Origin of the sequence: Pseudonocardia hispaniensis, from assembly GCF_042658695.1 — a bacterium.
Taxonomy (GTDB): Bacteria; Actinomycetota; Actinomycetes; order Mycobacteriales; family Pseudonocardiaceae; genus Pseudonocardia; species Pseudonocardia hispaniensis.
In genome coordinates this window covers 1-42,530 of the sequence record NZ_JBHSQW010000004.1, presented here as the reverse complement: position 1 = coordinate 42,530, position 42,530 = coordinate 1, and the positions used below count along the sequence as shown (strand labels likewise).

Annotated in this window: 37 protein-coding genes and 4 pseudogenes; 15 read left to right on the top strand and 26 right to left on the bottom strand. The window is 69.4% G+C overall.

What is annotated here, in order from left to right; translation table 11 throughout:
• Positions 1 to 100: 100 nt before the first annotated feature.
• Both ACFQE5_RS02155 and ACFQE5_RS02150 read right to left on the bottom strand, forming a co-directional pair.
• On the bottom strand, positions 101 to 538 hold the full coding sequence (locus ACFQE5_RS02155; protein ID WP_379582135.1) for an OsmC family protein: 438 nt from the start codon (positions 536 to 538) through the stop codon (positions 101 to 103).
• Positions 539 to 669: 131 nt separating this feature from the next.
• On the bottom strand, positions 670 to 1,155 hold the full coding sequence (locus tag ACFQE5_RS02150) for a L,D-transpeptidase (RefSeq protein WP_379582133.1): 486 nt from the start codon (positions 1,153 to 1,155) through the stop codon (positions 670 to 672).
• 229 nt (positions 1,156 to 1,384) lie between these two features.
• Between ACFQE5_RS02150 and glmU the strand changes: the two genes are divergently transcribed.
• The 6 genes from glmU to pth all read left to right on the top strand — a co-directional run bounded on the left by glmU (position 1,385) and on the right by pth (position 6,443).
• Positions 1,385 to 2,983: a bifunctional UDP-N-acetylglucosamine diphosphorylase/glucosamine-1-phosphate N-acetyltransferase GlmU gene (gene glmU, locus ACFQE5_RS02145; protein WP_379582131.1), complete on the top strand. Its 1,599-nt coding sequence runs from the start codon at positions 1,385 to 1,387 to the stop codon at positions 2,981 to 2,983.
• A 5-nt stretch (positions 2,984 to 2,988) separates the two neighbouring features.
• Entirely contained in the window at positions 2,989 to 3,960 is a 972-nt protein-coding gene (locus ACFQE5_RS02140) for a ribose-phosphate diphosphokinase (RefSeq protein ID WP_379582147.1), read from the top strand.
• A 170-nt stretch (positions 3,961 to 4,130) separates the two neighbouring features.
• Positions 4,131 to 4,337, top strand: a complete 207-nt coding sequence (locus ACFQE5_RS02135; RefSeq protein WP_379582129.1) for a CbtB domain-containing protein — start codon at positions 4,131 to 4,133, stop codon at positions 4,335 to 4,337.
• Positions 4,338 to 4,356: 19 nt separating this feature from the next.
• Positions 4,357 to 5,088: a CbtA family protein gene (locus tag ACFQE5_RS02130; protein WP_379582127.1), complete on the top strand. Its 732-nt coding sequence runs from the start codon at positions 4,357 to 4,359 to the stop codon at positions 5,086 to 5,088.
• Between the two features lie 146 nt (positions 5,089 to 5,234).
• On the top strand, positions 5,235 to 5,855 hold the full coding sequence (locus ACFQE5_RS02125; RefSeq protein WP_379582124.1) for a 50S ribosomal protein L25/general stress protein Ctc: 621 nt from the start codon (positions 5,235 to 5,237) through the stop codon (positions 5,853 to 5,855).
• A 3-nt stretch (positions 5,856 to 5,858) separates the two neighbouring features.
• The gene (gene pth / locus ACFQE5_RS02120) at positions 5,859 to 6,443 is read left to right on the top strand and encodes an aminoacyl-tRNA hydrolase (protein ID WP_379582121.1); all 585 of its coding nucleotides are present in this window, start codon (positions 5,859 to 5,861) and stop codon (positions 6,441 to 6,443) included.
• Positions 6,444 to 6,541: 98 nt separating this feature from the next.
• On the opposite strand, the gene ACFQE5_RS02115 is transcribed toward pth, so the two are convergent.
• Positions 6,542 to 8,221, bottom strand: coding sequence for a fatty acyl-AMP ligase (locus ACFQE5_RS02115; RefSeq protein ID WP_379582119.1), 1,680 nt, complete (start codon positions 8,219 to 8,221; stop codon positions 6,542 to 6,544).
• A gap of 38 nt (positions 8,222 to 8,259) precedes the next feature.
• On the opposite strand from ACFQE5_RS02115, the gene ACFQE5_RS02110 reads away from it, so the two are divergent.
• A complete protein-coding gene (locus ACFQE5_RS02110) occupies positions 8,260 to 9,606 on the top strand; it encodes a M20/M25/M40 family metallo-hydrolase (protein WP_379582117.1) in 1,347 nt (448 codons plus the stop codon).
• A gap of 25 nt (positions 9,607 to 9,631) precedes the next feature.
• Here ACFQE5_RS02110 and erm read toward each other — a convergent pair.
• From erm to metG, 7 genes and pseudogenes are all read right to left on the bottom strand, one after another.
• Positions 9,632 to 10,363 (bottom strand): annotated as a pseudogene (erm, locus tag ACFQE5_RS02105) (23S ribosomal RNA methyltransferase Erm); the annotation flags it as partial.
• Positions 10,364 to 10,492: 129 nt separating this feature from the next.
• Positions 10,493 to 12,292: an ABC-F family ATP-binding cassette domain-containing protein gene (locus ACFQE5_RS02100; protein WP_379582115.1), complete on the bottom strand. Its 1,800-nt coding sequence runs from the start codon at positions 12,290 to 12,292 to the stop codon at positions 10,493 to 10,495.
• A gap of 175 nt (positions 12,293 to 12,467) precedes the next feature.
• Positions 12,468 to 13,439: a 4-(cytidine 5'-diphospho)-2-C-methyl-D-erythritol kinase gene (locus ACFQE5_RS02095; RefSeq protein ID WP_379582113.1), complete on the bottom strand. Its 972-nt coding sequence runs from the start codon at positions 13,437 to 13,439 to the stop codon at positions 12,468 to 12,470.
• A 9-nt stretch (positions 13,440 to 13,448) separates the two neighbouring features.
• On the bottom strand, positions 13,449 to 14,369 hold the full coding sequence (gene rsmA, locus ACFQE5_RS02090; protein ID WP_379582111.1) for a 16S rRNA (adenine(1518)-N(6)/adenine(1519)-N(6))-dimethyltransferase RsmA: 921 nt from the start codon (positions 14,367 to 14,369) through the stop codon (positions 13,449 to 13,451).
• Positions 14,370 to 14,464: 95 nt separating this feature from the next.
• Positions 14,465 to 15,901 carry a transglycosylase family protein gene (locus tag ACFQE5_RS02085; protein WP_379582109.1) on the bottom strand — a complete coding sequence of 479 codons (1,437 nt, stop codon included), beginning with the start codon at positions 15,899 to 15,901 and terminating at the stop codon, positions 14,465 to 14,467.
• 193 nt (positions 15,902 to 16,094) lie between these two features.
• Positions 16,095 to 16,979 (bottom strand): TatD family hydrolase, encoded by an 885-nt coding sequence (locus tag ACFQE5_RS02080; RefSeq protein WP_379582107.1) that lies wholly within the window; start codon positions 16,977 to 16,979, stop codon positions 16,095 to 16,097.
• Positions 16,980 to 17,059: 80 nt separating this feature from the next.
• Complete coding sequence (gene metG, locus ACFQE5_RS02075) at positions 17,060 to 18,850, bottom strand: methionine--tRNA ligase (protein WP_379582105.1); 1,791 nt, start codon at positions 18,848 to 18,850, stop codon at positions 17,060 to 17,062.
• 94 nt (positions 18,851 to 18,944) lie between these two features.
• Between metG and ACFQE5_RS02070 the strand changes: the two genes are divergently transcribed.
• The 3 genes and pseudogenes from ACFQE5_RS02070 (at position 18,945) to ACFQE5_RS02060 (ending at position 21,603) form a co-directional block, all read left to right on the top strand.
• Positions 18,945 to 19,427, top strand: a complete 483-nt coding sequence (locus ACFQE5_RS02070) for a cation:proton antiporter regulatory subunit (protein ID WP_379582103.1) — start codon at positions 18,945 to 18,947, stop codon at positions 19,425 to 19,427.
• A pseudogene (locus ACFQE5_RS02065) lies at positions 19,427 to 20,622 on the top strand (cation:proton antiporter). Before ACFQE5_RS02070 ends, ACFQE5_RS02065 begins: the two are co-directional and overlap by 1 nt.
• 96 nt (positions 20,623 to 20,718) lie before the next feature.
• A complete protein-coding gene (locus ACFQE5_RS02060; RefSeq protein ID WP_379582101.1) occupies positions 20,719 to 21,603 on the top strand; it encodes an endonuclease domain-containing protein in 885 nt (294 codons plus the stop codon).
• 31 nt (positions 21,604 to 21,634) lie between these two features.
• On the opposite strand, the gene rsmI is transcribed toward ACFQE5_RS02060, so the two are convergent.
• On the bottom strand, positions 21,635 to 22,486 hold the full coding sequence (rsmI, locus tag ACFQE5_RS02055; RefSeq protein WP_379582099.1) for a 16S rRNA (cytidine(1402)-2'-O)-methyltransferase: 852 nt from the start codon (positions 22,484 to 22,486) through the stop codon (positions 21,635 to 21,637).
• A gap of 63 nt (positions 22,487 to 22,549) precedes the next feature.
• Between rsmI and ACFQE5_RS02050 the strand changes: the two genes are divergently transcribed.
• The gene (locus ACFQE5_RS02050; protein ID WP_379582145.1) at positions 22,550 to 24,124 is read left to right on the top strand and encodes a dolichyl-phosphate-mannose--protein mannosyltransferase; all 1,575 of its coding nucleotides are present in this window, start codon (positions 22,550 to 22,552) and stop codon (positions 24,122 to 24,124) included.
• Here ACFQE5_RS02050 and ACFQE5_RS02045 read toward each other — a convergent pair whose 3' ends face one another.
• The 14 genes from ACFQE5_RS02045 to dctP form a co-directional block, all read right to left on the bottom strand.
• Complete coding sequence (locus ACFQE5_RS02045; RefSeq protein ID WP_379582097.1) at positions 24,125 to 25,090, bottom strand: Lrp/AsnC family transcriptional regulator; 966 nt, start codon at positions 25,088 to 25,090, stop codon at positions 24,125 to 24,127.
• A 231-nt stretch (positions 25,091 to 25,321) separates the two neighbouring features.
• Positions 25,322 to 25,588 carry a 2-hydroxymuconate tautomerase gene (locus ACFQE5_RS02040; RefSeq protein ID WP_379582143.1) on the bottom strand — a complete coding sequence of 89 codons (267 nt, stop codon included), beginning with the start codon at positions 25,586 to 25,588 and terminating at the stop codon, positions 25,322 to 25,324.
• A 620-nt stretch (positions 25,589 to 26,208) separates the two neighbouring features.
• The gene (locus ACFQE5_RS02035) at positions 26,209 to 26,709 is read right to left on the bottom strand and encodes a flavin reductase family protein (protein ID WP_379582095.1); all 501 of its coding nucleotides are present in this window, start codon (positions 26,707 to 26,709) and stop codon (positions 26,209 to 26,211) included.
• A 123-nt stretch (positions 26,710 to 26,832) separates the two neighbouring features.
• Entirely contained in the window at positions 26,833 to 28,062 is a 1,230-nt protein-coding gene (locus ACFQE5_RS02030; protein WP_379582093.1) for an LLM class flavin-dependent oxidoreductase, read from the bottom strand.
• 67 nt (positions 28,063 to 28,129) lie between these two features.
• Positions 28,130 to 28,402 carry a hypothetical protein gene (locus tag ACFQE5_RS02025; RefSeq protein WP_379582141.1) on the bottom strand — a complete coding sequence of 91 codons (273 nt, stop codon included), beginning with the start codon at positions 28,400 to 28,402 and terminating at the stop codon, positions 28,130 to 28,132.
• Positions 28,403 to 28,446: 44 nt separating this feature from the next.
• On the bottom strand, positions 28,447 to 29,688 hold the full coding sequence (locus ACFQE5_RS02020) for an NAD(P)/FAD-dependent oxidoreductase (RefSeq protein ID WP_379582091.1): 1,242 nt from the start codon (positions 29,686 to 29,688) through the stop codon (positions 28,447 to 28,449).
• Positions 29,685 to 30,008 carry a 2Fe-2S iron-sulfur cluster-binding protein gene (locus ACFQE5_RS02015; RefSeq protein WP_379582089.1) on the bottom strand — a complete coding sequence of 108 codons (324 nt, stop codon included), beginning with the start codon at positions 30,006 to 30,008 and terminating at the stop codon, positions 29,685 to 29,687. Before ACFQE5_RS02015 ends, ACFQE5_RS02020 begins: the two co-directional genes overlap by 4 nt.
• 27 nt (positions 30,009 to 30,035) lie before the next feature.
• The gene (locus ACFQE5_RS02010; protein WP_379582087.1) at positions 30,036 to 30,551 is read right to left on the bottom strand and encodes an aromatic-ring-hydroxylating dioxygenase subunit beta; all 516 of its coding nucleotides are present in this window, start codon (positions 30,549 to 30,551) and stop codon (positions 30,036 to 30,038) included.
• A complete protein-coding gene (locus tag ACFQE5_RS02005) occupies positions 30,541 to 31,782 on the bottom strand; it encodes an aromatic ring-hydroxylating oxygenase subunit alpha (protein WP_379582085.1) in 1,242 nt (413 codons plus the stop codon). The genes ACFQE5_RS02010 and ACFQE5_RS02005 overlap by 11 nt, the downstream gene beginning before the upstream one ends.
• A 41-nt stretch (positions 31,783 to 31,823) precedes the next feature.
• Positions 31,824 to 32,435: a nuclear transport factor 2 family protein gene (locus ACFQE5_RS02000; RefSeq protein WP_379582083.1), complete on the bottom strand. Its 612-nt coding sequence runs from the start codon at positions 32,433 to 32,435 to the stop codon at positions 31,824 to 31,826.
• A gap of 69 nt (positions 32,436 to 32,504) precedes the next feature.
• Complete coding sequence (locus tag ACFQE5_RS01995) at positions 32,505 to 33,344, bottom strand: carbon-nitrogen hydrolase family protein (RefSeq protein WP_379582081.1); 840 nt, start codon at positions 33,342 to 33,344, stop codon at positions 32,505 to 32,507.
• A gap of 54 nt (positions 33,345 to 33,398) precedes the next feature.
• A complete protein-coding gene (locus ACFQE5_RS01990; protein ID WP_379582139.1) occupies positions 33,399 to 34,874 on the bottom strand; it encodes a TRAP transporter large permease in 1,476 nt (491 codons plus the stop codon).
• Positions 34,875 to 34,876: 2 nt separating this feature from the next.
• Positions 34,877 to 35,407 (bottom strand): TRAP transporter small permease, encoded by a 531-nt coding sequence (locus tag ACFQE5_RS01985; RefSeq protein WP_379582079.1) that lies wholly within the window; start codon positions 35,405 to 35,407, stop codon positions 34,877 to 34,879.
• Complete coding sequence (dctP, locus tag ACFQE5_RS01980; RefSeq protein WP_379582077.1) at positions 35,404 to 36,624, bottom strand: TRAP transporter substrate-binding protein DctP; 1,221 nt, start codon at positions 36,622 to 36,624, stop codon at positions 35,404 to 35,406. Before dctP ends, ACFQE5_RS01985 begins: the two co-directional genes overlap by 4 nt.
• A 280-nt stretch (positions 36,625 to 36,904) precedes the next feature.
• On the opposite strand from dctP, the gene ACFQE5_RS01975 reads away from it, so the two are divergent.
• Positions 36,905 to 37,903, top strand: a complete 999-nt coding sequence (locus ACFQE5_RS01975; RefSeq protein ID WP_379582137.1) for a LysR family transcriptional regulator — start codon at positions 36,905 to 36,907, stop codon at positions 37,901 to 37,903.
• A gap of 153 nt (positions 37,904 to 38,056) precedes the next feature.
• Here ACFQE5_RS01975 and mobF read toward each other — a convergent pair.
• Positions 38,057 to 40,000 (bottom strand): annotated as a pseudogene (gene mobF, locus ACFQE5_RS01970) (MobF family relaxase); the annotation flags it as partial.
• A gap of 309 nt (positions 40,001 to 40,309) precedes the next feature.
• Between mobF and ACFQE5_RS01965 the strand changes: the two are divergent.
• The 3 genes and pseudogenes from ACFQE5_RS01965 to ACFQE5_RS01955 all read left to right on the top strand — a co-directional run.
• On the top strand, positions 40,310 to 40,510 hold the full coding sequence (locus ACFQE5_RS01965; RefSeq protein ID WP_379582075.1) for a hypothetical protein: 201 nt from the start codon (positions 40,310 to 40,312) through the stop codon (positions 40,508 to 40,510).
• Positions 40,511 to 40,800: 290 nt separating this feature from the next.
• Positions 40,801 to 42,099 (top strand): IS701 family transposase, encoded by a 1,299-nt coding sequence (locus tag ACFQE5_RS01960; RefSeq protein WP_379582073.1) that lies wholly within the window; start codon positions 40,801 to 40,803, stop codon positions 42,097 to 42,099.
• A 240-nt stretch (positions 42,100 to 42,339) separates the two neighbouring features.
• Positions 42,340 to 42,530 (top strand): annotated as a pseudogene (locus ACFQE5_RS01955) (site-specific integrase); the annotation flags it as partial.

Below are 42,530 nucleotides of genomic sequence, written 5' to 3'. Positions count from 1 at the left end.
GGCTTACAGGTGCAGACACACACTCCACCGGATGATCAATCAGCGCTCGCCACTACCACAGTCACCACGCCGAGTGACCACGAGGTTTCACAACACTCTCTCAGGCGAGCGCGGCGTCCAGCGTGATCGTCGTGCCCGCCAGTGCCTTGCTGACCGGGCAGCCGTCCTTCGCCGCCTGCGCGGCCTTGTCGAAACCGGCGGCGTCGAGGCCGGTGACCTCGCCGCGGACGGTGAGTGTGATCCCGGTGATCGCGAGACCGCCGTTGGGATCCGGGCCAAGCGTCACATCCGCGGTGACGTCGAGCGACTCCGGGGTACCCCCGGCCTCGGCGAGGAACGCCGACAACTGCATGGCGTAGCAAGACGCGTGCGCCGCGGCGATGAGCTCCTCGGGACTGGTGGTGCCGTCGGCGGCGTCGGCCGTTCGCTTCGGGAAGCTGACCCGGTAGGTGCCGACGCCGCTGCTGCTCAGCTCGACCTGCCCGGAGCCTTGCTCCAGCGTGCCGTTCCAGGCCGTGCGTGCGGTGCGTGTGGGCATGGGTCCTCCCGGCTCGCTGCTCCACCCACTACAAACCCCGCGGATCCGAGCGCTACACCCGCCCCCGGGGCGATGCGACAACCGGTCAGTCTACTACGGCAAACGGCATATTTTCGCGGACCAGCGGTCGGTCAGCGGACCTGCACCGAATCGTTGACCTGGAGGAAGCGGTAGAACGCCTCGGCCTCCGCGGCGGCGAGCCGAACACAGCCCGCGGAGGGTGTCGCCAGGTTGCCCTGGTGAAAGGCGATGCCCCCCGGGGCGAAGAACACCGCCCACGGCATGGGCGCATTGTTGAACTCCGCGCTGCGATGGTCCTTGTGCTTCCACTCCACCCGGAAGTCGCCGAGCGGCGTCTCGTGCCCAGGGCCGCCCGAGCTGACCGGAACCGGCCCGCGCACGACAGTCCCGTCCTCGATCAGCCACGCCTGTTGTGTGGCAAGTGACACACACGCCCGCGCGGTGATGGTGCACGGCGTGCCCTCGGCGAGCACCTGATCCGCCACGGCGTGCCCGACGCCAACCGGCCCCAGGGTGCCCGCCCCCACCAGCCCTGCCGCCGCGGCAGCGCGGATCGCCTGCGCCCGAGGACGCCGTGACGTGCTGTGCTTGCCCATCGACTTCCCTTGATCCGCACCGGCCGGCCGTGCGGCTCAACGACCGACTCGGCGCGGCGGTTACGCGTGGATCCGAACCTCGGTTGGCGGGGGCGCCGCCGTCGACCCGACGCCGTAGGATTCATGCGTCCGGACGCCGAGTTCCGCCGAGAGCATCGCTGGACGAGCGGTTCGCCGCCGTCCGGACCGGTGTCGATGTGCGGACGCAACGACCTGAGGAGTGCGGCCCATGTCCGATCGTCCCGACGGGCCCGATCGACCCGACGGGGCCCGCGAGCCCGTCGGCTCGGCGGACCCGAACGCGACGACACGACCTGCGGCAGCCGTGGTACTCGCCGCGGGCGAGGGGACGAGGATGCGCTCGGTCGTCCCCAAGGTGCTGCACCCGATCGGCGGGCGCAGCCTGCTGAGCCATTCCGTGCACGCCGTCGCCGCCCTGGAGCCGGAGCACCTCGTGGTGGTCGTCGGTCACGCCCGAGAACAGCTCGACGACGCCATCCGCGGCCTCGGCGAGCGACTGGATCGCCCGATCATCACGGCCGTGCAGGAGCAGCGCCGCGGCACCGGGGACGCGGTCCGATGCGGGCTCGCCGCCCTGCCCACCGGATTGACCGGGACCGTGCTCATCACCTACGGCGACGTCCCGCTGCTCGACCGGGACACCCTCGCGTCGCTGCTCACCGAGCACTCCAGCAGCGGTGCGACCCTGACCGTGCTGACCACCGAGTTCACCGACCCGACGGGCTACGGACGCATCGTGCGGTCGGACGGCGCGGTCCGCGCGATCGTGGAGGAGTGCGACGCGACCCCGCAGCAGCGCGCGATCACCGAGGTCAACGCGGGGGTGTACGCCGTCGACGCCGCCTTCCTCGGCTCGGCCATCGGCAGACTCCGCGCGCACAACGCGCAGCAGGAGCTGTACCTGACCGACCTGGTCGCGATGGCCGCCGACGAGGGCGCCCTCGTCGGCACGGTTGGCTGCCCGGACACCTGGCGGGTCTGCGGTGTCAACGACCGGGTGCAGCTCGCCGCGATCCGCGCCGAGCTCAACCGCCGGCTGCTGGAGGACTGGATGCTCGCCGGGGTCACCGTGGTCGATCCCGCGACGACCTGGGTCGATGTACAGGTGCGGCTCGCTCCCGACGTCGTGTTGCACCCGGGGACCCAGCTGCACGGCAGCACGGTCGTCGGGGCCAGTGCCGAGATCGGGCCCGACACCACGCTCACCGACTGCGAGGTCGGAGCCGGCGCCACCGTCGTGCGGACCCACGGCAGCTCCTCGGTGATCGGCCCCGGCGCCTCGGTCGGCCCGTTCGCGTACCTACGGCCCGGGGTACGGCTCGGCGAACGCGGCAAGATCGGCACGTTCGTCGAGGTGAAGAACGCCGACATCGGCACCGGAAGCAAGGTCCCGCACCTGACCTACGTGGGCGACGCCTCGATCGGCGAGATGAGCAATATCGGGGCCGCGTCGGTGTTCGTGAACTACGACGGGGTCACCAAGCGCCGCACGATCATCGGTTCGCACGTGCGCACCGGGTCGGACACGATGTTCATCGCGCCGGTGCACGTCGGCGACGGGGCGTACACGGGTGCGGGGACCGTCGTGCGTGAGGACGTTCCACCGGGGGCGCTCGCGGTGTCGGCCGGACCACAGCGCACCATCGTCGGGTGGGTTCGGCGCAAGCGGCCGGGCACACCGGCGGCCGAGGCCGCCGAACGCGCCGACGCAGCCAGGGCGTCGGCGGCCAACGGTGCGACGCCCGAAGCTCCGGAGGCGGTCGTCGCGGACGAGGCCGGCAACGCCGGTCGAGGAGGAACACGGTGAGCTCGATGTCGGCCACCCCCAAGAAGAACCTCATGCTCTTCTCCGGGCGGGCCCATCCAGAACTGGCTGAGCAGGTGGCCAAGGAGCTCGACGTCACGATCACCCCGCAGGCGGCGTACTCGTTCGCCAACGGCGAGATCTTCGTGCGCTTCGAGGAGTCGGTGCGCGGCTGCGACGCGTTCGTCCTGCAGTCGCATTCGGCCCCGATCAATGATGCGATCATGGAGCAACTGATCATGGTGGACGCGCTGAAACGCGCGTCGGCCAAGCGGATCACCGTGGTCATGCCGTTCTGGGGCTATTCCCGCCAAGACAAGAAGCACCGCGGCCGGGAGCCGATCTCGGCCCGGCTCGTCGCCGACATGTTCAAGGTCGCGGGCGCCAACCGGATCATGACGATCGACCTGCACACCGCGCAGATCCAGGGCTTCTTCGACGGCCCGGTGGACCACCTGTTCGCGCTGCCGGTCCTCGCCGACTACATCAAGAAGACCTACTCCGACCGCGAACTCGCCGTCGTCTCCCCCGACTCGGGCCGGGTGCGGCTCGCCGAGCGCTGGGCCGAGACGCTCGGCGGCACACCGCTGGCGTTCATCCACAAGACCCGCGACCCGCGGAAACCGAACGAGGCCACCGCCAACCGCGTCGTCGGCGAGATCGAAGGCCGCACCTGCGTGGTGATCGACGACATGATCGACACCGGTGGCACCGTGGCGAAGACGGTCGAGGTTCTGATGCAGGACGGCGCGGCCGAGGTGATCGTCGCGGCGACCCACGGCGTGCTCTCCGGGGCCGCCACCAAGCGACTCGCCAGCTGCGGCGCACGTGAGGTGATCTTCACCGACACCCTGCCGATCCCCGACCCGAAGCGCTTCCCGCACATGACGGTGCTGCCCATCGCGCCGCTGCTGGCCCGCGCGATCCATGAGGTGTTCGACGACGGCTCGGTCACGAGCCTGTTCAACGGCAACGCCTGACCACCACGGCAGACCCCGCCCGGGCTGGTCCGCACGGGTGTCACCCTCCGGAACGGCTTTCGGGCCTTCGGGAGGGCGTTGAAACGCGCCCGTTGACAGCGCGTCCCCACCCCCGCCACAATCATCTGAGCACATGTTCATGTGTATGCGCTCGCTGCCAGGAGGTTCGAATGGCCCAGGTCGCCATCCCGGCCGTCTCCCCGGTGCCCGTACCACTGCGCGAGGTCCTGCCGTGGGCGGTGTTCGCCGGTGTGATCCTGCTGGGCCTGCTGTACCTGGTCGGGCTGGACCAGGGCGCCACGTCGCTGGTCTCGGGCAGCATGCTCCACGAGTTCCTGCACGACGGCAGGCACCTACTCGGCCTCCCCTGCCACTGACGGCCGGACGGCGGCGGCGATGGTGCGGATGCTGCTGGTCCGCGGCATGATCGCCGGGGCCGTGGCGGGGCTCGCGGCGCTGGTGTTCGGCTTTGTCTTCGGCGAGCCGGGCATCGAGGGCGGCATCGCGTTCGAGGACCGCCACGCGACCCACGCCGGGGTGGATCTGGTCGGCCGCGGCGTGCAGAGCACCCTCGGCCTCGCCGTGGCCCTCGTCCTCTACGGAATCGCCATCGGCGGGATCTTCGCGCTGGTCTACGCGGTGCTATACGGCCGGCTCGGACGGCTGAGCCCACGGGGCAGTGCCGCGGTGCTGGCGCTGGTGGCCTTCCTCGCGGTGATCGTGGTGCCGTTCGTGAAGTACCCGGCCAACCCGCCCGGCGCCAGCGACCCGGACACGATCTCCGAGCGCACCGCTTTCTACCTGGCGATGGTTCTGGCCTCGGTCGCGCTCGCCGCCGCCGCGACGATGCTTGGCCGCAAGCTGGCCGGACGGCTCGGGGCGTGGAACGCCTTCCTCGTCGCCGTCGCGACGTATCTCGTTGCCATCGGCCTCGTGATGCGTGCGCTGCCCCCGGTCGACGAGGCACCGCCCGGGTTCCCGGCGACCGTGCTGTACGAGTTCCGGCTGGCCTCACTCGGCGCCCAGCTCACCTTCTGGGCCGTTCTCGGGCTCGTGTTCGGCGCCGTCGTCGACCGCGGTGGACGACGCGCCGACCGGGGCGCAGGGATGCGCTCGGGGGCGCCCTGATCGACGTTTTCGGCACGCGTATCCTCATCGGAGTTCCGCGGCGAGGGTGGGCGGTGTTCCTGGCCCACCGTGATCGACGCCGGGCCGATACCGGTTCCTCGTCGCGCGTTCCACTTCCGTTCCACGCCTGATCGAGGAGAACCACCGTGGCCGAGGCCCGCATCGACGCCGAGACCCGCACCGAGTTCGGCAAGGGCGCCGCCCGCCGGACCCGTCGGGCCGGCAAGATCCCCGCCGTGCTCTACGGGCACGGCACCGACCCGCAGCACCTTGCGCTCCCGTCACTCGAGTTCGCCCGCGTCGTCCGCGAGCAGGGCCGCAACGCCGTGCTTGAGATCAACATCGACGGTTCCGCCCCGCAGCTGGCGCTGACCAAGACCGTCGTCGTGCACCCCATCCGGCCCTACATCGAGCATGTCGACCTGCTCGTGGTCAAGCGCGGTGAGAAGGTCGCCGTCGAGGTCCAGGTCATCGTCACCGACGACCCGGCGCCCGGAACCCTGGTCACCCAGGAGGTCAGCACCGTCGAGATCGAGGCGGAGGCGCTGAACATTCCCGAGCACCTCGAGGTCTCGGTCGCGGGTGTCGAGGCCGGCACCCAGTTCCTGGCCGGCGACCTCACCCTGCCGGACGGCGTGACGCTTCGCACCGACCCAGAGCAGCTCGTCATCAACGTGGTGGCCGCGCCGACCGCCGAAGAGCTCGAGGGCGAGGCCCCCGCCGCCGAGGAGGCTGCAGCGCCCGAGGCCCCCGCCGCGGAGAGCTGATCCGTGGCGTCGGGCCCTGCCCTGGTGGTCGGGCTCGGCAACCCGGGCCCCGGCTACGCCGAGACCCGGCACAACGTCGGCTTCCGGGTCGTCGAGTCGCTCGCGACCCGGGTCGGCGGCGGCCGATTCAGCAAGCACCGATCGAACGCCGACGTGCTGGAGGGGCGGCTGGGTGGACGCCGGGTCGTCCTGGCCAAGCCGCGCACCTTCATGAACCTGTCCGGCGGGCCGGTCGCCGGGCTGCTGACGTACTTCTCAGTGCCCGTCGCGGACCTCGTCGTCGTGCATGACGACCTGGACCTCGGCTTCGGCGTCGTCCGGCTCAAGCGCGGCGGCGGCGAGGGTGGGCACAACGGGCTGCGGTCGATCAGCGGATCCATCGGGACGCGCGACTACCTGCGCGCCCGGTTCGGGATCGGTCGCCCGCCCGGCCGCCAGGACCCGGCCGACTTCGTGCTCAAACGCTTCTCCGCGACCGAGCGCAAGGACCTGGACCTGGCGGTCGACCTGGCCGCCGATGCGGTCGAGGCGCTCCTGGCCGAGGGTCTGGAACCGGCGCAGAACCGGTTCCACGCCCTCTCCGGCTGACCCACACCACCCGGATCCAGCGACTCGGTCGCAGAAATACCGCGACTCGGTCGCAGAAATACCGCGACTCGCGCACGGAAATACCGCGACTCGCGGGGCTATGGGCGGGTGGTGGCCAGCAGATCGCCGGTGGCGGCGCGGCGCAGCTTGCCCGAGGGGGTCTTGGGCAGGCTGCCCGGCGCCAGCACGACGACGTCGGCGGGGCGAACACCGGTCGCCGACACCACCCGTGCCGTCACGTCCTTGCGGATGAGCCGCTCGGCCTCGGCCTCACCCGCCCCCCGCGACTCCACCACCACCAGGAACGACTCGCGGTGGCGGGTGTCGTCGGCCACCAGCCGGACCGCGACCACGTTCCCGGCGCGCACCCCGTCGGCCGCCGCGGCGGCGCGCTCGATGTCGGTCGGATAGATGTTGCGGCCGGCCATGATGATCACGTCCTTGCGGCGCCCGCAGACCACGACCGCACCGCCGGCGAGATAGCCCTCGTCCCCGGTGTCGAGCCACCCCTCGGCATCCTGCGCGCTCCTCGGACCCTCCACGGTCAGGTAGCCGGGGGTCACCGACTCCCCGCGCAGCTGCAGCACCCCGACCTCACGTTCGCCGAGCACGGTGCCGTCATCGCCGACCACCCGCACCTCCAACCCGGCCAACGGCGGACCGAGCAGCGGGAACCGGCGAGCCACCGCGGCGCCCTCGGCGACGGTCGGGACAGCCCGGCGACCGGCCTCGAGCTCCTCGGCGTCGATGCGATCGATCTCCAGACCGACGTCGCAGGGCGCGAACGAGACCCCCAGCGCCGTCTCGGCCATCCCGTAGGCGGCCACCACCGCCTCCCGGCGCAGCCCGAACCGGGCGCCCGCGCGGGTGAACGCCTCGACGGCATCGGGGTCGACCGGCTCGGCGCCGTTGAGTGCGAACCGCAGGGTGGACAGATCGAGCGAACCCTCGTCGGCCTTGGCGAGCTGACGGCCCAGAACCGCGTAGGCGAAGTTCGGCGCCGCGGTGACCGTCCCGCCGTAGGACGAGATCAGCTGCGCCCACAGCAGCGGGCGGGTCAGGAAGTCGGCCGGGGTGACGGTGACCAGTTCCAGGCCGGTCACCATCGGGACGGTCAGGAAACCCACCATCCCCATGTCGTGGAACAGCGGCAGCCACGACACCATCACGTCGCGCTGCGGGTCGAGCCGCGACGCCTCGACCATCGCGGTGATGTTGGCGTACAGATTGCGGTGAGTGATCCGCACCGCCTTGGGATGCGCCGTCGAGCCGCTGGTCAGCTGCAGCAGCGCGGTGTCGTCCTCGGCCGCGACGTCCGCCGAGGGCTCGGCGACCGGGTCGGCCGCGGCCAGCTCGTCGATCACCCGGAAGGCGATCCCGCGTTCCTCCAGCACCGGGGCCAGGGCCTCGAACGGGGCGCCGAGTAGCACCAGCTCGGCCCCGACCATCTCCAGCACGGTGACGGTGTCCGCGGCCCAGCGTGCGAGGTCGGTGCGTGCGGTGGGCTGGTGGAGCATCGTCACGCTTCCGGCACAGAGCCATACGGCCTGTGCGGCGGGGGCGATCGCGGCGGGCTCGCCGGCCAGCACCGCGACGGCCGCGCCCGGGCGCAGCGGCGGCACGCCGGGCGCGCCCGCCCGCAGGGTCGCCGCCATCCGCAACGCCGTCTCGTGCACCTGCGGCCAGGTGCGTCGCACCGGCTCTCGGGGTTCACCGGTGGTTATACCGCGATCGGATCGGTGGGCAGCGTCCAGCAACATCGCGAGAAACCGGGACATGACCCAGAGGGTACGGCCCACGCGTACCATCGGGCGGCGTGTCGGACCAGCAGATCGCTGCCGCTGTCACGGCAGAACTCGCCGCCGCCCGAGCAGACCTCGAACGCCTGGTACGCATCCCCAGCATCTGGGCCGATCCGGCGCATGCGCAGGACACCCGGCGTAGCGCGGAGGCCGTCGCCGAACTCGCGCGCGGGGCCGGTGCGGCCGCCGTGCGGATCGTGGCGGCCGACGGCGGCGCACCGGCCGTCATCGCCCACTGGCCCGCCCCGGACGGCCAGCCGACGGTCCTGCTGTACGCGCACCATGACGTCCAGCCCACCGGCGGCGACGAGCATTGGACCAGTCCCCCGTTCGAGCCCACCGAGCGCGAGGGGCGGCTGTACGGCCGTGGCGCCGCCGACGACAAGGCAGGCGTGATGACCCACCTCGCGGTGCTGCGCTCCTACGGGGGCCGCCCGCCGGTCGGGGTCACGCTGTTCATCGAGGGCGAGGAGGAGTCCGGCTCCCCGACGCTGTCCGCGCTGCTGCGCGAGCACCATGCCGAGCTGGCCAGCGACGTCATCGTGATCGCGGACGCCGCGAACCCCGCCGTCGATGTCCCGGCCCTGACGACGAGCCTGCGCGGGTTGGTGGACGTGATCGTCGAGGTCGCGATGCTGGAGCGGCCGGTGCACTCCGGCGTCTACGGCGGACCGGTGGGGGATGCGCTCACCGCGCTGTGCGTCGCGCTGGGGTCGCTGCACGACGAGAAGGGCGAGGTCGCCATCCCCGGGCTGGCGCGCTCCGCCTCCGACGCCCCCGACCTGGACGAGGCGACCTTCCGCGCCGACGTCGGCCTGCTCGACGGGGTCGAACTGCTGGGCACCGGGACGATCCCCGACCGCACCTGCTACCAGCCGGCGGTCGCCGTGCTGGGCATCGACGCGCCGCGGGTCGACGAGGCGGCGAACGTCCTGCTCCCCCGGGCCAGGGCGATGGTGAGCCTGCGACTGGCCCCCGGCGAGGACACAGCGACGGCGCAGCGGGCACTGGCCGAGCACCTGAAGGCACACGTGCCGTGGGGCGCGCAGGTCACGGTCACCCCGGGGACCGGCGTCGCCGAGCCGGTCCGCCTGGTGAGCACCGGAACCGCCTACGACGCGGCCCGCCGCGCGTTCGCGGCGGCCTACGGCAACGACACGGTCGAGATGGGCATCGGCGGGTCGATCCCGTTCATCGCCGAGTTCGCGCGCACCTTCCCCGGCGCCGAGGTGCTCGTCACCGGGGTCGGCGACCCGGCCAGCCGCTGGCACGGCATCGACGAGAGCCTGCACCTGGAGATGTTCGGCCGCGGGGTGCTGGCGGAGGCCTATCTGCTCGCTGCGCTCGCCCGCGCGCGGTAGGCGGTGCCTCGGCGCGGCCAGATCCTCATCGCGCGACCGCCACCTTCTTCCACAGCTCCGCCCACTGTCGAGGGCTGAGGTCGCGCGGCAGGTCGCGCGGCGCCACCTTGGCCTGGCGGAGCGCTCGTGCTACGTGATCTCGGGACTGGCCGGTCGCGCGCTGGACGATTCGGTCGAGCGAGGCGCCACGTCCGGTGAACACGGCTCGCACGAACCGCTCATAGCGCGCTCGTTGCGCACCGGGAACGAGCGGCACCGCTCGTCGACGGATCTGGATGATGCCGCCGTCGACCCCGGGCCGGGGACTGAAGCCCCACGACGGCACTCGCCCCTGAAGGGCGAAGGTGAACCAGGGTGCGGTCTGCGCGGTCATCATCGTGGAGCCGCCGACCCCCGCGCGTTTGCGAGCGACCTCCCACTGGGTGAGCAGGACAGCATCCGTCCACGTGCCGGAACTCAGCAGGCGGCGCAGGAGCGGGGTGGTGAGATGGAAGGGGAGGTTGCCGACGAGCACCGGTTCACGTAGCGGGTAGGTGAGTGCGTCGGTGTGTTTCACCGTGACCTGAGGCAGGTCGCGTTGCAGTTGTCGTACGCGGTACTCGTCGATGTCGATCGCGGTGAGCGGGCGCCGGAGCCCGGCGAGGGGGCGGGTGAGCGCACCGTCACCGGCGCCGATCTCCAGAATGGGGCCGCTCGTCGCCGCCACGAGTGCGGTGAGGCGAGCGATGGTGGGCCTGTGGGTCAGGAAGTTCTGGCCGAGCGCGCCGTCAGGCGCGGCGGTCGCGCACGGAGAGCGCGTGGGTCACCGTGACCACGCTGAGTGAACATGCCATGACGCGCACCTTATCAAGTCGGCTGAGCCGAGGACGGGCGAAGTCGGCCCGCCCTAGTCGATCAGGTTCTCGGACAGCTCGATCCAGCGTTCTTCGAGTTCGGCTGTCTCGCCCTCGACCGCGCGGAGCTGGTCGGTGAGCTGCTGCAGCCCCGCATAGTCGCTTTGATCGTGGTCAGCCATGCGCTGATGAAGGCTCTTCACCTCGGCGTTGAGCCTGTCGAGGCGACGTTCGATCGACGCGACTTCCTTCTGCGCGGTACGGCGCTCGGAGCCAGAAAGCCCGGATGGGCTCGCACCGGCTTGGGTCACCCTTGGCGTCGCCGGAGCAGGCGCACGGGACGACACCTGCCCCTGGCGCAGACGCAGGTACTCGTCCACGCCGCCGGGCAGGTGCCGAAGCCGGCCGTCGAGAATGGCGTACTGCTGATCGGTGACCCGTTCGAGCAGGTAGCGGTCATGGGACACCACGATCAGTGTTCCCGGCCACGAGTCCAGCAGGTCCTCCATCGCGGCCAGCATGTCCGCGTCAACGTCGTTCGCAGGTTCATCCAGTGCGATGACATTGGGTTCGCTCAGCAACAGCAGCAGTAGCTGAAGCCGCCGCTTCTGCCCACCCGACAACTCACCGACGCGCGTCGACAGATGTTCCCGGGCGAAGCCGAGTCGTTCCAGGAGCTGCGCCGGGGTCAGGTCCTTGCCGTCGATGGTGAACGTCGTCTTGGTGCGGGCCAGAACCTCGCGCACCCGCTCGCCACCGATCTCTGTGAGCTGGGAGAACTGCTGATCCAGCAGCCCGAGTCGCACGGTCTTGCCGCGCTTGACCCGGCCCGAGGAGGGTTGCACCGTCCCGGAGATCAGGCCCAACAGGGTTGACTTCCCGCTCCCGTTCGCGCCGAGGATCCCCGTGCGCTCACCCGGTGCGATCCGCCACGTCACGTCCCGCAGCACCTCGCGGTCGCCGTAGCGCACGCCCGCGTCTTCCAGGTCGATCACGTCTTTACCGAGGCGGGCGACAGCCAGCCGCTGCAGCTCAACGGCATTGCGGACAGGCGGCACGTCCTTGATGAGCTGGTTGGCGGCCTCGATGCGGAACCTCGGCTTGCTCGTGCGCGCCGGCGCACCGCGGCGCAGCCACGCCAGTTCCTTACGCATCAGGTTCTGGCGCTTGGCCTCCGTAGCCGCGGCGATCCGGTCCCGCTCGACTCGTTGGAGCACGTAGGCGGCGTAGCCGCCCTCGAACGGCTCCACGATCCCGTCGTGCACCTCCCACGTCTCGGTGCAGACTTCATCGAGGAACCAGCGGTCGTGGGTGATCACCAGCAGCCCGCCGGCGTTCCTCGACCAACGGTTCTTCAGATGCTCGGCCAGCCAGGCGATGCCCTCCACGTCGAGGTGGTTCGTCGGCTCGTCCAGAGCGATCACGTCCCACTCGCCGACCAGCAGCGCGGCCAGCGCGACCCGCCGCCGCTGACCACCGCTCAGCGCACCGACCCGAGCATCCCAGGGCACATCGGCGACGAGCCCGCCGATCACGTCGCGGATCGCGGCGTCACCCGCCCACTCGTGCTCAGGCCGATCCCCCACGATCGCGTGCCCGACCGTGGTCGCCGGGTCCAGGTCATCGGTCTGCGGCAGCACCCCGAAACGCACACCGCCCCGACGGGTCACCCGGCCGGCCTGCGGTTCGATCAGGCCGCTGAGCATCCCCAGCAGGCTCGACTTGCCATCGCCGTTACGACCGACGATCCCGATCCGGTCGCCTTCCTCGATCCCGACCGTCACCGAGTCGAACACCACCCGCGTCGGGAATTCCAGGTGCAACGCTTCCGCACCCACCAAAGGCACAGCCATCAGCGCGCACCCGCCTTTCCCAGGACAACGCCTGCCCGTCTCGTCTGCCCGCCGCGGGGCCGGGGGCGACCCCGGCGGGCTCCGGACGAAGCCCTCCCGCAGCGGTGGAATGACACGGTCCGAACCCACGGTCCGGCCTGAGTGATGGGGTCGTCGAGCACGGGCACGTCGGGCATCAGGCGTGCACCGGCGGCCACGAACCCGAGGGCGGGTCCGTCGCATCGATCACCCGGGCACCGGGCACCGGGCCGCGCGCCACCCGGACCGTCCGGCACACCCCCGCCCCGGCGAGCTCGGCCGCCACCTCGACGGCGGCATCGGCGTCGGCACACAGAAACGCGCAGCTCGGCCCGGAGCCCGACACGATCCCGGCCAGCGCTCCGGCGGCCACCCCGGCGCGCAACGTGCGCCGCAGATCGGGCGCGAGACTCACCGCGGCGGCCTGCAGGTCGTTGCCCAGCGACAACGCGAGCTGGCGCGGGTCACCCCCGGCCAGCGCCTCCAGCACCGGTTCGACGGGCCGCTCGGGCGGCGCCGGGTTGTCCGACCCGGCCGCCGCGTGACGCAGCCGGTCGAGCTCGCGGTAGACCGTCGGGGTGGAAAGGCCCTGCCGGTGCAGGGCGATCACCCAGTGCTGCGTGCTGCGGGACAGCACCGGGACGACGTGTTCGCCGCGACCGGTGCCCAGCGCGGTCCCCCCGTGCAGGGCGAACGTGACGTCACTGCCGAGGTTCGCGGCCATTCTGGACAGCTCGTCGCGGCTGAGATCGAGCTTCCACAGGGTCGCCAGCGCAAGCAGCGTCCCGGCCGCGTCCGCGCTGCCACCGGCCATTCCGCCCGCCACCGGGATGCCCTTGCGCAGCGTCACCCGCACGTCCGCGGGGCGACCGACGTGGTCGGCGAGCATCGCCACGGCACGCCAAGCCAGGTTGGTCTCGTCCACCGGGACCTCGCCGACGCCCTCGCCGTGCACCTCGATCCCGGGGGCATCGGAGCTCGCCACCGTGACCTCGTCGAACAGGCTCACCGCATGGAACACCGTCACGAGATCGTGAAAACCGTCGCTGCGCAGACCGCCCACGGCCAGGTGGAGGTTGATCTTCCCCGGGACACGCACGGTGACCGGGGACGGAACGGCGGTGAGCACGCACCAACACTACGTGCGTCGCGGGTGGGCCCGCGTCCGCCTCCGCCCGACACCACCTGACCGGCCATCCGGGCCCCGGTCGGGTCGGGCCGCGGCGATCCGCGTGAACTCGGCGATCCCGAGCCGTTCGGCGCGGACGAGCGGATCGATGCCGGCCGCCCGCAGCACCTGCTCGGCGGCCGCGGGCGAGCCGGCCCAGCCCGACAGCGCGGACCGCAACGCCTTGCGGCGCTGCGCGAACGCCGCGTCGACGACGGCGAACACCTCCTCGCGCCGAGCCCCGGCCGGTGGTTCGCGGCGGGTGAAGGCGAGCAGCCCGGAGTCGACGTTGGGGACCGGCCAGAACACCGCGCGCGGCACCGGCCCGGCCCGGTGGGACTGCGCGAACCAGGCCAGCTTCACACTGGGCACCCCGTAGGTGCGGCTACCCGGCTCGGCGGCGAGCCGGTCGACGACCTCGGACTGCACCATGACCAGCCCGTGGCGCACCGCGGGCAGCTCGGCGAGCAGATGCAGCAGCACCGGGACACCGACGTTGTAGGGCAGGTTGGCGACGATCGCGGTGGGTTCCGGGGAGCCGAGTTCGGCCGCCCGCACCCGCATCGCGTCCGCGGTGAGCACCGTGAGCCGGTCGGCCAGCCCCGGCGCCCGGTCGGTGACGGTGCGCGACAGCTGCCCGGCCAGCAGCGGGTCGATCTCGATCGCGTACACCGCCGCGACGGCAGGCAGCAATGCCAGCGTCAGCGAGCCGAGTCCCGGACCGACCTCGACGACGACGTCGTCGTCGGTGAGCTCCGCGGCCCGCACGATGCGCCGCACCGTGTTCGGGTCGTGCACGAAGTTCTGCCCGAGCCTTTTGGTGGGCCGCAGGTCGAGCCCCTCGGCCAGGGACCGGACCTCGGCGGGGCCCAGCAACCGCGAATCGCTCACCTGCCCATCATGTCGGTGGGGATCCGGCTCACCGCGGGCAAGGCCGCACAGGGCGCCGCTCGCATGCGATGAGCGAGGGTGAACACCGGCTCGGCCTACCGCGGCAATCCGAGCTTGCGCGCGCAGGCCGGCCAGGCGCCGTAGCCACCGCGGCCGTCCCGGACCTTGGTGGCCACCGCGATCTGCTCCTCGCGGCTGGCCTGATGCGGCAGCGCCGCGTACTGGGTGCCGCCGTTGGCGCGCCAGGTCTGGGCGTCGAACTGCAGGCCGCCGTAGTAGCCGTTGCCGGTGTTGATCGACCAGTTGCCACCCGCCTCGCACCTGGCGAGCAGGTCCCAGACCCCGCCGTCGGTCACCGCGGGCGCCTGCGGCTTCTCGTCATTGGTACCGAGTCTGACCACACGCGGGGCCGGCGGGGTGCTCGACCCGGCGCGGACCTGTTCGCGCCGAACCTCCTTGCCGTCCTGCACATACACGCGCATGACCGCCGTCTGCTCCCCCGGTCTGCCGGGATCGACGACGCGCCGCTGGCCGCGCGGCAGGTCCGGATCCTCGATGATCTGTTCCGGTGGTGGGGTCCGCTGGATTTCGACGATCTCACCGACTCCGTTGCGCACGACGTGCACCGCCATGCCGTCGGTCAGCTGGGTGTCGCCGCTGGGCACCGCGACGTCGTCCGGGCCGAGCGTGATGCCTCGCTCGGCGAGCAGGCCCGTGACCGTGCCCGCCGTCGTGGTCAGCTGCTCGGGTGCGGCGTCGCCGTCGCTGAGCGCGATCGACCGCGGAATGCGCAGCTCCACCTCGAGGCCGGTGAGCGGGATCGTCGCACGCGGCGACGTCGACATCTGGATCGGTTCGGCGTGCACGCCGATGCCCTCGAGCGCGTCGCTGACCGAGGCCGCCGTGGTCCAGATCTGCCGCGGCTGGCCGCCCTCGACGAGGGTCAGCCTGCGGGCGCGGCTGAGGATGACCTGGTCGCCGTCGGAGAGCTCGGTGCTCAGCGCGGGTTCGACCCGATCCCGTGGAGAGGCGACCAGGCCGGCGGCCTCGAGCGCACCGGCGACATCACCGGCGAACGTGTGCAGAGTTCGGTCCTGGCCGTCGACGGTGACCGTGATCGTCTTGTCCGCGGCCAACGCGGTCGCGCTGCCCGCGGTGAGGGTGATCAGCGTCGCCAGCACCGCGGCCCTGGCCAGCCTGCGCCGGATCCTGCGAGGGCGGTTCGTCGCGGGCTGCTCGACGGCGGGGACGGGGAAGGGCTCGGTGAGCGGCTCGATGTCGATGCGCGGCAACCGCCCGGTGGGCGTCGTGTCGTCGGGGACGAGCGCGACCGGCCCGGTCGGGGGGTCGAGCTCGAGTTCGGCATCTTGGTTCGGCGGCGGACGCTCGTCGAGCGCGGTACTCACGAACCAGCCGGTGTACGGCTCGTCGACCGAAGCGGTCTCCAGCACCGGATCCGGGGTTCGGACCGACCCCAGCCGGGCCCTCGCGGCCCGGCGCTGCGCGCGCGCGGATACGTCGACCACTGGCATCCAGACCTCGTCGGACCGGGCAGGGGAGGCGCGCGGCGACGGTGGCCCGAGGGCAGGATCAGGGGAGCGCCCCGAACCACCGTTCCGCTGCTGGGGAGCGATCCCCACCCCGGCTAGCGATCACAGAACCGTAACGGCGAGTCGGGCCCGTGTCGCAGCAGCGACACAACATGAGCGCCGAGTGGCTATCTCGCTACGATGAGCGAGCATCAGCCGCGGTCGCCGTCTCAGCAACCGCGGCGAGCGGCAGTTCGTCGAGCCCGAATACCCGCTCGGCGTTCAACCGGGTGATCTCGGCCATTTCCCCGTCGGACACTCCGCGCAACGCCGCCAACGCCCGCACCGTCCACGGCAGACAGTAGGGCTCGTTGGCCCGGCCACGATGCGGATGCGGCGTGAGGAACGGTGCGTCGGTCTCGACGAGCAGATGGTCGTCCGGCACGATCGCCGCCGCCTCCTGCAGCGGCTTGGCGTTGCGGAACGTCACCGGACCGGCGAACGAGAGCAGGTAACCCGCGTCGACACATTCCCGGGCCATCGCCGCGTCGCCGGAGAAGCAGTGGAACACGACCGTCTCCGGGGCGCCTTCCTCACGCAGGATGCGCAGCACGTCGTCGTGGGCGTCCCGGTCGTGGATCATCAGTGGTTTGCCGAGCCTCTTGGCCAGGTCGATATGTCTGCGAAACCACTTCTGCTGGGCCTGCGGCGGCGAATGGTCCCAGTAGTAGTCCAGGCCGGTCTCCCCCACGGCGACGACCCTGGGGGCGGCGGCGAGCCGCTCGATCTCGGCGAACTCATCCTCGGTGACGGTCGCGGTGCGCGTCGGGTGCAGTGCGACCGCGGCGGTGACCCGCTCGTCCCACTGCGCGGCCCGCACCACCCAGCGGGCGGCAGCGAGATCGTCGGCGATGGTGACGACCCGGGCGATCCCGACGGCCTCGGCGCGGTCCATCACCTCGACGACGTCGGCGGCGGTTTCACAGCCACAGGCGTCGAGGTGGGTGTGGGCGTCGACGGTCGGGGCAGGGAGCGGCTCCGGGGGCTCGGGTCGCTCCCGCCGCCCGCGTGCCTCGCTCATGCCACCCCTCCCGACCACAACAAAACCGCAGGTAGATGCTACCTGTGAGTGCGTAACAGTGTTAGAACACTGTTACGCACTCACAGTTGGATGGGGGCCCAGTCGGGGCCCGTCTCGCCGAGGCCGGGATCGAGCTTGCCGAAGATCGGGGTCGGCTTGGCCAACGGGCGTCCCACCTCGATCGGCATCGACTCCCAGCGCGCCTGCTCGGCGTCGTAGTCACCCATCAGCACCGGATACGCCGGGCCCTGAGCGAGGTCGGCGACCTCCCGGATCTCGGGCTGCGCCGCCCACACACCCGATCCGCCCATCGCCTCGTGCACCTGCTGCGCCGCATGCGGCAGGAACGGGGTGAGCAGCGTGTTCGCGTCCTGCACGACCTGCAGCGCGGTGTGCAGGATCGTGTCGCGGCGCTCCGGGTCGTCCTTGCGCTTCCACGGCTCCTGATCCGACAGGTACCGGTTGGCCGCCGACACCACGCGCATCGCCTCGGTGACGGCCTGCTTGAACCGGCTACGCCCGAGCGCTTCGCCCACCGTGTCGAAGGCCGCCCGCGACACCGCCAGCAGCCGGTGGTCCGCCTCGGCGGGCGCGGTCGGCCGCGGGATCGCCCCGACGTTCTTGTGCGCCATCGAGATCGAGCGGTTGACCAGGTTGCCCCACTCGTTGGCCAGCTCGAAGTTGATCCGCCGAACGAACTCGTCCCAGGTGAAGTCCGTGTCCTGGTTCTCCGGCCCGGCGACGGAGATGAAGTAGCGCAGCGAGTCCGGGCCGAACTCACGCAGGAAGTCGCCGACGTAGATCACCGTGCCGCGGGAGGTCGAGAACTTCGACCCGCTCATCGTCAGGTACTCGGAGGAGACGACCTCGCTCGGCAGGTTCAGGGCGCCGAACGCGCCGGGCTCGCCGCCCCGGTCGCCGGCGCCGTTCTGGCCGAGCAACAGGGCGGGCCAGATCACCGAGTGGAAGACGATGTTGTCCTTGCCCATGAAGTAGTAGCCCTCGGCCGCCGGGTCGGTCCACCACTGCTTCCAGGCGTCCGGGTCCGGGCCGCGCCGCGCCCACTCCACCGATGCGGACAGGTACCCGATCACCGCGTCGAACCAGACGTAGAGCCGCTTCATCGGCTGGTCGCGCCAGCCGTCCAGCGGCACCGGAACCCCCCAGTCGAGGTCCCGGGTGATCGCCCGCGGCTTGAGGTCGTTCACCAGGTTGGTGGAGAACTTCAGGACGTTCGGCCGCCAGTCCGTGCGGGTGGACAGCCACGTCCCGAGCGAGTCCGCGAACGCAGGCAGGTCGAGGAAGAAATGCTCGGTCTCGACGAACCGCGGCGTCTCACCGTTGATCTTCGACCGCGGGTTGATCAGATCGGCCGGGTCGAGCTGGTTGCCGCAGTTGTCGCACTGGTCGCCCCGCGCGCCCTCGTAGCCGCAGATGGGGCAGGTCCCCTCCACGTAGCGGTCGGGCAGCGTCCGTCCGGTCGACGGGCTGATCGCGCCCATCGCGGTGCGCGGCACCACATAGCCGTTCTTGTACAGGGCCAGGAACAGCTCCTGCACCACCTCGTAGTGGACCGAGGTGGTCGTGCGCGTGAACAGGTCGTAGGACAGCCCGAGGCCCTGCAGGTCGGCGGTGATGACCTTGTTGTACTTGTCCGCGAGCTCGCGCGGCGTCAGCCCCTCGGCGTCGGCCTGCACCTGGATCGGGGTGCCGTGCTCGTCGGTGCCGGAGACCATGAGCACCCGGTCGCCGGTCATCCGGCGATAGCGCGAGAAGACGTCGGAGGGCACGCCGAAACCGGAGACGTGGCCGATATGCCGAGGGCCGTTGGCGTAGGGCCAGGCCACGGCGGTCAGCACGCGGGAGCTCATGGCCCTCAAGCCTAAGCCCCCGGCGAAATCCAATTCCGCCGCGTCCACCGAGGGACGATGCGTGAGCGAGAACCGCGCGACTACCGTTACCGGAGTGAACGTCGAGGTTACGCCCCTACCCGGGATCGGTGTGCGCAAGGACTTCGCGCTTCGCAATGGACGTCGAGTCGGCGTCGTCAACCAGCGCGACGGCAAGATCCGACTGATCGTCTCCAAGCCGGACGACCCGGACGCCTGCGTGGCCGAGCTGTATCTGACCGCCGACGAGGCGAGCGCGCTGGCGAACCTGCTCGGCGCGCCGCAGCTCGTCGCGCAGCTCACCGAGGAGCACCGCGACCTGCCGGGCATCCACACCCGGCAGCTGCCGATCCGCGACGACTCGGTCTTCGACGGGCGACCCCTCGGCGACACCGGCCTACGGACCCGCACCGGCGTCTCGGTCGTGGCCGTGATGCGGGCCGGTCAGGTGAACCCCTCGCCCTCCCCGGACTTCACCCTCGCCGCGGGCGACCTGCTCGTCGCCGTCGGGACCGCCGAGGGCCTGGAGAACGCCAAGAAGATCCTGCTGCACGGCTGATGGGCCATCCTGCACTCGAACTGCTGGAGCTCGGTGCCGTCTTCTTCGGTCTCGGCCTCCTCGGCCGGCTCGCGGGGAAGATCGGTATGTCGCCGATTCCGCTGTATCTGCTCGGCGGGCTCGCCTTCGGCAACGGCGGGTTCATCTCGCTCGGCGACATCGACCAGTTCACCTCGCTGGCCGGCGAGGTCGGCGTCGTGCTGCTGCTCCTGCTGCTCGGCTTGGAGTACACCGCCGCCGAACTGCTCACCGGGCTGCGCCGGTCCTGGCTCGCCGGGCTGCTCGACGTCGTGCTCAACGCCGCGCCCGGCGCCGCGGTCGCGCTGCTCCTGGGCTGGGGACCGGTCGGCGCGCTGGTGATGGCCGGGGTCACCTACATCAGCTCGTCGGGGATCGTGGCCAAGGTGCTCGGCGAGCTCGGCAGGCTGGGTAACCGGGAGACCCCGGTGGTGCTCTCGATCCTCGTGTTCGAGGACCTCGTGATGGCGCTCTACCTGCCGATCCTCGTCACGGTGCTGATGGGCGTGAGCTTTGTCGGCGGGCTCGCCGCGGTCGGCATCTCGGTCACGGTGCTCACCCTGGTCCTGGTCATCGCGCTGCGCTACGGACGGATCGTCTCCGCGATCGTGGACAGCCCGGACCGCGAGGTGTTCCTGCTCAAGGTGTTCGGCGCCGCCCTGCTGGTGGCCGGGTTCGCCTCGGCGATGCAGGTCTCGGCCGCGGTGGGCGCGTTCTTGCTCGGCATCGCGATCTCGGGCTCGACCGCGGAGAACGCCACCAAGGTGCTCGAGCCGCTGCGGGACCTGTTCGCAGCGGTGTTCTTCGTGGTGTTCGGGCTCAACACCGATCCGCGCACGATTCCTCCGGTGCTGCTGTACGCCGTGCTGCTCGCCGTCGTCACCACCCTCACCAAGATCGCCACTGGCTGGTGGGCCGCCCGCAGACAGGGCATCGGCAAGCTCGGGCGGGCCCGGCCGGTGCGGCGCTGGTCGCCCGCGGGGAGTTCTCGATCGTGATCGCCGGGCTCGCGGTGGGCTACGCCGCCGTGCCCGAGCAGCTCGCCGCGCTCGCCACCGCCTATGTATTGATCATGGCGGTGCTCGGGCCGATCGCCGCGCGCTTCGTCGAACCACTCGCGCGGCTCATCCAGCGCAAGCCGAAGTCCGTCGCGGCGGAGGCGCCGAGTTCGACATGAGGGTTGGATGATCATGGGTTTCGAACCCTGACGTCGAACTCGACGAGTTGTGCCGTTCAGCCGTCACGACGCCGATCAGTTCGGCACGATCTGCTCATGATCAGCGGCCCGTTCCGAGGGTCGGAGGCGATTGCCCGGGGCGTGCTGACCCGCGGGCAGCTGCGCAGTGCCCGCTACCGCCGGATCCTGCCGGACATCTACGTCCACGCCGACGACCGGATCGACCTGCGGCTGCGCTCCCGGGCCGCCTTCCTGATGGTCGCGCGGCGGGGCGGGGTGCTGGCCGGCTACTCCGCGGCCGAGCTGCTCGGGGCACACTGCGCCCCGGCGAACGCCCCGGCCGAGGTGCTGGTCGGCTACGACGTCCGGGCCCACCCCGGTCTGCTGGTGCACCGCGGCTCGCCGGGGCCGGGCGACGTCTGCGGTGCCGGCGGTTGCCGCGTCACCTCGCCGGAACGCACCGCCTGGGACCTGGCCCGCAGGCTGGATCTCGTCGAGGCGGTCGTGGCCGTCGACGCGCTCGCCGGCCGATTCGCTCCACGGGATCTGCTGGCGCGCCGGGCCCGGACGCCCGGGGCGCGCGGCTGCCGCTGCCTCGACAAGGTCGTCGAGCTGGCCGACCCGAGATCCGAATCGCCGATGGAGACCCGGCTGCGGCTGCTCCTGGTACTCGCCGGGCTGCCGGTCCCGGAGGTGCAGTTCCCCGTCCGAAACGCCGCGGGCGTCGTCCTCGCCCGGTTCGACCTCGCCTACCCGGAGGCGATGCTGGCCATCGAGTACGACGGCGAGCTGCACCTGTCGCCGAACGGTCGGGTGCGCGACCGGGAGCGGGACGTGGACACCGCGCTCCGCGGCTGGCACACGCTGCGGTTCGGCAAGCGCGACGTCCTCGCCGCGCCGCAGCGCACGGTCCGGGTCGTGGCGCAGGTCCGCGCCCAACGGCTGGCCGCCGAGTTCGACAGCAGGGCTCGAAATTCATGATCATCAAGCCCTGAGGTCGAACTCGCCGGTGTCAGGGACGGCTCGCGACGACGGCCGCGTAGAGCTCGCGTTTGCGCACACCCGCAGCCTCCGCCACGACGGTCACGGCGTCCTTGAGCCGCTCCCCGTCGGCCACCCGCTCGGCCACCGCATCCACCAGCGCCTCGACGGGCGGGGCGGCGAGCGGGGCGGCCCCCGCCAGCACCACCGTGATCTCGCCGCGGACCGGCCCCTCGGCCGCCCACCCGGCAAGCGAGGCCAGCGAGCCGCGCCGCACCTCCTCATGGCGTTTGGTCAGTTCGCGACACACCGCCGCCGCCCGCGCGCCGCCCAGGACCTCGGCCGCCTCCGCCAGCGTCTCGCCGAGCCGGTGCGGGGACTCGAAGAACACCACCGCGCGCGGTTCGGTCGCCAGCGTGGAAAGCCAGCGGCGTCGCTCCCCGGCCCGGCGGGGCGCGAAACCCTCGAAGCAGAACCGGTCGACCGGCAGCCCGGACAGCACCAGCGCCGTCGTCACCGCGGACGGCCCCGGCAGGCAGGTCACCGGCAGTTCGGCGGCGGCCGCGGCCGCGACGATCCGATACCCGGGGTCGGACACCGCGGGCATCCCGGCGTCGGTCACGACCAGCACCTGACGCCCGGCCCGGACGTCGTCGAGCAGGCCGGGCAGCCGGGTTTGTTCGACGGCGTCGTAGTGGCTGACCACCCGGCCGGTGACGGTGACGTCGAGCGCCGCGGCGAGCGCCCGCAGCCGCCGGGTGTCCTCGGCCGCGATCACGTCGGCCTCGGCGAGCGCCGCGCGCAGCCGCATCGAGGCGTCGCGGGCGTCGCCCAGCGGCGTCGCCGCGAGGACCAGCCGACCGATGGCAGGTTCGCCCGTCATACCGGAAGCCTACGATCGGTCGTCGTGGGGGAACGCACGGTCGTGGGCACGGTCAGCAGGCCGGTGGACATCGACGATGCTGCGGTGATCGGCGCCGAACCACTCGGCACCCGCCCTCCGCCGACCCCGTCCCCGCCGGTCACGGCCGACACCGTGACCGGGCCGCCCGCGCCGACCGACCGGCTGCGCGGCTGGATCGTCGCCATCGGGCTGACCCTGCTCGGCGGGGTGTTGCGCTTCACCGGGCTGGGCTACCCGACGGATGGCGGCACCCCGGTCTTCGACGAGAAGCACTATGTGCCGCAGGCGTGGCAGATGCTGCGCAACGGCGGGGTCGAGGACAACCCCGGCTACGAGCTGGTCGTCCACCCGCCACTGGGCAAGCAGCTGATCGCGCTCGGCGAGCTCGCCTTCGGCTATGACGGGGTCGGCTGGCGCGCCGCGGCGGCGCTGGCCGGGACGCTGTGCATCCTGCTGATCGTCCGCGTCACCCGAAGGCTGACCCGCTCGACGCTGCTGGGCGGCATCGCCGGGGTGCTGCTGATCTGCGACGGGCTCAGCCACGTGCAGTCGCGGATGGGCATGCTGGACATCTTCTCGGCCCTGTTCGTGCTGGCCGCGTTCGCCACGCTGGTCCGCGACCGCGACGACGTGCGGGAGCGGATGGCCCTCGTCGTCACCGAGGGCCGGATCGGCCGGACCCGCTACGGCCCTCGGCTGGGGGTGCGATGGTGGCGGCTCGCGACCGGGGTGATCCTGGGCCTCGGCTGCGCGGTGAAGTGGTCGGGCGTGTACTGGCTGGTGGCCTTCGCCCTGATCACGGTCGTCTGGGACGGCACGGCCCGGCGCGCGGCCGGGGTCGAACGGCCGTGGCTCTCGACGCTGCGTCGCGACGTCGGCCCGGCGCTGTGGGCGCTCGCGGTGGTGCCGGTGCTGGCCTATCTCGCCGCCTGGTGGGCCTGGTTCGGCAGCGAGACCGCGATCGACCGGCACGCCGTCGGCAGCGCGGTCGGCACCGGCGGGCCCTGGTCGTTCCTCCCGGACGCGCTGCGTTCGCTCTGGCACTACAGCAGCCAGGTGCTGGCCTTCCACGAGAGCCTCGACACGCCGCCCGGCAACCCGCACCCGTGGGAGTCCAAACCGTGGACCTGGCCGATGGGTCTGCGCCCGATGCTCTACTACTACAGCTCGGGCGACGGCATCACCGGGTGCGGTACGACCGACTGCGTGAGCGCGGTGATGCTCATCGGCACCCCGGCGCTGTGGTGGCCCGCGCTCGCGGTGCTGGCCTGGGGGCTGTGGCGGACCGTCACCCGGTTCGACTGGCGTTACGCCGCGGTCCTGGTCGGCTACGGCGCCGGGGTGCTGCCGTGGTTCGTCAACCTCAACCGGCAGATGTACTTGTTCTACATGACGCCGGTGGCGCCGTTCCTGGTGATGGCGACGGTGCTGGCGATGGGCGAGGTCCTCGGCCGGACCGGCATGTCGCGCGAGCGCAGGCAGACCGGGCTGTTCGTGGTGGCGCTGTGGGTGGGGCTGGTGGTGGCCAACTTCGCCTGGCTGTGGCCGATCCTGGACGGTCTGCCGATCACCCAGGACGAGTGGCAGACCCAGCTCTGGCTGCCGTCCTGGCGATGATCAGTGTTCCTCGGGGAGGGTGAACAGCCCGCCCCGTTTGACGGTCCCGACGATCAGTGCCGACTCCACCGCCGCGACCCTGGCCAGCCACGGGGCGGCGGTGAGGAAGTCGTGCAGGGCGTCGACGCCGGGTACCGCGACCTCGGCGACGAACTGGCGGTCGCCGGAGATGCAGCTCGCGTAGCGCACCCAGGGTTCCCGGCGCAGCCCGGCGGCCACGGCGTCGACGTCGCGCGGGGCGCAGCGCACCGACACCATCGCCCGAACGACGAAGCCGAGGCGCGCCGGGTCGATGATCGTGCGGACCAGCAGCCTGCCCTCCCGGCGGAGTCGCTCCACCCGTCGGTGCACGGCGGTGGTCGACAGGCCGGTGGCCGCGGCCAGCTCCGTGACCGTGCGTCGGGCGTCGCGGGCCAGCGACACGAGCAGCATCCGGTCGAGGCGGTTGGCTCTCTTGAGCTCACCGAACGGCGCATACGGCGGCGGCGGGTCGAACTCGGTGAGCGCCTCGCGCTCCTCGGCGCTGAGCAGTCCCGGCTGCCACTGCACCGAGGTCCGGACGTAGCGCAGCACCGTCCAGGCGTTCACCTCGACCAGCCCGGGCAGCTGCGCCAGCTCACCAGCGAGCAGGCCGGACAGCCGGGACGGCGCGCAGTCGATCTCGGCGAGGCAGCCGAGCGGTCCGGCGAGCACGTGGGCGTAGCGCGTGTCGCTCCGGTTGGCCAGCGCCAGCGCGGCGAGCCGCTCCTGACCGGGGGCGCAGCGCAGCGCGACGATCGTGCCCGCGGTGGGCGCGGGCACCCCGGTGACCCGGACGGTCCCGGCTGCAAGCAGAGCCCGCCCCCGGCGGTCGATCACGCCCTCGGGCTCGCCGAGGACCTGCGCGATCCGGGCCCACGAGGCGCGCCCGTCGATCTGCAGCGCGCCGACGATCCGGCGGTCGAGGGCATCGAGGACACCGCTCAATCGATCACCCTCGCCGTCCTCCGCCGCACGAACCGCTCGCTGGTCCGGGACGAACCGGACCGATGGCCTCGTGATCATCCACCCATCGTTTCCGATGAGTGGAGGCGACCGCGAATCCGTGTCCCGGCAGCGCTCGGCGCGGCTAGGAGATCGTCATGCCCGGGGCCTTCGGTTCGGCGCAGAACTCGCGGGAGGCCGATGCCGGAGTCGCCGACCGGCCGAAGAACGTCATCACGCGCGCGCTTCTCCGTCGCGGCCGGCCCGGCGTTCGGCGATCGTCACATCACCGGCGGCGAAGTGGGTGGTGGGAACCTCGCGGACGATGACCCGGATGCTCGACGGCGGGGCGGACACGGCGCGTTCGACCGCCGCAGTCAGCTCACTGATCAACGCCCGGATCTGCTCCGGTGTGCGCCCCTCGACGAGGGTCACCTCGACCAACGGCATGTCGTCCTCCTGACGGGTCTGCGGGTACCGATCAACGGTAAGGAGATCCACGACGCACAGGCGGATTGGTTCCGCGGTGTCGAGGAAGAACCTGGCGATCTCCCTGGGACCGAGCTCGCCGCGTCGGGTGCCCAACCGGATTCCTGTGAGACGGCCGAAATCCCATGAGCCAAGCCTCTAACAGACCCAGGGCGAGTCAGCTAACCGGCTGGGTCACCCGATCGACGTCCACCACCAGCCCGGCCTGTATTCCCGATCCCCTCAGACCAAGATCAGCTCTTGGATGGCGTCTACTGACGACGGTAACCAGGCCGGGCAGTCAGCCAGGTCTTGAACGCCTCGCGATGGCCACGGTCGATCTGCGCGACGCAGCTGACTGGCGATGGTGGGTGACGAGTATGCCGGCGAGCTGGCGCAGGGCGGTGTCCACAATCGCCATCGAGGAGGGACGCAGACTCCGCCCACGCTGGTCGAGGTAACGGCGCATGGTTGCGGCCAGCATGGGCGCCCGCTCGGCGATCTCCGTCCAGCGGACCTCCTGTGACCGTCGCCCTTCACGGCCAACCCGGGTCGGGTCGCGCGTCCCGCAGCTCGTCGGGCTACGGCATTCCGACCGCCCAGACCACTCCTCGAACGCGCCGGGCCCGATCGCCATACATCTCTCCGTTGAATCACCCGGCGAAAAGGAGTTTCCGGAAGCGGCTGCCGTGAAAAATCAGTGGTGCTGCCTCGGGTTCCGCTATCACAGCATGGATCCGCAGCAGCACGATGCCGTGATCTCCCGCGGGAACCTCGTCGTGAATCGAGCAGTCGAGCCAGGCTGTCGCGTCGCGGATGAACACCGCTCCCGTGGATCCGGCCTCCCACGGCGTGTCGGTGAACCGGTCTTCGGGCTCAGCGGCCAGCGCCCGACACACCTTTTCCTGATCCTGCCCCAGTACACTCACCCCGAGACGGGGTAGCTCACGCAACATCGGCCATGTCGACGAGGTGTTTTGCACACAGACGGAGGCCAACGGAGGGTCGAGTGACACGCCGGTGAACGAACTCGCCGCCAGACCTATCGGTCTCGTGTCCAGCAGCCCACATACGGCGGTCACTCCGGACGGAAAGCAACTGTAGGCGCGGCGGATGGTGAGCGGATCAACCGCCTCCGCACACAATGCCCTCATAGCACCTACCCCTTCTCATAATCCCGCATATTTGAGCTTGATAAGCCATCGGCTCCTTCGGTCGATCACCCTCCCGGTCTCGCTACGACTGTAGCGTTCTCGAAATAACGTCTGCGGCCCGTCTCATCGGACGGTTCGCAATCCAAGCCGTTCGAACTCGGGCATGAAGTGCTCACCGATCACATCGATGTCGTTCAGTGGGTTCCAGCACACGAAATGGAAGGCATCGATTCCCAACCGATGCAGTTTCACCAGCTCCTCGAGCGCCTGGTCATGAGATCCGTAGAGTTTGTACCCGCCGATGCCGAGGACGATGGTCTCCAACTGACCACGCGTCGGCACGGTATCGGACCTACTCCCCTGGTACCCTTGCAGGATATTGGTCGCCGCCTCGGTGTCGACGGCATCGAGAATGCGCCGGCGAAGATCGTTCGACTCAGCCTCCGTCGACCGGCAGAGGAAGGCGACGGGCAGGACGAGCTTGATCTCCCGCCCGTTCTCCTTCGCCTTCGTCCGGAAGGTCTGGATCACGTCGGCCAGTTCGTCGAGGTCGTTGTCCCGCCCTCCGTGGATGAACGCCGCATCGCAGAACTTGGTGGTGAACTCGACACCCGCAGCGGACTGCCCGGCGTTGACCAGGAGCGGGTTGGGCCGCTGCACGGGCTTGGGCAGGGTGAGGCACTGCCGGCCGGTGAAATACTCTCCCTCGAGGTCGATCGGCTCATCCGAAGCCCACAAGTCCTGCACCATGGTGATGAACTCGCGCATCATTCCATACCGGTCCTGGGACGAATCGAGAGCCCGGCCGAACTGCTGGATCTCCTTCTGTTTCCGACCGGCCACCAGGTTCATCCCCCAGCGGCCACCACTCATATGATCCAGTGTCGCGCCCATCTTGGCGACATGTACCGGGTGGAATCCGTACAGGATGTGCCAGGTGGTGAGCACCATGATCCGCTCCGTCAGCGCGGCAAGTCCCGCGGTCAGCGTAATGGCCTCCAGGCTGTAGTCGTTGAACCTCGTCGTCCCTCCGTCACCGGCCCAGCGAGCGGCCGGGAAGACGAAGTCCAGTCCGGCCGCCTCCGCGGCTTTCGCGACCTCGACGTTGTACTCGAACGTCGCATGTTTACCGGTCATCAGCCGAGTCGGATAGTTCCCTGCTCCGCCACCGTTCATCGATGGCAGGAACAGACCGAGGTTCAGCGGACGGCGGTCGAACTGTTCCCGGGAGGAGAGGCCGTCCGGCCCCCTATTGGCCTTGGCCAACTCGGCCGTGAGCTCACGCACGTAAGCCTCACCATCGGTGACGACATGCTCGACGGTGGGGCTGAAACTGCTCGCTGACGCAGACATCGTTCGCTTCTTTCTACTACCCTGATCCGGACTCATCTACTCATATCTCGCAGTGCTGACAGCCTCACTACGCTTCCGGCGCGTCCTCCCACTCGGCGTCGGCCACCCAATAGATCCGATCACCGACCCCCTCGACTCGTCTCCACTCCGTCACGCGTCGAATCATCGGCTCATGCTGCGAGGTCGCCGCATCCGCAGCTTCCGGGCCGCCACCAGCGGCGGGCCAGTGGACCCAGTTGATCTCGTTTCCGTGCGCGTCCTGGACAAAAAGATCCACATGTGGCCAGTTGTATTCGAAGGCCTCCTCGTAGCAGGTCAGCACAAGACGATATCCCATCATCAAGCTCACCTCTCGGTACCGATTCAACCGATCCGTCCCATGACTCACGCACTCAACAGATCACGTAATCTCCGGGACGAGTTCCGAGCCTCGGCAGGGACCACGTTGAGACCGAGCGACACCGCCCTACGGGCGGCCACAAAGTCTCCCGGCGCATTGACCGAGTCGCATGCGATCAGTTTTCCCGCCCGGTAGTAGAGCACCGAGAACGAGCCGCCATCCATATCTCCACGGATGACGAAATCGTCGTATCCGGCTGACAACCCGGCGATCTGGAGCTTGATATCCCCCTGGTCGCTCCAGAACCACAGGGCAGCGGAGTCCACGGCGGCGGCAGCGCCGGTCAGGCTCGCGGCCGCCGCGTCCGCCTGTGCGTTCGCATGGGGGATCGACTCGACGCGGATCAGCTCACCGGTATCCGGTGCGGGTCGTACCGTGCAGTCCCCGGCGGCCACCACTCGCCGATGACCGGTCCGCCCATACGCATCCACCACGACACCCGATCCGCAGTCGAGCGCCATCGCCCGGGCGAGCTCGATCCGAGGCTCGACGCCGACCCCGATCACGACCAGGTCGCAGTCGATCACCTCCCCGGTGTCCAGCTCGACCCCCGAGACCTGGGAGGCACCGACGAACCGGACCGGAGCCACCCCGAACCGGAAGCACACCCCCTCGGCCCGGTGACGGGCAACGAGGTGGTCGGCGACGGGAGACGCGCAGACACGGCCGAGCGCACGGTCCGATCGCTCCACCACGCAGACCTCAAGGCCTGTGCGGCGCGCGGCGATCGCGGTCTCCAGTCCGATGAAGCCGGCGCCGATGATGCAGATGCTCCGGCACCGGGGCAACGCCGCGGCCATCCGGAGCGCGTCGTCGACACGCCGAAGGTGGACGACGTTTCCGAGCTCCTCCCCCGGGATGCCGATCCGGCGTGGCTCCGCACCGGTCACCAATGCGACGTCGTGGAACCGGAGCACGGCCCCGTCCCTGGTGACGGCGGTGCCGGGCGCCTCGTCCCCGTCCGGTATCTCGATATGCCGCACCGGATCGCCGAGCCGCACCTCGATGTCGTGCGCCGGGTAGAAGTCCGCCGGTCGAATCAACAGCGAGCTCGGGCACGGCTGCTCGTCGGTGAAGAAGGACTTCGACAACGGCGGCCGGTGGTAGGGAAGGTGTTCCTCCTCCCCGACCAGCATGATGGGCCGCCGGTGCCCTCGTTCCCGCAGGCCCGCCGCGAGCTGGAATCCCGCGGTGCCCGCCCCGACGATGAGCGTGCCGCCGGTCATCGGTCCGCCACCGGGACCGTGACCTCCAGCCCATCCATCGCCGTGGTCAGCCGGATCTGGCAGGCCAGCCGGCTCGACGGGCGTCGCTCGGCGAAGACCTCCTCCAGCATCTCCGCTTCGAAGTCGTCGGGCTCGCCGACCACGGCGCGGAACGACTCCCCGATGTACACGTGGCAGGTAGCGCAGCTACACGCTCCACCACATTCCGCGATGATCCCCGGAATGTGGCTCCGGATCGCGGCCTCCATCAACGAGATTCCTTCCGCCGCATCGACCGAGCGCACCTCGGACATCGCGATGTTGAAGAAAATCTTGGGCATGCTCTTCCCCCGTCCGCCTCGTTCCGACTAGAGGAGAAACCCGCAGGTCCGAACGGTGTGCTCGGCATCGATCAGGTGGACGACCTTGTGCCGGATCCGAGGTTCCGCCCCGGCCAGGTCGATGTGGTGCACCAGGTCGGCCGCCCATACCTGGTGTTCGCCATGCACGTAGGCGACAACGATCTCGGCGGATCTCACCTCGAGCTCGTCCTCGTCCCGAGCCTGGAACTCATAACGCGAAACGACGCGAACGGTCCGTTCGACCGCATTCACCGCACCGGCGTATCCGCTGGTCATGCGGGCGATTCGGCGCCGCCGCATGACCGCGTTGTCGTTGACGAGGTTCAGTACCGAGTCGAAGTCGACGACGTCGCGGTCCAATGGGATGACATAGCGGGTGTCTCCGTCGGCCCAGAGCTTGTCCCATTCCTCGTATCTCTTCTCGTCCAGCAGCCGGGCCTCGTGGTAGATCAGTTCGAGTGCCAGGGCCGCCTTCGGATCCAGCAGCCGCACCGTCGTCGAGTCGAGCGTCTCATTCAGCATCGGTCATCAGCCTCTTCCACATGGCGTACGCCTCACGCATCCCCGTCTCGTCCGTGATATGGGACCGTTGATGTCCCTCCTGCGACGTCACCTCACGGTTCAGGCCCCGGTTCAGCATGATCGGCATCGCCGGATCGGCAGCTGCACCGCGTTGCACGCGGGCCCAGACCTCGGCATCGTCCGGGGTGCCGAACCCGAAAGGCCCCTGAAAATGCTCGTGAATGCGCAGGCGTTCCCGGTCTGCTCCGGCCGGGCCGTCCCCGTACCCGAGCGCCATGTGCGCGTTGTCGGTCGTATCGACCGACACCGGGTTCAGGATCCTGATGAAGCCCATCGACAGGGCAAGGTTCGGGAAGACCGTCAGGTTGAAACCGGCCCCGTGGAGGGAGCGGACAACGCGCCGGATCTCGTCGGCCGGTAGCTTCCCCTCCAACTCGGCGATCAAACCGGCGAAGCGATCCTGGAGAACCTCGGTACCGTCATCCTCGTCCAGGTCGACGTGCTCGGGGACCATGATTCCCACCGAGTGACCGTTCCCCAGCGCGTAGGTGACGGCCTCCGGATCCTTCATGAAGGCCAGCATGTCGGCGGTTTCGGCGTCGACATTCGCCATCCAGGAACGGTGCACCAGCGGGAAGTGGTAACCGTCGGTGACGTTCTCCAGCTGGACCTTCCAGTTGGCCCTGTACCGGAAGCGATGTGCACCCTGGACCTTGACCGGGTACCCCGCGCCCTGGCGCATGAAGAGGTCGATCCACTTCCGGGCATCCCCCAGGAAGTCCTCGAGCGGTTCGGCATCCTCATCGAAGTTCGCGAAGATGAGGCCCTGGTATGTCGCCACGCGAAGTCGCGTCAGGCTGAGCGCGGACTTGTCCATGCTCGCCGGGTATCCGTCCGGGTACGGGATACCTCGCAGTCGTCCGTCCAGGGCGTAGGACCAACTGTGGTACGGGCAGGTGAACCCACTCGCCATGGTGCCACGTGGTTGTTCACAGAGCGTTGCTCCACGATGCCGGCACCGGTTCAGCATGACGTTGAGGAGACCAGCGCGGTCCCGGCTCACGATCACCGGCCGCCGCCCGATCTCCAGCGTCTTGAACGACCCCGGTTCGGCCACCTCGCTCTCGTGACCAACGCAGTTCCAGGTCTTGTAGAAGATTCGTTCGAGTTCGAGTTCGAAGATGTCCGGATCGAGGTAGACCTGGGCCTCGACGCGGTCGGCCCCCACCATCGCCGCGATGTCTCCAGCGGTCCTCGCTAGCTGTCTCATGCTCATGGAATCCCCATTCCGTGTCGATCCCCGCTCGTCTGCGTACTCCCGGAAAACGCGCCGAACATCTGGTCGACCACCTCGTCGCCGATTTCCTGTTGCCAAATACGCAGCGGCTGATACAGCGATATCAGCGCACGTCCCTCATGCAGCTCGAATTCAACTCTCAGGCGAGATGCCGTCAGATCGCTTCGCCCGCCACCATAGGTAGAGAGGCGCATCATCGTCCAGTCGCCCTCGATTTTTCCATCGGATATCACCATCGTGCCTCGGTCCAGAAGATGCATGTTGAGCCGAAAGTGATCGTGCGGTGGCAAATACCTCTCAAGCATCTCCACGATGGCCCGCGGCCCGACTACCCGACCGAACTTCGCGGCGTTGTCGTCGCCCACTCCCTGCCATACGGCATGGTCCGCAAAAAGCGAGGCGAGCTCTCGGCGGTCAAATCTCACCGCCGGGACGTCACACAACTCCATGTACCGCTGAATTGACCGTCGCGCCAACTCCCGTGGATCATGCCCAGTTGTTTTCTGCAAAAAATTCCGTCTTTCAGGTCGCGCTTCATCGCCACCCCGGATCACGCCGGCGATGCCGTAGATCCGCAGCGGAAGCATTCAGTGTTGATTCATCTGGTCGAAACGTGGCGTGACAGGCCTCCCGGTCGTGGTCGGCCGGTCGCCCTGTCAGCCGGACACGGACTGCACCGCCGCGACGTCGTAGAGGCTCGGCCGCCGATGGTTGAAGACGAGGCGCCTGGACCGAGTCTCCGCCAGCAGACCGGAGTCGAGCCACGCGGTGACGATCTCGGGACCGCATCCGGCCCGCTTCACCACCCGGCCCCGTGGATCGAGCACGCAGCTACCCCCGGCCAGATCCAGGTCGCCCACCGTTCCGACCTGGTTGGCGTGCACGACGAACGCCTGGTTCTGCACCGCGGCCGCGGCCAGCAGGATCGACAGGTCGTGCTCGCCGCAGAATGTTCCGTCCCCGGGCCATGAGTTCGGCACGACCAGGATCTCGGCTCCCGCCAGGGCGAGCGTTCGCGAGATCTCTGGGAACCGCAGCTCGTAGCAGACCACGATCCCGAAGGTCCCGAAGTCCGTCCGGACGACCGTGAGGCTGTCCCCCGGTCGGACATGGGCCGACTCGTCGTGCCCCGGCGCGTCGAACAGATGTGACTTCCGGTGCAGGCCAACGAGCTTCCCATCCCGGTTGAGCACCTGGGTCTCGTTATGCACCCGGCCGTTCTCGTCCGTCACCAAATAGCCGGCGACGAGGTAGCTGCCCAGTGTGCGGGCCCGCGCCGACAACTCGTCCAGGAGGCCGCTTTCCCGGCGAACGGCGACCTCATGTGTCGGCCGGGCTCCGAGCGCACGAAACGTGAACATCTCCGGCAGACACACCAGGTCCGGACGCGTTCGCCCCTCGGCCAGCCGGTCGAGATGCGCCAGCGTGGTCTCGATGTTCTTCCCGACATCCAACCCGGTCGACGTCTGGACCGCAACAGCCGTCACATCTTCCACTTGGTCACATTCCCTTTTCAGTCGTACTGCGAGAGACCAGCGAACATCGTGGAGCTAGCCGCTCACCCCGACAATCCCGGGAAAAAGAATGAGCAGAACGGCGAGCGTGATCCCGGTCCAGACAAAGGCCATCGCACCCGTGATGACATCTTTCAGAGTGATCTCGCGCCCCAGGTTCACCTCCCGGTCCCGGGTCAGCCGGTGCACCACGTAGAGCAGGATCCCCACCGGCGGCGTCACGTTCGCAATTTCCCCCATCAGCACGATGAACACGCCGAACCAGATCAGGTCGACATCGAGCGCCCCGAGGACCGGCAGGAGCACCGGTACCGTGAGGAGCATCATGGACATGGGCTCCAGGAAGAGCCCGAGAACCATGAAGACGACGATCAGCAGGAACGCGAACGACATCGTGCCGAAACCGGCATCCGCCACCCATTCCGCGATGGCCCGGGTGACCCCGGTGAGCGCCATCGCCCGCGAGAAGACCGCGGCGCCGATGACCAGGATGAAAATGGCACCCACGGTCGAGACGGTGTCGATGCAGGCCTGCTTGAGCGCCCGTGGCGCCTCACCACGCTGGTAGACGAACAGGTACACCAGCGACATGAACGCGCCCACGGCGCCGGCCTCGGTCGCGGTGAACCAGCCCAGGTAGAGACCACCGACCACGACTGCGATGAGGACAGCCACCGGCCACACCTGTCCCAGCGACATCCAGCGTCCCCGCCAGGTCGTCTGCACCCGATCGAAGCTGACTCCGGAGCGCTTCTGTGCGGCGGCCGCCCAGACGACGAGCACCACGGTGTTGACCACCGCGATCAGCACCCCGGGCAGGATGCCGGCGACCAGCTGGTCACCCACCACCGTGTTCGCCAGGCCGGAGTAGACGACGAGGAGCAGGCTCGGCGGGATCAGCTGAGCCGAGCTCCCGACCATCATGACCGATGCCAGGGTGAGCCGCGTCGGGTAGTTCGCCGCGATCATCGCGGGCACCGCGACCCGACCGAGTGCGTAGGTCACGCCGATCGTGGAGCCGCTGGCCGCGCTGAGGCCGGCGCCTGCCACGTTCGTGGTGACCGCCAGTCCACCCGGTAGCCAGCCGAGCCACTGCCCGGCGGTCTCGTACATCCGGCTGGTCACGCCGGAGCGCCACAGCAGCATCCCCATGAGTACGAACATCGGGATGACGCTCAGCGACCAACTTGCCGCTTGGTCGTGCGGGAGCGACTCGAGCATCGACTCGAGGCCGCGCATGCCCTGGACGCTGTAGACGCCGAGCACACCGGCAATCCCCATCGCCGCCCCGATCGGAACGCGGACCAACAGCATGCACAGCAGCGCCACGATCGTGAGGAAGCCGGAGACGATCGGATCCCAATGCAGGAACCCGAGTGCGACCGCCGCAGCGGTTCCGCTGACCAGGAGGACTCCGACGCCGATGGTGGCGATGGATGTGGTCCTGGATGTCCGCGAGGTCGGCGACGTCGGCCCCACGCCGGCGGGGAGCTTCTCCAGTAGCCGCACCATCGTCACCCCCGCGTCTCGCTCGGCGCGATTCCGCCGAGCCCCTGGCCAGTGGCCTCCGACCGGGAGGTCCGCCACAGCACGTAGGTGCCGAGCACGATCAGGACGGTGCAGATCGGCACGAGATAGCGGGTGGGCCAGAGAGCCACGCCCGAGTCGATTCCGGTCTCGCCGACCCCACGTGACTTCTCCGCACCGCGGAAACCGAAGTAGCCGACCATCGCCATGAAGATCACATCGAGGGCGATCGCGACGTGAACGAGGGCCCGCTGGAGCCGCTTGTCGCACAGCTCGACGAGCGAGCTGACCGTCAGATGCTCACCTTTGAACTGCGCAACGGCGATACCGGCGAACACCAGCGGCACCATCATCCATCGGCCGCTGATCTCCGTCACCCCCGGTAGTGGGTGCCCCAGGTACCGGAGGACCACGTTCAGCACCACATAGCCCATGAGCAAAAGAAGCGCCACGGACGCCAGATAGACGCCCGCCGACGAGAGCGCGTGCAGGCCGCGGTGCTGCTCCCGGCCGCTCACGGCCGCTCCGGCATGCGGGATGCGAGCACCTCGTCGTAGAGCTTGCGGGCGAACTCCGCGACCGGCACCGCCGGGACGTTCTGCTGGCTGGCCCACTGCGCCCACGAATCGTCCGAGGCGATGCCGAGGTCGGTCTTGAGCATCCCGTTCCACTTGTCGTGCAGGCCGAGGTAGTCCTGCAGCGCCGCGGACGGATCCGTGAGCACGCTCGGTGCCCGGGCCGGAAGGTCCTGCAGCACCCCCCGCTGCTGGTCGCGGATCGCCGAGCGCAGGCCCTCATCGGCGTCGTGGAGGGTCACCCCCTTGGCGGGTGCGCCCTGGTAGAACGTGGTCTCGATGTCGATGGCATTGGCCATCTCCTTCTCGAGGTAGGCCGGGAGGTTCTCCCAGAGAATCGCCCGGTCCTCGGGGGAGAGCCGGTCCCAGGTCGCCTCCGAGAAGAACAACCCCCACGTGATGAACGGCGGCAGATTGACCGTCGTGAAGTGCTTGGCCGCGTCCCAGAAACCGTTGTGCGCCATCCCGCCGGGGTTGTTGAAGACACAGTCCACCACGCCGCGCTGCAACGCCTCGAACGTCTCGGCCGCAGGGATCGACGTGCTGGCCATCCCCATGGCCTTGGCGGTCGCCACCTCGGCCGTTCCCGAGGTCTTGACGGTCCGGCCCCGCGCCTCGGCGAGGTTCGTCACCGGTTCCCGGCAGAGCATCTGGTAGGCGGCGCTCGGCGTGACCCCCGGGAGCATCGGGACGATGCCGTTGTCCGTCCAGTCGGCCTTGCGGGCATCGTCGTTCGTCCACCACCACTCCAGGTCGGCAGCCGACTTCTCCAGCACCGACCCGGGAGCCTCGGTGTGTCCGACGAACGCCGCCTGGGACAGCCAGTTGCTGACCTGGTAGTCGTCGGGCTTGTACGAGGCGAGAATCATGCCCAGATCGACCGTGCCGTCGCCGAGCGCGTTCCCGATCTCGGCGGCCGGTACCAGCGCGCCACCGTAGTAGATCTCGTAGTCGATGCGCCCGCCGCTCGCCTTTTTGACCGCGTCGAGGTAGGCGATCAACGGCGTGCTGTTGAAGTGCTCCGGGCCGGCGGCGGGCGACGCGGCTTTGAGGGTGATCGTGTCACCCCCGCCGTCGCTCGCGGCGGGCCCGCCACCGGAGCATCCGGCCAGCACGAGCACGCTGGCTGCGATGGCCAGGCTGAGCAGGCGTCTTTTCATCGGGTCTGCCTCCATACGTGGTGGTCGAGCGCAGGTGGGAGCCCGGCCCGGCGAGGGGGCCGACATGCGCTCGTCGGCCGATGCAGGTCCGGGGTCAGCGGATCGCGACTCTGCGTGGACCGCAGGATCCGTCGGGGCCTTGTGAACCCACGGTCCAGAGCCTCCAGTGTCATGGAGGTCCTGACCCGCCATCGTCTCCGGGGGCTGGCTGCCGTTGAGTCTCAGGGAGCCCACCAATGCTTGTAAATATTGTCTTATATGCATTGAAAGTAGGTTCTACATGGATTATGCTCCGGAGACACCGCCCGTCGACCCTCCCGGTCCCGACCGTCTCCTCGAGGTCGGCGGCAACGCGATCGCCAGAGGACAGCGCATGCAGGTTGACTACTCTCTGCGACAGATCGAGTACTTCGTGCAGACGGCCAAACTCGGAACGATCAGTGCGGCCGCGAAGACCTGCAACACCTCGCACACCGCGGTCGCGCTCGCGATCTCGGAACTGGAGCGCCATCTGGGTGTGCAGCTGTTCATCCGGCGGAAGGCGAAAGGGGTGGTCCTCACGGAAGCGGGAACGCGCGTCCTTCCGGAGGCACGCGCCCTGCTTCTCTCCGCCGAGGGGCTGCAACTCACGGCGCGAACGGAAGGCGTGGCGATCCACGGCCGGCTCACGTTCGGCTGTTCCTCGACGCTGGCCCCGTTCGTCGTCCCGCGAATGCTCGATGATCTCGGATGCCAGTTCCCGAAGCTGACCGTTGCGATCCTCGAGGGAGCCGCAGAGACGCTGCGGCAAGCGTTACTCAACGGGGACTGCGATGTGGCCCTGATGTATGCCTCGCAGGACATGACTGGGCTGCATTGCCAGACCATCGCGACTCTTCGGCCCTACATCCTGCTGTCGGCGAACCATCGTTTCGCCGACCAGGAGTCGATCTGGCTCGCAGATCTCTCCGCCGAGCCCCTCATCACCCCGATAACATCGCCGGGCGTCTACGACAGCGAGGCCGTCCTTCGTTCCGCCGGGATAGAGCCACGCGTCGGGCTGAGATCCAACAGCATGGAGGTGGTCAGGGCGGCCGTGGGTCGCGGACTCGGATTTGCGATCCTCGTGCAGCGGTGGCCGGCGATGGAGAGCTTCGAAGGCAGGCCCCTGATCTGTCGCGAGATCACCGACCCCATACCCTCGACCCGAGTCGTCCTCGCCCGCGCCGCCGGCGTCAAGACCACCAACCGGGTGGAGACCGTGGTCCGGTACTGCGTCTCGGCATTCGGGCAGCCGTGATCTTTTCAGTGCTATCCGCACAGAAACGGCCCGGCGCCCATGAGGAGGCCGGGCCGTGTGGGCTGGGATGGCGGACGAGCATCCCGAACGCTCCGCCGGTCTCGACCGCCGAGAGTTGCGCCCAATCGCCGATGAGCACGACCTGGCTCCGACCTCGGCAGCATGCTTGGTGATGCGATCGAGCGCGAGGGTTCCGGCGAGGGAGGATTCGTCCACGAGCACGAGCCGTCCAGCTTCGAGGTTCCAACGTCTGTGGTGATATTCGTAGAGGAGCTTCGCGATGTTCTCTGCTCGCACGCCGAGCGAGTCGCCGAGCACTTCGGCGGCAGCCGCTGACGGTGTGAGGCCGATCACCGAGTCGCGTCCGTGCGCGGCTGTCCATGCCCGGTGCAGGGCGCGCAGCGCGGTGGTCTTGCCGGAACCAGCGGGGCCGACCAGCAGATCGAGCGTCAGACCGGAACGGGCAATGCGGGTGATAGCGACAGCCTGATCGGGGTCGAGCCGGACGCCCCTGATCTTCCGTGAGGTATGCCGTGCAACGAGCCGCGCCGTCAGTGCTGGCCCACCGGTGCGCTGACTGAGCGCGAGGAGACGTTGCTCGGCGTCGAGAATGTCTTGGCTGGAGTAGGCAATCTGATCGACCGGCTGGAACCTGTTGCCCTCACCATCGACATAGTGGGCGGGAACGGCGCGGCCGTAGTCCGGGGTGAGCCGGAGCGATTCGGCTTCGGCGTGCGCGATGACCTGATCGAGCACCCGGATGCGGTCATCGGTGGTTGCGAACCGGACCCCCATGAGCTGCCGCATCGTCTCGGCGTGCAGGTTCCATCGCCCCCAGGTTGCGCGCCGGTTCGCCACGCTCATCAGCACCACGGATGCGAGATCCTCGACCTGCTCCAGCCCGAGATCGTCTGTACGTAGCCGGGCTTCGGTCGCAGCCCGGTCGAGCAGGTGTTGCGCCCAAGTAGGTGCGTCCTCACCGAGCACAACCTCGGCACGCGCACGCCAGGCGGCGGTGAGGTCGGCCAGTGAGTGCAGTTCCTTCTCGGGCCTGGTCTCCAAGGTCGCCTGCTGGCGGAGCTTCGCAATCGTCGCCGCCGAGGGTTGCCGCCCGTGATCGGCGACGTACTGCTCGATCAGCCGGTTCTTGACCTGCTCGATGCCCTCCGCGCCGTCGCTGCCTCCGGTCGTGCGGCGCGAGAACTCCGCGATCAAGGCCGCCGGAACGCCCTCGATCTCCCACCCGGTGTTGCGGTCTTTGCCCCGGTCAATGGGCACCCACGTCACACCGAGCAGCCGCGCGGTGTGGTCGGTGACAAAGGCGTTGTACGACTCCGAGAGAGCGACAGCCGCCTTGTGCAGTCGGCGCGAGTCGAGCGTGCGCCAGCGCCCGTCCTCGCCCTGCACCTTGTTCGACACCACAACGTGCGTATGCAGTTGCGGGTCGGCGGCTCGGGAATCGTAGTGGTCGAACGCCGTGGCGATCACGCCCACGATCGGCATCTGCGCGATGCCACCAGCACCGACGCGGGTTGCAGCGACGCGATCCTCCGGCAACGCGATCGTGTCGCGCATCGCGGCGTGATGCGCCTGCGCAATCAGCGCCTGCGTGCCCGCATCGGCCACGCCCCAGATTGCACTGACCGACTTCGGCGGTGAGAACGTCAAGTCGAACCCTGCAACAGCCGTGCGCGATTTCTTCGCAACCTCTTCCTCACGGATGCGCCGCACCGCCTCTGCCCGTGCCGCGCCCCGCAAGTCGGGGTCGAGTCGTGCAATGCGGGCCGCAATCCGCTCGCGTGGAGGTTGCAGCGAGGGGAACCTCTTGCCCAGCTTCTCGCCAGTGACCGGATGGATGCCGTCACCGAGCAGCCGGGCCAAGTGTTCCTCAGTCACCGTGTTGCCCTCGGCCAACGCTGGCGTGCGCCCGTTGTCGAGGCTCATCAGGCCGGCACCGATCCACGTCCCGGGCGGGTTCCCGGTCTCGGTGTAGTACCGGGTTAGCGGGCTGCTCATCTCCCGGTCTCCGTCACCGACGACGACTGACTTCAGCAGATACTCGTACCCTTTGCCGGACGACATGACCCGGATCGTCATCACCACGACGGCCCCTCCCCGAGATCGTCACGGGAGGGGCGGTCTCGGGGGTCAGGTGCGCGCGCAGCGCGCGGCCCGCACTCTTAGTGCCAGACGTGTGGGGGAATCGACACGCACGCTGAAGGACCAAGCGAGCATGTGGAGCGGGCGAGTGTCATCCGAACTGCGATGGTGAAGCAGCGATGCTGCCTCATGCTTCACGGCAGGAGGAGCCACTCGTCGTTGAAGGTGTAGGAGACACAACTGCCGAACTACTCAGCTTGATCAACAGAAAAGTATCAACCGCTAATACAATGTTAGACTTGAGGGATGATTAATGAGAAGTCGAAGATCACGAAGTTTCAGCTCGTCGTTAATCTTGAGGCGGTTGAAGGTCAGCCCTCGGAAGAACTGGCGCGAATCCTGCGTTACTGGGCAGGCAACCTCAAGCACTACTCCTTCGACGAGGCACACACTGAGTCCGTGATGGACTCTGCGTATGGGGAAGTCGGTCACTGGTCGCTCTCTTGAGGGCCTGAGCCACGCCGTTCGCGCGGCTCCGCGCGGTGGGAGCCGCGCCTCCCACCGCTACGTCGCACTGGTCCGCACGGTCAGGTACGCGCTGAGTTCGCCTGATGCGTTGAGCATCGCCAGCCCTTGCTTAGTCACCTTGCTTTCCCAGTCGGCGATCGTTCGTGAGAGTTCGGCGGTTCCTCCGGCTGTCCGTATCTGGTCGATGACAACGGCGATCTGCTCTAGTAGTACTTTGTTAGGTGTGTCGTTCCCGCTGATCCGGTGCGGTTCGTGATCTCGTTCGGGTCGTGACCCCGGAGGAGATAGCGCAGGTGCGGCCGCGGCTGCAGGCGTTCGCGGCCGGGATGCTCGGCGGCCTGGCCCGGTCGGATCAGCGGGCCACGGGCGAGCTGTATGTGCGTGGGCTGTTGCTGGATGGCAAGCGCAAGTCGATGCAGCCGATGGCGGCCCGCCTCGGGGTGGATCACCAGCGGTTGCAGCAGTTCGTCACGTCCTCGACCTGGGACCATTCGCAGGTCCGCGGCAGGTTGGCGCGCTGGGCGGCGGGGTTCATCCGGCCGCGGGCGTTCGTCGTGGACGACTCCGGGTTCCCGAAGGACGGGGTGGACTCGCCCGGGGTGGCGCGGATGTACTCCGGCACCTTGGGCAAGGTCGGGAACTGTCAGATCGGGGTCAGCGTGCACGCGGTCACCGACTGGGCCTCGGCGGCGATCGACTGGCGGCTGTTCCTGCCGAAGAGCTGGGACGACACCGTCACCGACCACGCCGCCGACCCGCAGGTTCGCGCGGCGATCCGGGCCCGGCGAGCACGGGCCAGGATCCCCGATGACGTGCGGCATGCCGAGAAGTGGCGCCAGGTGCTGGAGATGCTCGACGAGATCACCGGGCCGCAGGAGATCGACGGCGAGCCCGCCGGCGGGTGGGGGCTGAACCGGTTGCCGGTGGTCGCCGACGCCGGCTACGGCGATGCCACCGCGTTCCGACTCGGCCTCGACGAGCGCGGCTTCTCCTACGTACTGGCGGTCACGGCCACCACCAGCGCCCACCCCGTCGACGCCGAGCCGGTGACCCCACCCTACGGCGGCCGCGGCCGCCCACCCGTTCCCGCCTACCCCGACGCCCCGTCCACCCTGGTCGCGCTCGCCCTACGGGCAGGACGACGAGAGTTGCGGCGGGTCACCTGGCGCCACGGCAGCCGCAGGACCACGAAGAACCCGACCGCGGCGATGAGCGGCCGGTTCCTGGCCCTGCGGGTCCGCCCGGCCAACCGCAACATCCCCCGCGCCGTCGACGGCACGCTGCCCGAGTGCTGGCTGATCGCCGAATGGCCGCCCGGTGAGCCCGAGCCCACCGACTACTGGCTGTCCAACCTGCCCGCCGACACACCCCTGCGAGAGCTGGTCGGGCTGGCGAAGATCCGCTGGCGCATCGAGCACGACTACCGCGAGCTCAAACACGGCCTCGGCCTGGACCACTTCGAAGGCCGCTCCTACCTGGGATGGCACCGCCACCTCACCCTCACCGCACTGGCCCAGGCCTTCTGCACCAGCCTGCGCTACGACCCACAAGCCCCTGCGCCGGCCTGACCCTCTACGCCGTCCTCCGCGAGCTCCAGACCCTCCTCGGCATCTGGACCGGCGCCTGCCACACCTGCCGACAACTCTTCCGTCCGACGCGACACCCCGCTCGACTCGACCTAACAAAGTACTACTAGAGATCGCCAATGCGGCTGAGCGGCAGAGGTCGAGCAGAAGCTCGAGGAACACCGGGCGCGCGGTATCGAGTGGGTGCGGCCCACTGATCTGATCGCCCGCAACACTGCGTCATTGGCAGGGCGGGGCATCGACATGGAGGTCGAGATGGCGCGCAAGGCCCGCGCACCGTTGCGCCTCATGCACTCGATCCTCAACCGTGCGGTGACGTACGCGATGGCCCGAGACAAGGTGCGCCGCAACGTCGTCGGCCTGTGCGAGATCCCGGCGGGGAAGAGTGGCAGACCGTCCAAGTCACTCACCTT

Bases quoted from the DNA above. Each gene is read 5' to 3' on its own strand.
- ACFQE5_RS02100 (WP_379582115.1), bottom strand. From the start codon at position 12,292: ATGGCTGTGCCTTTGGTGGGTGCGGAAGCGTTGCACCTGGAATTCCCG.
- rsmI (WP_379582099.1), bottom strand. From the start codon at position 22,486: ATGACGGGCGAACCTGCCATCGGTCGGCTGGTCCTCGCGGCGACGCCG.
- ACFQE5_RS02025 (WP_379582141.1), bottom strand. From the start codon at position 28,402: ATGATGGGATATCGTCTTGTGCTGACCTGCTACGAGGAGGCCTTCGAA.
- ACFQE5_RS02140 (WP_379582147.1), top strand. From the start codon at position 2,989: ATGTCGGCCACCCCCAAGAAGAACCTCATGCTCTTCTCCGGGCGGGCC.
- ACFQE5_RS01965 (WP_379582075.1), top strand. From the start codon at position 40,310: ATGATTAATGAGAAGTCGAAGATCACGAAGTTTCAGCTCGTCGTTAAT.
- glmU (WP_379582131.1), top strand. From the start codon at position 1,385: ATGTCCGATCGTCCCGACGGGCCCGATCGACCCGACGGGGCCCGCGAG.
- ACFQE5_RS02015 (WP_379582089.1), bottom strand. From the start codon at position 30,008: ATGCCCAAGATTTTCTTCAACATCGCGATGTCCGAGGTGCGCTCGGTC.
- ACFQE5_RS01990 (WP_379582139.1), bottom strand. From the start codon at position 34,874: ATGGTGCGGCTACTGGAGAAGCTCCCCGCCGGCGTGGGGCCGACGTCG.
- ACFQE5_RS02030 (WP_379582093.1), bottom strand. From the start codon at position 28,062: ATGTCTGCGTCAGCGAGCAGTTTCAGCCCCACCGTCGAGCATGTCGTC.
- ACFQE5_RS02080 (WP_379582107.1), bottom strand. From the start codon at position 16,979: ATGAGCGAGGCACGCGGGCGGCGGGAGCGACCCGAGCCCCCGGAGCCG.
- ACFQE5_RS02085 (WP_379582109.1), bottom strand. From the start codon at position 15,901: ATGCCAGTGGTCGACGTATCCGCGCGCGCGCAGCGCCGGGCCGCGAGG.
- ACFQE5_RS02005 (WP_379582085.1), bottom strand. From the start codon at position 31,782: ATGGTGGGGGCCGACCGCGTCGAGGCCCAGGTCTACCTCGATCCGGAC.
- ACFQE5_RS02135 (WP_379582129.1), top strand. From the start codon at position 4,131: ATGGCCCAGGTCGCCATCCCGGCCGTCTCCCCGGTGCCCGTACCACTG.
- ACFQE5_RS02000 (WP_379582083.1), bottom strand. From the start codon at position 32,435: ATGCTTCCGCTGCGGATCTACGGCATCGCCGGCGTGATCCGGGGTGGC.
- ACFQE5_RS02155 (WP_379582135.1), bottom strand. From the start codon at position 538: ATGCCCACACGCACCGCACGCACGGCCTGGAACGGCACGCTGGAGCAA.
- ACFQE5_RS02060 (WP_379582101.1), top strand. From the start codon at position 20,719: ATGATCAGCGGCCCGTTCCGAGGGTCGGAGGCGATTGCCCGGGGCGTG.
- ACFQE5_RS02010 (WP_379582087.1), bottom strand. From the start codon at position 30,551: ATGCTGAATGAGACGCTCGACTCGACGACGGTGCGGCTGCTGGATCCG.
- ACFQE5_RS02150 (WP_379582133.1), bottom strand. From the start codon at position 1,155: ATGGGCAAGCACAGCACGTCACGGCGTCCTCGGGCGCAGGCGATCCGC.
- ACFQE5_RS01975 (WP_379582137.1), top strand. From the start codon at position 36,905: ATGGATTATGCTCCGGAGACACCGCCCGTCGACCCTCCCGGTCCCGAC.
- ACFQE5_RS02115 (WP_379582119.1), bottom strand. From the start codon at position 8,221: ATGTCCCGGTTTCTCGCGATGTTGCTGGACGCTGCCCACCGATCCGAT.
- dctP (WP_379582077.1), bottom strand. From the start codon at position 36,624: ATGAAAAGACGCCTGCTCAGCCTGGCCATCGCAGCCAGCGTGCTCGTG.
- metG (WP_379582105.1), bottom strand. From the start codon at position 18,850: ATGAGCTCCCGCGTGCTGACCGCCGTGGCCTGGCCCTACGCCAACGGC.
- ACFQE5_RS02035 (WP_379582095.1), bottom strand. From the start codon at position 26,709: ATGAGGGCATTGTGTGCGGAGGCGGTTGATCCGCTCACCATCCGCCGC.
- ACFQE5_RS02020 (WP_379582091.1), bottom strand. From the start codon at position 29,688: ATGACCGGCGGCACGCTCATCGTCGGGGCGGGCACCGCGGGATTCCAG.
- ACFQE5_RS02130 (WP_379582127.1), top strand. From the start codon at position 4,357: ATGGTGCGGATGCTGCTGGTCCGCGGCATGATCGCCGGGGCCGTGGCG.